The organism is Falsiruegeria litorea R37 (assembly GCF_900172225.1).
Classification (GTDB): domain Bacteria; phylum Pseudomonadota; class Alphaproteobacteria; order Rhodobacterales; family Rhodobacteraceae; genus Falsiruegeria; species Falsiruegeria litorea.
The window spans coordinates 1-57,671 of record NZ_FWFO01000007.1 but is presented as its reverse complement, the minus strand read 5'-3'; the positions used below and the strand labels follow the sequence as shown (position 1 = coordinate 57,671).

Annotated in this window: 50 protein-coding genes and 1 pseudogene (1 of these 51 running past the window's edge); 23 read left to right on the top strand and 28 right to left on the bottom strand. The window is 57.1% G+C overall.

The annotated features are described in order from the left end of the window. The 7 genes in view from TRL7639_RS21560 to TRL7639_RS21530 are tightly spaced (at most 58 nt apart) and all read left to right on the top strand, a layout consistent with a single transcriptional unit that may run on beyond the window. Window positions 1–741, top strand: partial view of a tripartite tricarboxylate transporter substrate binding protein gene (locus TRL7639_RS21560; protein WP_085797979.1) — the 3' portion only. The gene continues 189 nt to the left of window position 1, outside the view; the window shows 741 of its 930 coding nt (coding positions 190–930); the start codon falls outside the window, past its left edge; its stop codon occupies window positions 739–741. Between the two features lie 58 nt (window positions 742–799). Further along, the gene (locus TRL7639_RS21555) at window positions 800–1,336 is read left to right on the top strand and encodes a tripartite tricarboxylate transporter TctB family protein (protein WP_085797978.1); all 537 of its coding nucleotides are present in this window, start codon (window positions 800–802) and stop codon (window positions 1,334–1,336) included. A 7-nt stretch (window positions 1,337–1,343) separates the two neighbouring features. After that, window positions 1,344–2,864: a tripartite tricarboxylate transporter permease gene (locus TRL7639_RS21550; RefSeq protein WP_085797977.1), complete on the top strand. Its 1,521-nt coding sequence runs from the start codon at window positions 1,344–1,346 to the stop codon at window positions 2,862–2,864. A 4-nt stretch (window positions 2,865–2,868) separates the two neighbouring features. Beyond that, complete coding sequence (locus TRL7639_RS21545; protein WP_085797976.1) at window positions 2,869–4,353, top strand: aldehyde dehydrogenase family protein; 1,485 nt, start codon at window positions 2,869–2,871, stop codon at window positions 4,351–4,353. Window positions 4,354–4,368: 15 nt separating this feature from the next. Beyond that, window positions 4,369–5,664, top strand: coding sequence for an aspartate aminotransferase family protein (locus TRL7639_RS21540; protein ID WP_085797975.1), 1,296 nt, complete (start codon window positions 4,369–4,371; stop codon window positions 5,662–5,664). Then, window positions 5,661–6,614 (top strand): phosphotransferase enzyme family protein, encoded by a 954-nt coding sequence (locus tag TRL7639_RS21535; protein ID WP_085797974.1) that lies wholly within the window; start codon window positions 5,661–5,663, stop codon window positions 6,612–6,614. The genes TRL7639_RS21540 and TRL7639_RS21535 overlap by 4 nt, the downstream gene beginning before the upstream one ends. Window position 6,615: 1 nt before the next feature. Further along, window positions 6,616–7,854 (top strand): Tm-1-like ATP-binding domain-containing protein, encoded by a 1,239-nt coding sequence (locus TRL7639_RS21530; protein WP_085797973.1) that lies wholly within the window; start codon window positions 6,616–6,618, stop codon window positions 7,852–7,854. A 197-nt stretch (window positions 7,855–8,051) separates the two neighbouring features. Here the strand turns inward: TRL7639_RS21530 and leuB are convergent, their stop codons facing one another. After that, entirely contained in the window at window positions 8,052–9,137 is a 1,086-nt protein-coding gene (gene leuB / locus TRL7639_RS21525) for a 3-isopropylmalate dehydrogenase (protein ID WP_085797972.1), read from the bottom strand. Between the two features lie 106 nt (window positions 9,138–9,243). Beyond that, window positions 9,244–10,071, bottom strand: coding sequence for a LysR family transcriptional regulator (locus tag TRL7639_RS21520; protein WP_085797971.1), 828 nt, complete (start codon window positions 10,069–10,071; stop codon window positions 9,244–9,246). A gap of 98 nt (window positions 10,072–10,169) precedes the next feature. On the opposite strand from TRL7639_RS21520, the gene TRL7639_RS21515 reads away from it, so the two are divergent. The 3 genes from TRL7639_RS21515 to TRL7639_RS21505 are packed head-to-tail and all read left to right on the top strand — an operon-like array spanning window position 10,170 to window position 12,220. Continuing rightward, window positions 10,170–11,210: an LLM class flavin-dependent oxidoreductase gene (locus tag TRL7639_RS21515; RefSeq protein ID WP_085797970.1), complete on the top strand. Its 1,041-nt coding sequence runs from the start codon at window positions 10,170–10,172 to the stop codon at window positions 11,208–11,210. A 29-nt stretch (window positions 11,211–11,239) separates the two neighbouring features. Next, window positions 11,240–11,434, top strand: coding sequence for a 2-hydroxymuconate tautomerase (gene thmT / locus TRL7639_RS21510; protein WP_235820486.1), 195 nt, complete (start codon window positions 11,240–11,242; stop codon window positions 11,432–11,434). 9 nt (window positions 11,435–11,443) lie between these two features. Further along, window positions 11,444–12,220 carry an alpha/beta fold hydrolase gene (locus TRL7639_RS21505; protein WP_085797968.1) on the top strand — a complete coding sequence of 259 codons (777 nt, stop codon included), beginning with the start codon at window positions 11,444–11,446 and terminating at the stop codon, window positions 12,218–12,220. Here the strand turns inward: TRL7639_RS21505 and TRL7639_RS21500 are convergent. After that, the gene (locus tag TRL7639_RS21500) at window positions 12,217–13,842 is read right to left on the bottom strand and encodes an acyl-CoA dehydrogenase family protein (RefSeq protein ID WP_085797967.1); all 1,626 of its coding nucleotides are present in this window, start codon (window positions 13,840–13,842) and stop codon (window positions 12,217–12,219) included. The genes TRL7639_RS21505 and TRL7639_RS21500 overlap by 4 nt on opposite strands. Before the next feature lie 457 nt (window positions 13,843–14,299). Here TRL7639_RS21500 and TRL7639_RS21495 point away from each other — a divergent pair, with 457 nt between their 5' ends. Beyond that, the gene (locus tag TRL7639_RS21495; protein WP_085797966.1) at window positions 14,300–15,913 is read left to right on the top strand and encodes an AMP-binding protein; all 1,614 of its coding nucleotides are present in this window, start codon (window positions 14,300–14,302) and stop codon (window positions 15,911–15,913) included. Here the strand turns inward: TRL7639_RS21495 and TRL7639_RS21490 are convergent. Both TRL7639_RS21490 and TRL7639_RS21485 read right to left on the bottom strand, forming a co-directional pair. After that, entirely contained in the window at window positions 15,905–16,234 is a 330-nt protein-coding gene (locus tag TRL7639_RS21490; protein WP_085797965.1) for a hypothetical protein, read from the bottom strand. The two genes, TRL7639_RS21495 and TRL7639_RS21490, sit on opposite strands and share 9 nt — an antisense overlap. 169 nt (window positions 16,235–16,403) lie before the next feature. Continuing rightward, window positions 16,404–17,279 (bottom strand): delta-class carbonic anhydrase, encoded by an 876-nt coding sequence (locus TRL7639_RS21485; RefSeq protein WP_165759877.1) that lies wholly within the window; start codon window positions 17,277–17,279, stop codon window positions 16,404–16,406. A 197-nt stretch (window positions 17,280–17,476) separates the two neighbouring features. Between TRL7639_RS21485 and TRL7639_RS21480 the strand changes: the two genes are divergently transcribed. Then, a complete protein-coding gene (locus tag TRL7639_RS21480; protein WP_085797964.1) occupies window positions 17,477–18,742 on the top strand; it encodes an efflux RND transporter periplasmic adaptor subunit in 1,266 nt (421 codons plus the stop codon). Further along, window positions 18,739–21,912 carry an efflux RND transporter permease subunit gene (locus TRL7639_RS21475; protein WP_085797963.1) on the top strand — a complete coding sequence of 1,058 codons (3,174 nt, stop codon included), beginning with the start codon at window positions 18,739–18,741 and terminating at the stop codon, window positions 21,910–21,912. Before TRL7639_RS21480 ends, TRL7639_RS21475 begins: the two co-directional genes overlap by 4 nt. 218 nt (window positions 21,913–22,130) lie before the next feature. Here the strand turns inward: TRL7639_RS21475 and TRL7639_RS21470 are convergent, their stop codons facing one another. Then, window positions 22,131–22,787, bottom strand: coding sequence for a GntR family transcriptional regulator (locus tag TRL7639_RS21470; protein ID WP_085797962.1), 657 nt, complete (start codon window positions 22,785–22,787; stop codon window positions 22,131–22,133). Between the two features lie 138 nt (window positions 22,788–22,925). Between TRL7639_RS21470 and dctP (TRL7639_RS21465) the strand changes: the two genes are divergently transcribed. The 7 genes from dctP (TRL7639_RS21465) to TRL7639_RS21435 all read left to right on the top strand — a co-directional run bounded on the left by dctP (TRL7639_RS21465) (window position 22,926) and on the right by TRL7639_RS21435 (window position 30,426). Further along, on the top strand, window positions 22,926–23,912 hold the full coding sequence (dctP, locus tag TRL7639_RS21465; RefSeq protein ID WP_085797961.1) for a TRAP transporter substrate-binding protein DctP: 987 nt from the start codon (window positions 22,926–22,928) through the stop codon (window positions 23,910–23,912). 92 nt (window positions 23,913–24,004) lie between these two features. Next, window positions 24,005–24,547, top strand: coding sequence for a TRAP transporter small permease (locus TRL7639_RS21460; RefSeq protein WP_085797960.1), 543 nt, complete (start codon window positions 24,005–24,007; stop codon window positions 24,545–24,547). 5 nt (window positions 24,548–24,552) lie between these two features. Further along, window positions 24,553–25,869: a TRAP transporter large permease gene (locus TRL7639_RS21455; protein WP_085797959.1), complete on the top strand. Its 1,317-nt coding sequence runs from the start codon at window positions 24,553–24,555 to the stop codon at window positions 25,867–25,869. After that, window positions 25,866–27,125 (top strand): malonyl-CoA decarboxylase, encoded by a 1,260-nt coding sequence (locus TRL7639_RS21450; RefSeq protein ID WP_085797958.1) that lies wholly within the window; start codon window positions 25,866–25,868, stop codon window positions 27,123–27,125. Before TRL7639_RS21455 ends, TRL7639_RS21450 begins: the two co-directional genes overlap by 4 nt. Window positions 27,126–27,130: 5 nt before the next feature. Then, window positions 27,131–28,645 (top strand): malonate--CoA ligase, encoded by a 1,515-nt coding sequence (locus TRL7639_RS21445; protein ID WP_085797957.1) that lies wholly within the window; start codon window positions 27,131–27,133, stop codon window positions 28,643–28,645. A 117-nt stretch (window positions 28,646–28,762) separates the two neighbouring features. Next, window positions 28,763–29,170, top strand: coding sequence for a universal stress protein (locus tag TRL7639_RS21440; RefSeq protein ID WP_085797956.1), 408 nt, complete (start codon window positions 28,763–28,765; stop codon window positions 29,168–29,170). A 248-nt stretch (window positions 29,171–29,418) separates the two neighbouring features. Then, window positions 29,419–30,426 carry a GlxA family transcriptional regulator gene (locus tag TRL7639_RS21435; protein WP_085798018.1) on the top strand — a complete coding sequence of 336 codons (1,008 nt, stop codon included), beginning with the start codon at window positions 29,419–29,421 and terminating at the stop codon, window positions 30,424–30,426. A gap of 3 nt (window positions 30,427–30,429) precedes the next feature. Here TRL7639_RS21435 and TRL7639_RS21430 read toward each other — a convergent pair whose 3' ends face one another. From TRL7639_RS21430 to dctP (TRL7639_RS21375), 12 genes are all read right to left on the bottom strand, one after another. Beyond that, entirely contained in the window at window positions 30,430–30,993 is a 564-nt protein-coding gene (locus tag TRL7639_RS21430; RefSeq protein WP_085797955.1) for a sarcosine oxidase subunit gamma, read from the bottom strand. Then, the gene (locus TRL7639_RS21425) at window positions 30,986–33,940 is read right to left on the bottom strand and encodes a sarcosine oxidase subunit alpha family protein (protein WP_085797954.1); all 2,955 of its coding nucleotides are present in this window, start codon (window positions 33,938–33,940) and stop codon (window positions 30,986–30,988) included. Before TRL7639_RS21425 ends, TRL7639_RS21430 begins: the two co-directional genes overlap by 8 nt. Further along, window positions 33,937–34,233, bottom strand: a complete 297-nt coding sequence (locus tag TRL7639_RS21420) for a sarcosine oxidase subunit delta (RefSeq protein ID WP_085797953.1) — start codon at window positions 34,231–34,233, stop codon at window positions 33,937–33,939. Before TRL7639_RS21420 ends, TRL7639_RS21425 begins: the two co-directional genes overlap by 4 nt. After that, the gene (locus tag TRL7639_RS21415; protein WP_165759876.1) at window positions 34,227–34,712 is read right to left on the bottom strand and encodes a pyridoxamine 5'-phosphate oxidase family protein; all 486 of its coding nucleotides are present in this window, start codon (window positions 34,710–34,712) and stop codon (window positions 34,227–34,229) included. The genes TRL7639_RS21420 and TRL7639_RS21415 overlap by 7 nt, the downstream gene beginning before the upstream one ends. Window positions 34,713–34,723: 11 nt before the next feature. Continuing rightward, a complete protein-coding gene (locus tag TRL7639_RS21410; RefSeq protein WP_085797951.1) occupies window positions 34,724–35,974 on the bottom strand; it encodes a sarcosine oxidase subunit beta family protein in 1,251 nt (416 codons plus the stop codon). A gap of 264 nt (window positions 35,975–36,238) precedes the next feature. Then, on the bottom strand, window positions 36,239–37,045 hold the full coding sequence (locus TRL7639_RS21405; RefSeq protein WP_085797950.1) for a PhzF family phenazine biosynthesis protein: 807 nt from the start codon (window positions 37,043–37,045) through the stop codon (window positions 36,239–36,241). 81 nt (window positions 37,046–37,126) lie between these two features. Then, window positions 37,127–38,533 (bottom strand): Asp-tRNA(Asn)/Glu-tRNA(Gln) amidotransferase GatCAB subunit A, encoded by a 1,407-nt coding sequence (locus tag TRL7639_RS21400; protein ID WP_085797949.1) that lies wholly within the window; start codon window positions 38,531–38,533, stop codon window positions 37,127–37,129. Window positions 38,534–38,537: 4 nt separating this feature from the next. Next, window positions 38,538–38,741, bottom strand: coding sequence for a hypothetical protein (locus TRL7639_RS21395; protein ID WP_085797948.1), 204 nt, complete (start codon window positions 38,739–38,741; stop codon window positions 38,538–38,540). A gap of 139 nt (window positions 38,742–38,880) precedes the next feature. Then, window positions 38,881–40,035 carry a M24 family metallopeptidase gene (locus TRL7639_RS21390; RefSeq protein WP_085797947.1) on the bottom strand — a complete coding sequence of 385 codons (1,155 nt, stop codon included), beginning with the start codon at window positions 40,033–40,035 and terminating at the stop codon, window positions 38,881–38,883. A gap of 163 nt (window positions 40,036–40,198) precedes the next feature. Continuing rightward, window positions 40,199–41,494: a TRAP transporter large permease gene (locus TRL7639_RS21385; protein WP_085797946.1), complete on the bottom strand. Its 1,296-nt coding sequence runs from the start codon at window positions 41,492–41,494 to the stop codon at window positions 40,199–40,201. Between the two features lies 1 nt (window position 41,495). Then, entirely contained in the window at window positions 41,496–42,107 is a 612-nt protein-coding gene (locus TRL7639_RS21380) for a TRAP transporter small permease (protein ID WP_085797945.1), read from the bottom strand. A 63-nt stretch (window positions 42,108–42,170) separates the two neighbouring features. After that, window positions 42,171–43,169 carry a TRAP transporter substrate-binding protein DctP gene (gene dctP / locus TRL7639_RS21375; RefSeq protein WP_370809114.1) on the bottom strand — a complete coding sequence of 333 codons (999 nt, stop codon included), beginning with the start codon at window positions 43,167–43,169 and terminating at the stop codon, window positions 42,171–42,173. Window positions 43,170–43,320: 151 nt separating this feature from the next. Between dctP (TRL7639_RS21375) and TRL7639_RS21370 the strand changes: the two genes are divergently transcribed. After that, window positions 43,321–44,076 (top strand): maleate cis-trans isomerase family protein, encoded by a 756-nt coding sequence (locus tag TRL7639_RS21370; protein WP_085797943.1) that lies wholly within the window; start codon window positions 43,321–43,323, stop codon window positions 44,074–44,076. Window positions 44,077–44,116: 40 nt separating this feature from the next. Next, window positions 44,117–44,800: a GntR family transcriptional regulator gene (locus TRL7639_RS21365; protein ID WP_085797942.1), complete on the top strand. Its 684-nt coding sequence runs from the start codon at window positions 44,117–44,119 to the stop codon at window positions 44,798–44,800. A gap of 207 nt (window positions 44,801–45,007) precedes the next feature. Here TRL7639_RS21365 and TRL7639_RS22935 read toward each other — a convergent pair whose 3' ends face one another. From TRL7639_RS22935 to TRL7639_RS21315, 10 genes are all read right to left on the bottom strand, one after another. Next, entirely contained in the window at window positions 45,008–45,667 is a 660-nt protein-coding gene (locus tag TRL7639_RS22935; protein ID WP_165759875.1) for a hypothetical protein, read from the bottom strand. Between the two features lie 470 nt (window positions 45,668–46,137). Next, window positions 46,138–47,202, bottom strand: a complete 1,065-nt coding sequence (locus TRL7639_RS21355; protein ID WP_085797940.1) for a CoA transferase — start codon at window positions 47,200–47,202, stop codon at window positions 46,138–46,140. Then, the gene (locus TRL7639_RS21350) at window positions 47,199–48,419 is read right to left on the bottom strand and encodes a CaiB/BaiF CoA transferase family protein (protein WP_165759874.1); all 1,221 of its coding nucleotides are present in this window, start codon (window positions 48,417–48,419) and stop codon (window positions 47,199–47,201) included. The genes TRL7639_RS21355 and TRL7639_RS21350 overlap by 4 nt, the downstream gene beginning before the upstream one ends. Continuing rightward, entirely contained in the window at window positions 48,412–49,239 is an 828-nt protein-coding gene (locus tag TRL7639_RS21345) for a cytochrome P450 (RefSeq protein ID WP_165759873.1), read from the bottom strand. Before TRL7639_RS21345 ends, TRL7639_RS21350 begins: the two co-directional genes overlap by 8 nt. A 353-nt stretch (window positions 49,240–49,592) precedes the next feature. Beyond that, window positions 49,593–50,912 (bottom strand): cytochrome P450, encoded by a 1,320-nt coding sequence (locus TRL7639_RS21340; RefSeq protein ID WP_085797938.1) that lies wholly within the window; start codon window positions 50,910–50,912, stop codon window positions 49,593–49,595. 8 nt (window positions 50,913–50,920) lie between these two features. After that, entirely contained in the window at window positions 50,921–52,822 is a 1,902-nt protein-coding gene (locus TRL7639_RS21335) for a RiPP maturation radical SAM C-methyltransferase (protein ID WP_085797937.1), read from the bottom strand. Window positions 52,823–52,899: 77 nt separating this feature from the next. Next, window positions 52,900–53,205, bottom strand: coding sequence for a hypothetical protein (locus TRL7639_RS21330; RefSeq protein ID WP_133057689.1), 306 nt, complete (start codon window positions 53,203–53,205; stop codon window positions 52,900–52,902). Window positions 53,206–53,626: 421 nt separating this feature from the next. Then, a complete protein-coding gene (locus TRL7639_RS21325; protein ID WP_085797935.1) occupies window positions 53,627–54,595 on the bottom strand; it encodes a sterol desaturase family protein in 969 nt (322 codons plus the stop codon). 60 nt (window positions 54,596–54,655) lie between these two features. Further along, window positions 54,656–55,918, bottom strand: a complete 1,263-nt coding sequence (locus TRL7639_RS21320) for a DUF4856 domain-containing protein (RefSeq protein WP_085797934.1) — start codon at window positions 55,916–55,918, stop codon at window positions 54,656–54,658. 464 nt (window positions 55,919–56,382) lie between these two features. Next, on the bottom strand, window positions 56,383–57,333 hold the full coding sequence (locus TRL7639_RS21315) for a formylglycine-generating enzyme family protein (protein WP_085797933.1): 951 nt from the start codon (window positions 57,331–57,333) through the stop codon (window positions 56,383–56,385). Between the two features lie 217 nt (window positions 57,334–57,550). Here TRL7639_RS21315 and TRL7639_RS23515 point away from each other — a divergent pair. Continuing rightward, window positions 57,551–57,671 (top strand): annotated as a pseudogene (locus TRL7639_RS23515) (sulfopyruvate decarboxylase subunit alpha); the annotation flags it as partial.

Here is a 57,671-nt window from a genome sequence, read left to right as displayed (position 1 = left end):
GGCGGTGGCGGTGGTCCGTTCCCGGGCGCAGTCGAAGTCGCCACTGCTCCGGGTGACGGCTACACCGTTGGCTCGTTCGTGATCGGCGTTCCGGTCATCGGGCCCGAGATCGGCATTCCGGAACTGAACCCCAATCCGTTTGACCCGATCGGGATCTTTCTGACCTATCCGTTCGTGATCGCGTCCAGCAAAAGCGCACCCTATTCGAACTGGGAAGAACTGGCCGCGCACGGCAAGGACAACGATCTGGCACTTGGTCACTTTGGCTCGGTCCTGCCGCCCACTCAGGTGACATTCGCCGCAGCGGTTGGCAGTGGTTTTGACTTTGCCAGCGAAGCGGCCTTTGACGCGCTGGATTGCAACACTCTGGCGTCGGGCGATGTGGATGTGATCAACACCACTCTGCAACTGATCCTGCCGTGCCTGGATGACGTGAACGTTCTGGCCAGCATCGGTGGCGAGCGCATTTCGTTGATCCCCGACACCCCGACAGTGGTCGAGATCAACCCGGATCTGCCGCTGGCCCTGTGGAACGGTCTGTTCGTGCACAAGGACACCCCGGCTGATGCGCGCGAAAAGATCAGTGCTGCTGCTCAGAAAGCGTTGTCGTCGGACAAGGCCAAGGAACTGGCGAAAGAGACCGGCGCACTGGTCTACTGGCAGGATCCGGATGCCTCGAACGCGCAGATCGAGCAGGACAAAGCATCCTTCGCAAAAATCGCCGAGATCCTGGGCGAATAACATCTGATGGGGCACGGGTAATTGACCCGTGCCCTATTTCACAAAGGGAGGGGACGGAATGATCGCAAAAACACTCCAGGACATGTTCCGCCGGTATCGTCGGCCGGGCGACATCGTCTTTGCCGTGGTCTTTCTGGGTTTTGCCCTGTTCCTTCTCAGTCAGCTAGGGACGGAAACCAAGGTGGTGAAACGCACCAAGTGGTTTGCTCAACCTGCGCTTTGGCCCACCGTGGCGATCTGGGGCATGGTGATCTTCAGCTCCTTGCACCTGCTGAGTTCCTTTCTGTCCCCCCGTATTCCGGGCCGCTGGAAAGAGGTGGGGTTTTGGCTGCTCTCACTGGAGTACGTCGCCTATTTCCTGATCTACGTGGTTGCAGTGCCCTGGCTGGGCTACCTGCCGTCAACGATCCTGTTTGTTGTGTTCTTGAGCATCAGAACGGGGTTTCGCTCGGCTGGCGTTCTAAGCCTTTCAGTTGTCTTCGCTATTGTTGTGGCCGTGCTGTTCCGGGCGCTGCTTCAGGTCAACATCCCGGCGGGACGAATTTATGAGCAGTTGCCGGATTCAATCCGCGTCTTTGCCCTGACTTACCTGTGAGGTTTTCATGGACAACCTGATCTCCGGTTTTGCGATCCTGGCCCAATGGCAAGTGGTTGTCGCCCTGATCATCGGATCGGTGGGCGGCGTGATCATCGGCGCCTTGCCCGGCGTGGGCGCGGCTGTGGCCATCGCCATCCTGCTGCCGGCCACCTTTGCCTTTGAGCCCATCGTTGGGCTGACGCTGCTGTTGGGGATCTACGGCTCATCCATGTACGGCGGGGCGATCCCTGCCATTCTGATCAACACCCCCGGAACGGCCGTCAACGCGCTGACCACCTATGACGGTTACCCGATGACCAAACGGGGAGAGGGGCACCGGGCGCTGTCGCTGGCCTATTCCGCGTCTTTCTTTGGCGGTATTTTCTCGATCCTTTGCCTGATCATCCTGTCGCCGGTTCTGGCCTGGATCGCACCACATTTCGGCAGTCGCGAGATTTTCCTGGCCGCCTTCATGGGCATCCTGCTGGTCGTGCTGGCGCATCGTGGACAGACGTTTTCGGCGGCGATGCTGGCAAGCTTTGGCATCTTTTTGAACACCGTCGGACTGGAGCCGGTCAAGTACACCAAGCGCTTCACCTTTGACCAAAGTTGGCTGTCGTCCGGCATCAACCTGATCGTGGTGGTTCTTGGCCTCTTTGCTATCAGCCAAGCGCTGTTGCTGCTGGTTGACCGCGACCATGCCCCCGGCGAGGCGCATGTGAAGGGGAACATATTTGCGGGCCTCAAAGAGCTGTTGGGTCTGAAGCGCATCGCAACAGTATCGTCATCTTTGGGCGTGCTGATGGGAATGGTGCCGGGAACAGGAGAGTTCACGTCGCAATTCCTGTCTTACACCTATGCGCAGAAGACGTCGAAAGACCCCGACAAGTTCGGCGATGGTTCACCCGAGGGGCTGGTTGCGTCCGAGGCGGCCAACAACGCCGTACCGGGTGCCGCGATGATCCCGCTCTTGGCGCTTGGCATTCCGGGTGAGGCGCTGACCGCGATGATGCTGTCGGTGTTCTATGTCCACAACGTGATCCCCGGTCCGCAGCTCTTTGCTGATCAGATGGACTTTGTCATGGCGCTATACATGGCGCTGATCTTGCTCAATGTGATCGTGTTGGTATTCCTGCTGTTCTCGACCAACTTGCTGCTCAAGATCATCCAGATCCCGACGCGGTTTTTGGGTGTGATGATCCTGACCCTGTCGTTTGTCGGCGTGTTCAGCCTGCGCAACTCGGTCACCGATTGTGCGATTGCAGCCGGGTTCGGGGTGTTCGGATTGATTTTGAAACGCCTGAACCTGCCGATCGTACCGATCATCCTGGGCATGGTTCTGGGTGGCATCATGGAGGTCAAACTGCGCAGCGCGATGGCGCGCGTCAAATCCCCGCTTGATTTCATCGACAGGCCAATCGCCGCAATCCTGTTCGTGATGATCTTGCTGATCATCGCACTGCACATTCGCACACTGGTGCAAGAGCACCGCGATCGCCTGAAACCACAGCCCTTGGGCGACGAAGACACGACACAACAAGGATAATCCGATGGATCAACCTTCGATTGATGCGCTGCGGGCGCAGGCCGTCGCTCCGCGCGGTCACTTTATCAACGGCGAATACCATTCCGGTGAAACGGGTGCACAGATGGAGGTGTTGTCCCCCATCGATGGCCAGCCGCTGACCCAGATTGCAGATGGCAGTTTGGCGGATGTGGATGCAGCTGTTCGCGCTGCGCGGGTGGCATTTGAGGATGGCCGCTGGTCGCGCATGGCCCCTGCTGGACGTAAGAACGTGCTGTTGAAACTGGCCGACCTGATCGAGAGCCGCGCGCTGGAACTGGCTGTTCTGGGCGTGCGCGACAATGGGACCGAGATCAACATGGCGCTGAAGGCCGAAGCTTATTCAGCCGCCGCCACATTCCGCTACTACGCCGAAGCCATCGACAAGCACTATGGTCAGGTGGCGCCAACGAGCGAGGATGTGCTGGGCCTGATTCACCATGCGCCTGTAGGCGTGGTGGGTGCCATCGTGCCGTGGAATTTCCCCCTTATGATCGGCAGCTGGAAGATCGCGCCCGCGCTCGCCATGGGCAATTCGGTGGTGTTGAAACCGTCCGAGACCGCGTCGCTCAGCCTGCTCAAGATCGCAGAGTTGGCGGCAGAGGCCGGCGTGCCCGATGGCGTCTTCAACGTGGTCACCGGGCGCGGTGCGGTGGTGGGTGAGGCGCTGGCGCTATCGATGGATGTCGACATCATGGTGTTCACAGGATCCGGCCCGACGGGGCGACGGTTGCTGGAATATTCCGCGCGGTCCAACCTGAAACGCTGCTATCTGGAACTTGGCGGCAAATCCGCCAACATCGTCTTTGCCGACGCGCCTGATCTGGCTGAGGCGGCCAAGGTTTCAGCTGCTGGCATCTTCCGGAACTCGGGTCAGGTCTGCGTTGCAGGCTCTCGGCTTTTGGTGCAGCAGGACATTTATGAGGATTTTGTGGCCGAAATCACCCGCCATGCCGAGGCCTTCAAGGTTGGCGATCCGCTGAACCTTAGCAGCCAGATTGGCGCGGTCCACAGCCTGCCCGAGCTTGAGGCGAACCTGCGGTTTGTCACCAAAGCCGAAGGCGAAGGCGCCGAGCGGCGCACCGGCGGGGACCGTATTCTGACCGAGACCGGCGGCTATTACATGGCGCCCACGGTTATGGCCGGGGTCAAGGAAACCGACACCCTTTTTCAAAGCGAGGTCTTTGGTCCCGTTTTGGCGGTAACACCCTTCACCGACGAAGCCGATGCGATCCGTCTGGCCAATGCCACTGTCTATGGTTTGGCGGGGGGTGTCTGGACTGCAAACTTGGGTCGTGCGCATCGCATGATCGCGGGCATTCGGGCCGGCGTTGTGCATGTGAACACCTATGGCGGGGCGGACTTGACAGTGCCACTGGGCGGTGTTGGTCAGTCGGGCAACGGCCACGACAAGTCGCTGCATGCGCTGGAGAAATACACCGACCTCAAAACCGCGTGGATCAAACTCTGACCAAGGGATGAACCGATGAGCCTGCCTGCGAAATCCTCCGAGTTGATCGAAAGTCGCGCCCGTCTTTTGGGGCCGAACGTATCGACCTTTTACGACGAACCCCTGCATGTGGTCCGCGGCGAAGGCGTCTGGCTGTGGGATGCGGATGGACGCAAGTATCTGGATTGCTACAATAACGTGCCCCATGTGGGTCATTGCAATCCGCGCGTGGTCGAGGCGATCTGCCGTCAGGCGGCAACGCTGAACACCCACACGCGGTATCTGCACGATGGCATTCTGGAATATGTCGAAAAGCTGACCGGCACGATGGACGCCGCGCTTGACACTGCGATCCTGACCTGCACCGGGTCCGAGGCGAACGACATTGCCCTGCGGATGGCCGAAGGGATGACCGGCAAACGCGGCATCATCGCTACGGACGCGACCTATCACGGCAATACGTCTTTGGTCAGTCAACTGAGCCGCTCGAACGTGCCAACAGTGGGTTTTGGACTGGATCAGTTCTTTCGCTTTGTTGAGGCGCCCGACAGCTATCGAAATCCGGACCCGGACGGAACCAAGTTTGCCGAGGCGGTTGCCGAGCAGATCCAAGCGCATGAGACATCAGGCGTTGGCTTTGCCGCGTTGATCATCTGCCCGTATTTCCTGAACGAAGGGTTCCCGGATCACCCCGATGGTTGGCTCAAACCCGTAGCCGAGGTCGTGCGCAAGGCGGGCGGGTTGCTGATTTGTGATGAGGTGCAATCTGGCTTTGGCCGCACCGGCACCCATCTATGGGCGCATCAGAAAATGGGCGTGGTTCCGGACATCATTACCTTGGGCAAACCCATGGGAAACGGTCATCCGGTGGGTGGGGTTGTGACCCGGTCCGAGATTTTGGTGACCTTTCGCAAAGGGTATCGTTACTTCAACACCTTCGGTGGCAACCCGGTGTCCTGCGCCGCAGCCATGGCCGTGTTGGAGGAGATTGAGGATAAAAGACTGCTCGCCAATGCCAAAACCGTTGGCGAACACGCGCGCCGGCGTTTGGGTCAGCTTGCGGAAAAGCACGAGGTGATTGGCGATGTGCGCGGCTCTGGCCTGATATTCGGGGCCGAGATGGTGACGGACCGAGACAGCAAAGACCCCGCCAGCGATTACACCGACAGGGTGATCAACGCGCTCAGGCACAAGGGGATCATCCTGTCCAAGCTAGGGCGCCACAAAAACGCGCTCAAGATCCGCCCGCCCATGCCGTTTTCCATCGAAAACGCGGACCTGTTGATCGACACGCTGGACGAGGTTCTGGCAGCAACACCCGTTATCCGATGAGCGGCGTAGTGGACCAGGCGCTGGAGCTGTGGGGGCTTTCGGGTTCTCAGGTGACCTTGATTGCGACGCGTGAGAACCACGTTTACCGCGTGGATCGAGAGGATACCTCCTTTGCGCTGCGCCTGCACCGACGTGGACTGCACTCGAACGCGGCTTTGCAGTCCGAATTGGCATGGCTTTCGGCTCTCGGGGGGGATGGGATCGGGGTGCCGACACCTTTGGCCGCCTTGGACGGGCAGAATTTGCACACGGTCGACGGCATCCAAGTTGACGTCCTAAGCTGGCTGCCGGGACGCCCCCTTGGGTCGACCTCAGCCGGGATTGATCATTCGGACAGCCCGGCCGTGTTCCGCGCAATTGGGCGAGAAATGGCCCGGTTTCATCGAGCAAGCGATAGGTGGACCCCACCTGCGGCGTTTTCGCGGTGGTCCTGGGATCGTGCGGGCCTGTTGGGGGATGCCCCGCTTTGGGGTCGGTTCTGGGAAAATCCAACCTTGACCGGTGACGACAGCGAACTGCTGACAAGATACCGACGGGTGGCCAACACAGACCTCGCACAAATGGAGGCATCGCTGGACTATGGTCTGATTCACGCCGATCTTGTGCGGGAGAACATCATGACAGACGGCCAGAACGTGCGTTTCATCGACTTTGACGATGCGGGCTTTGGCTTTCGGCTGTTCGACATTGCGACCGCATTGGTCAAGAATTTGAACGAGCCGGATTACCCATTGCTCAAGGACGCATTGCTGGACGGATACCGTCAGGAACGGGACATCGACACTGCGTTGCTAGACCTCTTTTTGTCGCTTCGCGCGGTCACTTACGTGGGTTGGATAACACTTCGTCTGAGTGAAGAGGGCGGGCCCGCGCGCAACACACGATTTATCGAAACAGCCAGAACCGTTGTGTCAGAATACCTGAACCGGTCGGCACATGGGGAGGGATGAGATGACAACCAAGACAATTTTGTTGATCGGCACCTATGACACAAAAGAACCCGAAATGCGGTTCATCGAACAGGCGGTTCGCGAACAGGGCGCCCAGGTGTTGACGATGGATGTTTCCGTTCTGGGTGATCCGAAGACGCCAACCGACATCTCAAAACACGACGTGGCTGCCGCCGGGGGCATGACAATCGATGAAGTGATCGCACTTGGGGACGAGAACAAGGCGTTCCGCGTGATGTCGGCAGGCGCAGCCAAGGTTGTGGCCCAGGCCCATACCGCAGGTCGGTTCGATGGGATGCTGGCCAACGGTGGGACGATGGGCACCGATCTGGCACTTGACTGTGCGCAGGCGTTGCCCATGGGGGTGCCGAAATACATCGTCTCAACCGTCAGCTTCTCTCCTTTGATCCCGCCGCACCGTTTGGCGCCGGACATCCAGATGATCCTCTGGGCCGGGGGGCTTTACGGCATGAACTCAATCTGCAGATCCTCTCTCAGCCAAGCAGCTGGTGCTGTGGTCGGGGCCACCAAAGCAGCCATTGCGCCGGACCGGAGCAAACCCCTTATTGGGATGACCAGTTTGGGCTCATCCTGTCTTCGTTATATGAAAACTCTCAAACCTGCGCTGGAAGAGCGAGGATTCGAAGTGGCCGTATTCCACTCTACCGGCATGGGGGGCATGGCGTTTGAGAAACTGGCAGGCGAAGGGGCTTTTGCCTGCGTCATGGACTTTTGCATGCAGGAGTTTGGCAACCTCATGGCCGGATCGGTTGTCTCGAGCGGTGAGGACCGGGTGACAAATGCGGGGCGCGTGGGCACCCCCCAGATGGTGGCACCTGGGGCATTGGATTTGCTGGATTTTGCAGGTTGGCAAGAGATACCCGAGGCTTATGCCGATCGCCCGTTTCACGAACACAATCGGCTGATCAAAAGCTCGGTTTTTAGTGGCGGCGAGCGTCGGGCCTGGGTGCGAGAACTGGCCAACCGGCTAGGTGCTGCAACCGGTCCGGTTCATTTCTTCTTGCCGACCCAAGGCGTTGAGGCCTGGGACAAAGAGGGTGAAGAAGCCTACGCACCGGAAGCGCTTGCAGACATGGTCGACGAGGTGCGTAAAATGATGCCTGGGGTGGTTCCAACAACCGAGGTGGATGCCCACATCAACGACGCAGAGTTTTGCGAAGCTGTCCTTCGTGTTTTTGATGCCTGGGTGGATGATGGTACTGTAAGCGTCGGCTCCTAGGGGCCTGACCCCAAAAGCCATTGAACGGACACAGGCTTCAGTCGCGTTAGCATAGCTCCAGGTGGCCACCTGGTGCTATGCTATGATGACATATCCAATACCCGACCTTGATTACTCTTGTTGCATCCGCTGCTTGCGTTTGCGCGGCCAGAACACACCCGGCCGATCTGCTTCCGGCTGTGACTTAGTCTAGCCATTCATGCCTCAAGCATTTCCAAGATGGCGTCGGTCATTTCAACCGTGTTCGCGGCTCCCCCCAAATCGGGTGTCATTACGCCTTGGGTCAACACGGCATCTACGGCGGCCTCAATCCGCTGTTCGATCCGGGGCAGGCCAAAGCTATAGGTGAACATCATGCCGACCGACAGGATGGTACCGACGGGGTTGGCTATACCCTGTCCGACAATATCGGGCGCCGACCCGGCGGTGCTTTCGTACATGCCAAATACCTGCCCCTGGTCGGGGTTCGCGCTGAGCGAAGCCGAAGGTAACATGCCAAGCGATCCGGCATAGACTGCTGTCAGATCGCTGAGCACGTCCCCCAATTGATTGCAGCCGATCACCACGTCGAAGTCACCCGGCCGCATCATCAATTGATAGGCGCAATTGTCCGCAAACATGTTTTCAAACTCGACATCGGGATAATCGCGCGCCACGTCGCTTACCACGTCGCGCCAGAGTTTGTAGCTTTCCATCACGTTGGATTTGTCGCAGCTGACCAGCCTTCCGCGCCGTTGCGCTGCCAGCTGAAAGCCGCCATGGGCAAAGCGCGTAACCTCGCCCTCGTCATAGGCGGTCAGGTCATAACCCTGACGCAGGCCGTTGATCTGCCGCTGTCCGCGCTCTGAGGCAAACATCGCGCCGCCGCACATCTCGCGCAGGATCAGAACGTCCGCTCCATCAACTATGTCGCGGCGAAGCGGTGAACGATGCATCAACGGAACACGGGCGCGGGACGGACGCAGACCCAGATAGGTCTGCAGGTGATATCGCAGGTACATCAACCCATCCTGGCATTCTGCTCCACCAGGCACGCCAATGTTATCCCATTTGGGTCCGCCCACTGCCCCAACAAGTAACGCATCTGACCTGCGCGCCTTTTGCAGTACCTCGTGCGTGCAAAAACTGCCATGAACGTCCCATGACGCCCCATGCAACAACCCGTGCTCAACCTGCAGGTCAATGCCCGCATGCCTGGCCTGGTGACGCGCCACCCGCAGACCCTGTTCCAAGATTTCCGGACCGATCCCATCGCCGCCCAGGGCCAGCACATGTCTATCCACAAGTCATTCCCGCATTGTAGTTTGGGCCAGCATCGCGCGGAGAAAAGTCAGGGGAAAGACCGAAACAGAGAATGCAGATCATTCTACAAAGGAATGCAGCAGCAGATCAGATATCGATGTCATGGGGGAGCCAGGGAAATCTGGTTTCGCGATCCTTGCGCCAGGTTAGGTGACTTTGGCGTTGGAAAGGGGGCGCATTTTCGACGCGATGCAAGGCGCCGTCTGTCAAAAGATCTGTGGTCATTTGCTCAGGGAGATAGGCAGATCCCCCCTGTTTCAAAAGGTGCGACATCGCCCAATCTGGATTGGAAAACGAGACGGACGCGGACTCGTCGCTCGGCCAATTCTCGGTATGTTGGGCGCGGACAGATGCGCCGTAGTCGACATAAATATAGTCCGGATGCCATTCAACAGCCTTGCGAGGGCGGCTGGAGACCTGGATTAAATTGCAGGTTGCAAATGGCCTGCTCACGACCTGTGGCCCGGTCAGCGGCTCGGTGAGCAATGCTGCATCGCACATGCCGCTTTGTAACCAGGACTGCGCGTTCGAGGTCTGAGCTGTCCAAACCTCAAGCGCGGTGTCGGGGTGACGCACGCGAATGGTGTCAGCCCAATCCTGCCCCAGCCCTGTCCACAGCCCAGGGTCGCAGGCCAAGCTGAATACGGTTGTCACGCCATGGGGCAGACTGATCCTGGTGCGAGCGTTATCCCAACTGCGGGCGATAACTTGGGCCTGCTCGAGAAAGGTAAAACCCTCTTTCGTGAGCGTCGCCCCTTTCCGCGACCGGATCAGCAACTGCGCTCCAAGCGCCTGCTCCAACCCGTCCAGCCGGGCCGATACGGCGGACTGGGTCACATTCATCTCTTCTGCCGCCCGGTTCAGGTTCCGGGTGCGCACAACGCTCAAAAAGGTTTGGATCGCCGAAATGTTCATGGGCAGATAATGAAAGAAAAACGAATTATAGAATAGAATAAATCCGTTTTCCTGACTTAAATATTTCTGGCACCCTTGGAGAAAGGGAGGCCGTACAAATGGAATTTAGCATTCAGTTGTCCGCCGATTATCCGGATAAATCCTATGGAGGGGACCGGGTCTATGCAGACATGTTGGAGCAGGCTAAGCTGGCCGATCGGTTGGGTTTTGACGCTGTCTCGGTTACCGAACACCATCTGATCAACTGTTTGATGATGCCCGCGCCCTTGCAATTTGCCGTCAAGATCGCGGCGCATACGCAACGCATCAAGATCATGACCTCGATTGTGGTATTGCCACTACATGACATGCGCACCTACGCCGGAGAAGTCGTGGTGGCCGACATCTTTACCGAAGGGCGGTTGATGCTGGGCGTCGGGCGTGGCGCCTTCAAGTACGAGATGGAGCGTCTTGGCGTCCCGATGGATCAGACGCAGGCGCGGTTCAATGAATCGCTTGATGTGTTGCAGGCGCTGCTAACCCGGGAAGAGGTGGCCTGGGATGGTGAGTTCTATCAGTTCGACCCCATCACCATCATGCCACGCCCGATGCGCCCCGGCGGGCCGCAGATGATGATGGCTGTGATGAACCCTGAAGGGATCTATAATTGCACCAAGCGCGGATTTCACATTCAAACCACGCCGCTGGCAGGCAATCATCAGTTGCTGCTGGATCAGGTGGGCGGATTCCACCGTGCCAAGGCCGAGATGGGTGAGGGGGGGCGTGATCTGACTCTGTCGCTGTCGCGGGTTGGGTTTGTGGCGGGTTCACAGGCGGATCGACAGGCCAAGGTCGCGGCGGCGCATCGCTACTACAGCCGGTTCGACAACGTCTTCACGGGACCCGGGCTGGTCGATGGAGGCATGATCCGAGAATTGCCGCGCAAACAGACGGTGGACGAGCTGGCCGACAGCCTGCTTATCGGCACCCCGCAAGAAATCATCGACAAGCTGGCCCCTTATGCCGAACTGGGCATTGACCGCGTCATTGTGAACGTGAACTTTGGCTGCGATGCGCAAGAGACGCTGGATGCCATCCAATGTTTCGGCGAAGAGGTGATGCCCCATTTCACCGGGCGCCCTGCGGTTGCTGCCGAGTGACCGGAACAAATGACAAAAGGACGACAATCATGCCCATCATCCGTGTAGAAATGTTTTCCGGCCGCAGCGAAGAACAAAAGCGCGCGCTGGTTCGCGATTTGACCGATGCATTTGTGGGGGCTGCGGGCGGCAATCCCGACAGTGTTCACGTCGTGATCACTGATGTGGACAAGAGCAATTGGGGCTCTGGCGGGCAGCTGTGCTCGGACAAATTTCCGGACTAGGGGACTGCCATGACAGATGTGATTGATTGCGAGTACACGGTGCAGGGCGAAGGCCCGCCCCTGTTTCTGATCCACGGCATTGGCGCGGCGCGCAGCACATGGGCGCGCGCCTTGCCCACACTGGTCCGCCATTTCACGGTGATCACATATGACCTGCGCGGTCATGGCGCCTCACCCATGCCGGAGGGGGAATTTGGGCTGAATGAGCTGGTGAATGATCTTGAAGCTTTGCGCGCCCGCACCGGATACGAAAAGGCCCATTTTGCGGGGCATTCTTTGGGTGGCATGATTGGTCCGGCGTATGCGGTGAAACACCCGGATCGGGTGCTGTCGCTTGGGCTGTTGTCGACGGCCGCCTTTCGGACCAAGGATGACAGCGAAAAAGTCTGGGGTGTTGTCCATGCAATGGAGGAAAAGGGCATCCCGCAGGTTCTGGAGACCCTTACCGCGCGCTGGTTCACCGACGACTTTCTGGCCGCACACCCGGACGTTGTGCGCAACCGTCTGAAACAGGTGGTCGAGACCGACCCAGATGTCTTTCTGAACGTCTTCCGCATTTATGCGGGCACCGAAATGTCACCCTGGTTGGACCAAGTCACCGCGCCGGCGCTGGTTCTGACCGGAGAGAATGATGGTGGCTGCAATCCGCGTCTGAACCGTCTGATCGACAAAGCGTTGCCGAACTCGGGTTTGGTTATCCTGCCCGAATTGCGGCATTCAATCCTGCTTGAGGCCGGAGAGGTGGTCGCCGACCACCTGCACCGGTTCATCACCTCGTTGACTTAACCCAGACGTTCGAGGATGGCGCCCGTGTCCATTCCGGTGGTTGCACCATAGATCCGACCGCGCCCGGTGGGATTCAAGCGTGTGGCGACATAGGCATCCGATACTGCAGCAGTTGAAAAGCGCAACAGGACCGAGGCGGTCATCAAAGTGGCCAGGCTTTCCGCAAACCACCGGGCTTCTGCTTCGGCAGGAAGGGCAGGCCAGCGGGCCCAATGTTGATCCAGCGCGGCATCGTAGGTTGCGTTGGCTCCGCGTGCCTTGTCCAGATCGGCGCGCAAGGCTTCGCCGCATTCGGGTTCGCGCGTCAAGGCGCGCAGCACGTCCAGACAGATCACGTTGCCCGAACCTTCCCAGATCGAGTTGAGGGGGGTTTCCCGGAACAACAGGGGTAGGGGGGTGTCTTCGGTGTAACCAACGCCACCCAGACATTCCATGGCTTCGTAGACGATCGTGGGGGCCAGCTTGTTGCCCAGAAATTTGGACAAGGCAACAGCGATGCGGGCAAAGGCCATGTCTTCGTCCGAGCCGCTGTCAAACGCGCGCGCGATGTACAGGGCCAGCGCGGTGGTGCCTTCGAAGTCCAGTGTCAGGTCGGCCAGAACTGCGCGCATCATCGGCTGGTCGATCAGGCGACGTTGAAAGGTCGAGCGCCCTTTGACCCACCAATTCGCCTCGGCCAGGGCGCCACGCATCAGGCCCGCAGGCGCAATAGCCGTGCCCAACCGGGTGTGCTGTACCATTTCGATGATCGTGGGAACGCCGCGTCCTTCGTCGCCTACGCGATAGGCCAGTGTATCGTGGTATTCGATCTCGGACGAAGCATTGGCGCGATTGCCCAGCTTATCCTTGAGGCGCATCACGTGCATCGAGTTCCGCTCGCCTTCAAGCCAGCGTGGCACCAGGAAACAGGTCAGTCCACCGGGTGCCTGTGCCAATGTCAGGAACCCGTCGCACATCGGTGCCGAACAAAACCATTTGTGACCGCGCAGGCGATAAGCGTCACCGTCGGGAGTGGCGATGGTGCTGTTGGCGCGCACATCCGATCCACCTTGCTTCTCGGTCATGGCCATGCCGAGAGTAGCGGCGCGTTTTTGCTCGACTGGTTTCAGATCGGTGTCATACGCACGCGCTGTCAGCTTGGGACGCCAGATCTTTTCCAGCTCGGGTGCAAACGCCAGCGACGGCACAGCGGCATAGGTCATTGCAACGGGGCAATTCACACCGGGTTCGATCTGGCCAATCATATAGCTGCCAGCAACATAATGGGTGTGACCGCCTTTTGCGTTTTTCTCCCACGCGGCTGATGCGATCCCCGAAGAAAACGCCAGATCCATCAGCTTGTGGTACCCGGGGTGAAAACGAACCTCGTCCAAGCGGCGGCCCGAACGATCGAAGCTGATCAGTTTGGGTTCGACCCGATTGGCCTCGCGTCCAGCTTCGCGCATTTCGGCGCTGCCCAATTTGGCGCCCAAGTTGGCGAGGGCGGCTGTGTCGGCCTCGCTCAAAACAACGTGGTCACGTAGGATCGGGTCGGTTTCCCAAAGGTCAAAGCCATCACGGGGGATTGGCTGATTTTCCACTTCATGTGTGGGTAGATGGCTCATCGATGCTGACGCGGTCATGACACTCCCTTTCGTCTCTATCGTGCGTTCGCAGGCCCTGATTTCGGGCTTTGCAGGAAGGTGACACGGGCCCTTTTTGATTGCCTGTGTTTCGTTACGTCATCCGAAAGTGATGGGATTCGCCTGTTTTCCGAGACATGTGAATGACAACGAGCCGGCGTTCAAAAGTTGGGTTCTTCAAGCACTTTGGTGCAATTCTCCGACGTCGGTTTGTTGAAAAGTGGTATTAAAATCAAATGGTAACGCTGGTTTTGTCTGATGTGGCGATTGACTGCTGATAGGGTGCGGCGCTTGAACCAAGGCATCGTTCTTGGTGCTCCAATGTTGCCTATTTCAAGAAAGATACAGACCGGTTGGTCTGTTTTTGCCGCAACGTCACAAGCCCCGTTCGTACGCTAACTACTTTGAGAAAGCCCAAAGCGCTTTTAACGTCCGACAAACTCAGGGAGGATGACAGATGGCCGCTACGCATTCACGAGCCGAATTTCCGATTCAGGACGACGAACAGATCATCGAACAAACCGTTGGTGCTCTGTTGCGTGAAGTTGCGGCTGAAGTGCCGGACAGGTTGTGTCTGATCGAAGTGCACGATGATGGCAGTCGCGGCAGCACTTGGACGTTTGCTCAGATGCTGTCTGACGCCGAGCGATTGGCGCATGCCTTGCTCAGCCGGTTTGAGCCCGGCGAGAAAATCTGCGTTTGGGCCCCCAATGTTCCCGAGTGGATAATTTTGGAATTCGCGTGTGCGCTGTCTGGTCTGGTTCTGGTAACAGCAAACCCGGCCTATCAGGTGGGTGAGTTGAACTATGTTCTCAAGCAGTCGGGCTCGGTGGCATTGTTCCTGACGGAAAGCTATCGCGGCAATCCGATGGCCAAGATCGCTCAACAAGCGGTCGGGGGGCTAGAGGGCATTCGCGAGATCACCAATATCCAGGATCATGCGGCGCTGTATCATCAGGCCAGTCCAACTAGTGGTTTGCCTGAGGTCGACCCAATGTCGGCGGCACAGATACAATACACATCTGGCACCACGGGATTCCCCAAGGGCGCGATGCTGCACCATCTGGGCTTAACCAACAACGCGCGCTTTTATGCGCAGGCGCTGGATGTTGAACCAGGCTCTCATTGGGCCACCTACATGCCACTGTTTCACACCTCGGGCTGCGCCATGAGCCTTCTGGGCGCTCTGGCCAATCGCTCACCGCTCTTTGTTGTGAAGCTGTTCGATCCGGGCCCGATCCTCGAAATGCTTGAACGCGAGAAAGTGGTCTGGACCGGTGGTGTTCCCACTATGTTTGTTGCCATGCTCGAAGTGATGAAAGTTCGCAACTTTGATCTGAACAGTTTGCAAGTCGTGTCCTCGGGCGGCTCGATGGTTGCCCCGGAACTGGTTCGGACGGTGAAAGAGGTTTTTGGATGCGAGTTCGTGACTGTCTACGGGCAGACCGAATGCTCTCCATTGGTCACAATGACCAGACGCAGTGACACGATTGAGGACACGTGCACCACCATTGGCCGACCTTTGCCGCAAACCGAAGTGTCTATTCGTTCAGTCAGCAAGGGCACAGTCAAAGCTCTTGGGGAAACCGGAGAGATCTGTGTGCGTGGCTATGCCAAGATGTTGGGCTATCATGACAATCCGGAAGCCACAGCCTCGACTATCGACGCCGAAGGTTGGCTGCACACCGGTGACCTGGGACACTTGGACGAGCGTGGGTATGTAACGATCAACGGTCGTGTGAAAGAAATGATCATTCGCGGTGGAGAGAACCTGTTCCCGGCCGAGATCGAAAACACCCTTCTCGAGCACGAGGCCGTCGCGGATGTCGCTGTCGTGGGGTTGCCAGACGACAAATGGGGCGAAATCGTCGCCGCATTCATCCGCCCCGCAGAAGGGGCGGTTCTGAACGGCGACAGTCTCAAGGCGCATTGCCGTGAGCGGCTGGCGGCGATCAAGACGCCAGTGGTTTGGGCCAGCGTTGACAGTTTTCCATTGACCGGGTCTGGCAAGATTCAGAAATTCGCGTTGCGCGAAAACTATCTGAAAGGCGAGATCCAGAGCTTACCCTGAAGAGGCGGTTCGGGCGACCACATGGGGACGCCCGTCCAGCATGAAACTGTCGCCCGAAATCGTGATCGAATTGCCGGGTTTGACGTGGTCAAAGTCAAAAGTGCTGTCGGGCCCGAGGTTTGGTATCGACAGCACTGCGCTATAGATTTTGCCGTTACCGTCCTTTAGCAGCACAGTTGATCCATCCGTGCCTGGGATCACCTCGATGATTTCAGCTGTCAGCTGTTCGACCTTTGTATCACCAATCGCGGTTTCATTCTGCACTTGGGGTTGGCAAGCGATCAGTAGGATCGCGGCCAGAGCGGCAAAACTGAACTTCATTTAAGGGATCCTGATCTTTGGAGCAGTGGAAAACGAAATCTGCAGATAGGATCCCTTGCTGAACCTCGCAAGAGCAGGCGCCATGCTGCCCGGTATTATGGCGTAGAAAGCTGTCTGTGGCCTAAGCCGGGTTTCAGCCGCATGCCTGTCGCGACGACTTTATGACCGTTCAATTTTCGATCTGCGACAAGAGTTCCGGATTCACAACAAGATTGCGGACCCCATGGGCGTGATTTTCGTCAAAGACATTGTCTGACAGCCAGTCTCCTACTGTCGAAATGTTGATCCGGGCCACCTTGGGGCGAACACTCCAGCTGACTTGAAATGGGGACGCCTTTTCGTTGTAACCGGGACCCGTCGTTGACCCAGCATAGTTGACCGGTTCGCCCAGATCATTGGGCAGGTTTGGCACTTGATACAGGCCGTCTTGCTGCACCACGGCTGCCATCTTTGTAAAGTCCAGCGCAGTGCTGTCATTCACAAGTACGGCCACCACCGTTTCGACGCGCAGCTGCGGGTTGGTGATCTCTTCGTTCATACAAGAGCCAAGCGTTGGACCTGGTTGGACTTGAGCCGTCGAGTGGACAAAATGGATCTCGATCGTGTCTCCGGGAACCAGATCACCGTGCTCGCTTTGCCCGATCCTCTCGTCGATCGGCGCTGCTTCGGTCTCGGAAATCGACCCGTCATACTGAAACCCTGTCCCGTACCCCTCGCCATTCCCGTTGCCGGCAAAGGTTGTGAACTCACCCCCTTTGTGTTCGGCATTTTCGTGAAAGTGAATGTTGCACAGGTTCATTTGCGTGTAGTCCGGCGCAGTGCCGAAAGCCCGCGTATTGCTGCCTTGAGCGGCGTCTATGTCGCGGGGGGATTGCGGTCCAAACCCAGCACCAGAGGTGGCCGCAGCCAGATTTGCGCGTTGCTCTGCAATCGCTTCGTCCGAGACGCTTTGCCCTCCGTCAGAGGCCAAGGTCGGAAGGGGTGGGCTGGAAAAGACGCCCGCGGCGATGATTAATGCCAAGTTGAGTTGGGGGATCTGTGTCATACGAACCTCTGACTTGTGTACCTATTGAAAATTCATCAAGTTCTTTTGCCCGCGTGGACGTCTGGGTTTTGCATTCCCGAAGCAGGCAGATCTTCAAGACAAGCGAACTGGCTTTTCTATTCTATTTTTTGTCGTTATTGACAATATATTGAAAGACACCCACTTGTCATGGACATCATAGCTTGGGAATTGCACCAATGAAGAGATTACTGGTTTGGGCCGTTTCGGTTTGCCTCTTTGTGACCGCAGCCGCTTGGGTGGCTTACGCCAGTTGGTCGGGTATGTCCGAGCGGTTCGAAGCGTTGGAGCCCCCGGCGCCATCTCCAACCCAGGTTCGATGGGCGAAAGTAGAAGTGCAAGAATTGCGCGATTGGATCCACGGACAGGGCACAGCGCGGGCTGTACGGCGTCGACATTTGACATTTGAGGTGCCCGGCCGCGTTGTCGAGATTGCCGATGCCATGCGTGAAGGAGCTCGAGTCCATGGCCCTTCGGATGGAAGACAAGGGCAACTGATTGCTCGGTTAGATGATGTGGATCACGTCGAAGCCGTTCGGATCGCGGACACTGGCCTTATCCAGGCCGAGCGTAATGTGGATATGGCGCAGGCGCAGCTTCGGCAGTCGAAGAGTACCGAAAAGCTGTGGCGCGCACGGTTGGACCGTGCCAAGGCGCTGTTGGACAAAAAGGTTATTTCGCAACAAAAGTTTGACGAAGCAACAGCCGAGCTTGAGGTTGCGATCGCCAATGTCGCAGCATCGGAGGCACAGGTTGTGGCGCGCGAAGCAGGAGTATTGGCCGCCCGAAATGAGGTGTCTCGTGCCCGGCGCAACATGGAACGCGCCAAGATTCATGCACCTTGGGATGGGGTGATTGCGCGCTTGAATATCCGCGAAGGCAAATACGTCGTCCCCGAAGACATGAGCAACCGAAATGAAACCGAGATGACGGCGACCTTTCCGGTGACTTTGATCGATACCTCGACCTTCAAGGTTGAGGTTGAGGTCCCCATGCATCGTCGCACTCAGTTGCAGGTTGGCAATCCAGCTCAGATACTGCGGGGGCCAATGGGAGTGGCCCCACTGGAAGCCCATATCCATGCCGTAGCCCCCATGTTGTCACCCGGTTCGCGTACAGTTCGTGTTACTTTACGCACCAAGGCAACAAACCCGAACCTGATCGATGGCGAGCTGGTTCAGGTAAAGATCTTGCGGGTCGCACAACGGGTGCCGACAATCCCCGTCGAAGCGCTGTTGTATCATGACAATCAAGCCAAAGTAATGCTGGTCGATCCTGAAACCGGGATCGTGGATGAACGGGAACTGATCACAGGCATACGCGAGGACACTGTGATTGAGGTCAAAGAAGGTCTGTCACCAGGCGAAATTGTTGTCACCGACGGGCGCCATCGCGTGTTGTCAGGCGATCCCGTCCATCTGCTGGAAGAAGAGGGCGACAAATGAACTTGGATCCGCGCCCCAACAACAAACTGTTTTCCTTTCTGTTTGTTGAACCCATTCTGGCGATTCTGTTGGTTCTGTTCATCACGGTAGGCGGTGTTTTCGCTTTTCGAGGCATGATCAAGGAATCCTTGCCCGATCTGCAGATCCCCATGGCCTTCATCCACACAAGTTGGCATGGAACACCTCAATCCGTTATGGAGCGCGAGGTAACCGAACGGATAGAGCGCGAGATCCGCGATCTTGAGGACCTTAAGAAGTATTCCAGTGGATCGACCCATTCCAATTCCGTCATCCTGGCAGAATTTGACGCGGACGCTCCACTGGAATCCTCGATCAGCCAATTGCGTGAGCGGGTGAACAAGGCGCGCGCTGAGTTTCCTGATGGGCCAAAGACGCCGACCGTAACCCAATCTTCGATCCGGTCCATGCCAATCGCCAGCTTCGTTCTTTTTGGTCGCGTACCGCCGTCTTCGCTGGATGCAACGGCCAAGGATCTACGCAAGCGATTGTTGCGCATTCCGGGGATCACCAAAGTGCAGATCCTGGGCAATCGAAAAAGTTACGTGCGCGTGCAATTGCTTCCCGATCGTTTACATGCCTTCGATGTGTCGCCGGTAGATGTCGGACGATTGATCCGGGCCCACGCCAAGGATTTCCCCTTGGGGGTGTATGAAGGGCCCGAGCAGTCCTTTAGCCTGAAAAGCGAAAGCGCGATCTATGACGTGGACCAACTTGGCGCATTGGTGTTACGTCGTAACGAAGCGGGGTATGTGATCCGGTTACGTGATGTGGCGCGGGTCGAAAAGGCGCTCTACCGCGCGGAAACCGAAACCTACTACACCAGCGAAGGGCGCGACATCACCCAAGGTGTGGCCCTGTCCCTGATCAAGGCGGATGGCCAGGACACGATCAAACTGGTTGAGCACGCTACGCGGGTGATCGATCAGGCGATGCAAGAACGTGATTGGCCTGCCGATCTCCGGTATGACATCGTGTCGAATGATGCTGAAATCATCCAACAAGAACTGAACAAAACCCTGATCAACGGGTGGCAATCCGTGGCCGCCGTTTTTGTGGTTCTGTTCTTCCTGCTCAGTTGGCGCGAAGCAACCGTTGCAGCCCTGTCGATCCCTATCACCGTGTTGGCTGGGCTCGCTGCCTTATGGATGCTGGATTACACGTTCAACGTGATGATCGTGATCGGCATGGTGTTGGCGCTTGGTCTTCTGGTCGATGATTTCATTCTGATGATGGAAGGGATGCACGACGGGCTGCAGCGCAGAAAGCTGAAGTTTCGCGAGGCTGCCATTCGTACTGTCAAACAATACGCGGTGCCGTCCCTCGCTGGGACAGCAACGACTGTGCTGATTTTTCTGCCTCTTGCCATGATCGGCGGGCTGGACGGCAAGTTCATTCGGTCCATCCCTGTGACCGCCGCGGTGCTTTTGGTTACGTCTTATGCGGTGTCTCTTTTGATCTCGATCCCACTGTCGCGGTTTTTGGTGTCTCGCAAACAGAATGCAAAACCGATGCTGGTGGACAGGATCACATTGCGGATGGAACGTGGATTGAACAACTGGCTGGGCCGCGCCGTTGTGGGGCGCAAATCAACGTCCTGGCTTTGGTTGTCCGGAGGCAGTCTGATCGTGGCGTTCTGCGCCGTCTTGTCCGGGATGTTGCCGGTTACGCTCTATCCTTTGTCAGATGGGCGCAACATGGGGATCACTATCGAGCTCTCGCCCGACAACAAATTGGAAGACACCCGAGAAGTCGCGTTCAAAGTAGCTAAGATTCTGCAGAACAAACCCTATTTGACTTCAACGTTGATGGTGGTGGGGCAACGCGACTTTGTCTACGAAGGCTCGGCCGAGGATCGCTTATCGGTTTCGACAGCCCGAAACATTGTCGGATTTACGGTGCTCTACAAACCCAAACGCGAACGCGATCAGATGGCGTTTCAAACTGTTCCAGACTTGCGCGCCGAAATCCAAGACGCCTTGGCAAATGTGCCGGGATATCGGCTGCTGATCACGTCGGAAACGGGATCGTCTACCAACGAAGATCCGCTCCAGATCAACATCTTCGGACCGGATTTGGAAGGCGTACAGCGTATCAGTCAACAGGTCCAACAGATGCTGCGCCAGATCCCTGGGTTAAGTGACGTTCGAGATAACTTGGGACAAGCGCGCATCGAAACCACAATCAAACCCAAGCGCGAAGTGCTGGAACGCTATGGACTGACTGAAGAAGACTTCAACGCACAGCTGACGCATTATCTTGGTGACTACGAAGCCGCCAAAATGCGCAACCGCTTTGGTGGGGATGATTTGGAAATTCGAATTGAAACCTATTGGGGTTCCAAGAATGGGCGTTTGGGCGGGCCTGAAACCTGGGATGAATGGAAGAGCATTCAGATCCGCACGCCTGATGGGCGATGGGTTCCGGTGTCACTTTTGGCGGAACAACGCAGCGATCGTATTCCTCTGACCATCTCACGCAAAGACGGTCAACGCACAGCCACGATCATGGGGAAGAGCTATACATACACGTTTGGTCAACTTCACAGCTTCATCAACCCGGAATTGCAGCGTATGCAAGCCGAATGGCCTGCCGGCTATAGCTACAAGTTCGCGGGTGAGTTTGAACTTGCGGGTGAAACCTTTGGCGCATCCCAGCAAGCCTTTGTGCTTGCGATGTTGGGGGTGGCCTCAATCCTGGTATTGATTTTTCGATCCTTTTTGCAGCCAGCGATCATTCTGGTAACAGTGATCTGCGCGATTTCGGGAGTTATGTTCGGGTTCTTCCTCTTTGCCATTGAATTAAGTTTCCCGGCCGTGATCGGGATGATTGCGTTGTCAGGCATTGCGGTAAACGACGGGATTGTTCTGGTCGACACAATGAATCGCCATGTGGCCAACGGCATGAACACCGTGCAGGCCGCATGCCAGGGGGCGGCAGATAGATTCCGCCCCATCGTATCTACGACACTGACCACTATGGTCGGACTGGCCCCGTTGGCTTTTGCTGATGAAGCCTGGAGGCCCCTGTGTTTGGCGATTATTTTTGGACAGCTTGCAGCGACGGTCGCGGCTCTGACACTCGTGCCTGCCTTGTTTCGAGTGATCAGTGGAAAAGTAGATCAAGATCGACCGTTTGTTCAAGCGAGTTGAGTTTTGGGATTCCAGCTACTGCGATACACAAAAAAGAAAGAAAACAGCCTGAAATGGGCAAGCTCAGGATTAATCGGTCCTGACCCTAAGGCGAGCGGAGGGAAGGTACTGCCGATTTGGGTTCAAAATTACCTGTCAAGTATTTTACCATAATCAGACTTATGACCAATTCCAGGATTGAAAGGTTCATCGCAATCTGGTTGCGTGGTGTCATCGGATTACTCGGCTGCGTTTTTGAGTGACGCCATGAGGTTATGAAACTTCTCACCCTGCACGGCTACATGTGATCTGAGCGCGTCCGCCGTTTCTTCTGGAACGCCTTTGTCGAGAGCTTGAAGGATGGCCTCGTGTTCGGACATCGACTGCGCCATTCGCCCACGGAATCGCAACTGTTGCCTTCGGAAAGGTTTCAACCTTCGGTGAAGCCTGGAGGCTTCTTGCTCCAAGAACGAATTGCCAGATTGGGTGTATATGATTCGATGAAAACGCTCGTTTTCGACATAGTACCTATCTGGATCATCCGCATCCACGGCGAGCTGGCACTTGGTATTTGCGTCAACGAGGTCCTTCAAAGCCTGATCAGAAATACGCAGAGCCGCGAGGCGTCCGCAGACCGCCTCCATCTCGGCCATGACCTCGAACATTTCCATCAATTCGACAGGACCCGGCTGCCGGACAAAGGCACCGCGTCGTGGGATAAGCTCTACAAGACCCGACAAAGCAAGTCGCTGAATTGCTTCCCGAAGTGGGGTTCTGGAAACGCCGAATTGTTCGGCCAGTTTGACTTCGTCCAGACGATCACCATCCGCGAAAGTGCCGTCAAAGATCAGCTCTTCCAAATCCTGAGCAATGGTATCTGCAAGCCGTTGGTCCATAGTCTCCTGTTTTATCAACGAATGAATAAGAACTCAAGAAGCCAAATCTTGTATACAAAAACCTTGACTTAAAAAACATTTCTACCCTATGCTCAGTTTCATCCCCGGCTCATCCGGGTTTGAAAACGGGAGGAAACAATGAAATCCATGCTCAAAACAGCCGTTGCCGCCATGGCACTCGCGTCTGCAGGAACACTGGTAAACGCAGAGGAATTGCGCCTGTCGCACCAGTGGTCGAACAAGGACATCCGTCATCAAGTGGCCCAGATGGTCGCTGATGGGGTTGCCGCCGCCGATGTCGATCTGGAAATAAAGATTTTCGGCTCGAAATCCCTGTTCAAACCGCGCGAGCAGTACAAGCCGCTCAGCCGTGGCCAGCTGGACATGACCGTTCTGCCGCTCAGCTATGCCGGTGGACAACAGCCTGCCTATAACCTGACTCTGATGCCTGGTCTGGTAAAGAACCATGATCACGCAGCTCGTTTGGCCGACTCGCCCTTTATGGACGCGCTAGAAGCAAAGATGGCCGACGACGATGTGATGGTTCTGGTCCACGGCTATCTTGCTGGTGGTTTTGCAGGCAAGGACAAGTGCATCACCAACCCCGCAGACGTGGCGGGCTTGCAAACACGCGCGGCGGGCAAGTCATTCGAACAGATGCTGGCTGGTGCTGACGCATCAATCGCGTCGATGGCATCGTCTGAAATCTACAACGCTATGCAGACCGGTGTTCTGCAGGCGGCGAACACTTCTTCCTCGTCTTTCGTCAGCTACCGCATCTACGAGCAGGTTTCCTGCTACACCCCAGCGGGCGATGTGGCGCTGTGGTTCATGTATCAGCCGCTGCTGATGAACAAATCCACCTTCGAAGGCTTGAACGAAGACCAGCAGGCCGCTTTGCTGGCAGCTTCGGAGAAGGCGCAGGCTTTCTATCTGGAAGAGGCCAAGAAACAGGACGCCAACTCGACCAAGGTGTTCAAAGACGCTGGTGTCGAAATTGCCACGATGAGCCCGGAAGACTTCGAGGCTTGGCGCGCGCTGGCGCAGGAGACATCCTACAAAGCCTTCGTGGCAGAAGTTCCCGATGGTCAGGACCTGCTGGACAAAGCCCTGGCGGTCGAGTGATCAACTCGGTCCGGGCGGCACCTTTGTCGCCCGGCACCTGACGTCCCTTCTGAATTTCAGACTAACCTGCATCTCAATCAAAGGAGGCGCAAATGGCTGGCCATAGCTCCGCCGTTGCTTCCCACACAGGGAACAATCCCTTTCTTCGCCTTGTCGCTGCGCTTTCAACCCTGGCGGGCTGGTGTTCCGCAAGCATGATTGTCGCTGCCGTCGGTATCACGTGTCAGATGATCATCGTCCGTTTCGTGCTAAACGGTTCGACCATCTGGCAAACCGAAGCGGTCATCTATCTGGTCATTGCGGCCACCCTCGTTGGGTTGCCTTATGTTCAGCGTCTGCGCGGGCATGTGAATGTGGACCTGATCCCGATCTCGCTGGCACCGCGCCCCCGGTTCTTCATGGCGATCCTGACCTCGGTTCTGTCCATCGCCATCGTCTCTGTGATGCTGTTTTACGGCTATGAGTACTGGCATTTCGCGTGGGAGCGCGGCTGGAAATCCGACACCGTCTGGGGTGTTCGCCTGTGGATTCCCTACCTCGCCCTCCCGGTTGGTTTTGGCCTGTTGCTGCTGCAACTGATCGCCGATCTCATCGCCGTCCTGCTAGGCATCGATAAACCCTTTGGGCTGGAGTAAAGCCGATGGATCCCCTTCTGCTCGGCGCCATTGTCGCCATCGCCACCATTCTTGTTCTCTTCTCCGGCGTATCCGTGGCCATCGGTCTGCTGATCGTCTCTGCCGGTTTCCTGATTGTTTTCGACGGTGCCCGTTCGCTGGAACTGATGCCCGAGATTCTGTTCGGAAAACTCGATAACTTTGCTCTGCTCTCGATCCCGATGTTCATCATCATGGGTTCGTCTATTGCCTCAACGCGGGCCGGGGCCGACCTGTACGAAGCGCTTGAACGCTGGCTGACCCGCATTCCCGGCGGTCTGGTCGTCTCGAACCTGGGTGCCTGTGCGCTGTTCGCCGCCATGTCCGGTTCGTCGCCCGCAACCTGTGCCGCCATCGGCAAGATGGGCATCCCCGAGATGCGCAAGCGCGGCTATCCCGACGGTGTTGCGGCCGGTTCGATCGCCGCAGGCGGTACGCTGGGCATCCTGATCCCGCCTTCGGTTACCATGATCGTCTACGGTATCGCCACCGAGACCTCGATTGGCCGCCTGTTCCTGGCCGGTGTGATCCCGGGCCTGATGCTGGTGGGTCTGTTCATGGCCTGGTCACTGTATTCCACATGGAAATCCGGTGACGCGACCCGTCTGGGGTCTGGCAGCTACACCTGGGCCGAACGGTTCGAGATCCTGCCGCGCGTGCTGCCCTTCCTCGGCATCATTCTGGGTGTTCTCTATGCCATGTATGGCGGTATCGCCACACCGTCGGAAACGGCCGCCGTGGGTGCCCTGCTGTGCCTGCTGATCGCGATGATCATCTACAAGCTGTGGAACCCCAAGGACATCTGGGTCGTGCTGCGCGATAGTACCAAGGAAAGCGTGATGATCCTGTTCATCATCGCTGCCGCCGGTGTGTTCTCGTACATGCTCAGCTCGCTGTTCATCACCCAGTCGATCGCCGAATGGATCGGTACGCTGGACGTGAACCGCTGGGTGCTGATGGGTGCGGTCAACGTGTTCCTGCTGATCGCCGGGTTCTTCCTGCCGCCCGTTGCGGTGATCTTGATGGCGGCGCCGATCCTGCTGCCGATCATCACCACCGCTGGCTTTGATCCGATCTGGTTTGCGGTTGTGCTGACCATCAACATGGAGATTGGCCTGATCTCGCCGCCGGTTGGTCTGAACCTTTACGTGATCAACGGCATCGCGCCCGATATCTCGCTGAAGACCATCCTGACCGGTTCGCTGCCCTTCGTGGCCTGCATGGTGATCGCGATTGTCCTGCTGTGTCTGTTCCCCGGTCTGGCCACCTGGTTGCCTGATCTGGTGATGGGAGCAGCGGTATGACCCTGCTGGCAGATCTTCTTTCAACCGTGTTCGAGCGGCGTTATCGCCGCCACGCGGCGGGGGCGGCTTTGGATGGCCGCCCGCTGACCGAACTGGCCGATGCGCTGGTTGGAACCGCCGGGGAAACCTCGGGGCTGGCATTGGCCGAAGAGATCCTGACCCGGTTCGATACACTGGGCGACGACGAAAAGCTGGAGTTCTTCCGCTATCTCGCCACTGCCATGAATATCGACCCCGAAGCGGTCCGGTCATCGCTGGATGAATACGAGCGTGATCCCTCGAAAGCGACCTACCGCAGCTTTGCTGCTGCGGCCGAGCCCGCCCGGCAGGAGATGATCCGGCGCCTGAACCGGGTGCCGGGGGCCACCGGCGCGCTGGTGCAGATGCGCGCTGATTTGCTGCGGCTTGGTGGAAAAGAGGCTGAATTGCAGGCGCTGGATCTGGATTTCCGCCACTTGTTTGCCAGCTGGTTCAACCGGGGCTTTCTGGTGCTGCGTCCGATCAACTGGGAAAGCCCGGCGCATATCCTGGAAAAGATCATCGCCTATGAGGCTGTACATGCCATCGACAGCTGGGACGACCTGCGCCGCAGGCTGGAACCCACCGACCGGCGCTGTTTTGCTTTTTTTCACCCCTCGATGCCGGATGAGCCGCTTATTTTTGTCGAAGTAGCCTTGAACAGCGGCATTCCCGGATCGGTTCAGGCGCTGCTTGCCGAAGACCGTAATCCAATGCCCGAGGATCAGGCCGACACGGCAGTGTTCTATTCCATTTCCAACTGTCAGGCCGGGCTGGCCAGCATTTCGTTCGGTAACTCGCTGATCAAGCAGGTGGCATCGGATCTTGCTGCCGAGCTGTCGGGGCTAAAAACTTTTGTCACTCTGTCACCCATTCCGGGCCTGATCAAATGGCTGTCTCAGGAAGACCATGAGTGGGACATCGAACAGCCCGATCAGATGAAGGCGCTGGCGGCCCATTACCTGCTTAACGCCAAGGGCCGGAGCAACATGCCTTTTGACCCGGTGGCGCGGTTCCATCTGGGTAACGGCGCACTGGTTCATGCGGTTCATGCGGATGCCGACACGTCGGACAAGGGGCGCGCCCAGTCCGGCGGCACAATGGTCAATTATCTATATGACCTGTCCCGCGTGTCACAAAATCACGAGCAATTCGCCAACACCCGCGACGTGATCGCCTCGGCCGACGTCAAATCCCTCGCCGCGTCCGCTTCGCTCTCCACAACACAAGAAAGGTAACCCTCATGGCTAACCCTCTCTATGATGGCTTGTTCGGCGCTCATGCCGGTAAAGATACACCTTTTTTGCACCTGCTGGACGGCAAAACCGTCACCCATCAGGATTTCCTGAGCACCGCCTCGCAGATTGCGCATGTGGCCACCCAACTGGGCTTGAAAACCGGTGATCGTGTCGCCGCGCAGATCGAGAAATCGCCCGAGGCGCTGGCGCTGTATGCTGCATGTGCACAGGCTGGTCTGGTGTTCCTACCACTCAACACCGCCTATACGGTGGATGAGCTGACCTATTTCATCGAAAACAGCGGTGCGTCCCTGATCGTTTGTGACAGCAAGAGCGAAGAAAAGCTCACCCCGGTTGGCGCACAGCTGGACGCTAAGGTGGAAACCCTGAACGCTGATGGCAGCGGCACATTGATGGATCAAGCTGCGACCATGCCTGCCAGCTTTGAAACCGTCGATCGCGATGGTGATGATCTGGCCGCGTTCCTCTATACCTCTGGCACTACGGGCCGATCGAAAGGCGCGATGCTAACCCAGAACAACCTGTTGTCGAATGCGCAGGCATTGGTCAAGGAATGGCGGTTCACATCCGACGACGTGCTGCTGCACGCGCTGCCGATCTTCCACACGCATGGTCTGTTCGTAGCCACCAACGTTACTCTGGCTGCCGGCAGCAGCATGGTATTCATGCCCAAATTCGATCTGGATGAAATCATCAGCCGGATGCCAAATGCCACCACAATGATGGGTGTGCCAACATTCTATACGCGCCTGCTGGACGATGACCGCTTTACCAAGGAACTGGCCGCACATATGCGCCTGTTCATCTCAGGCTCAGCGCCCTTGTTGGCGGAAACACATGTGCAGTTCGAAGAGCGTACCGGCCACCGCATTCTGGAACGCTATGGCATGACCGAAACCAACATGAACACCTCAAACCCCTATGACGGCGACCGCCGCGCAGGCACGGTGGGTTTTCCGCTGCCGGGGGTCGAGCTGAAAATCTGCGATTCCGACGGTAACGCCCTGCCCCAAGGTGAAATCGGCGAAATCGAGGTGCGCGGGCCCAACGTGTTCAAGGGCTATTGGCAGATGCCGGAAAAAACTGCTGCGGAACTGCGCGAGAACGGGTTCTTCATCACCGGTGATCTGGGCCGCATCGACGAGGATGGATATGTCCATATCGTCGGGCGCAACAAGGATCTGATCATATCGGGCGGGTACAACATCTATCCCAAAGAGATCGAACTGGTTCTGGACGATCAGCCAGGCGTGACCGAAAGCGCCGTCGTTGGCGTTCCGCATCCTGATTTTGGCGAGACGGTTGTTGGCATCATCGTCGCCGAACCCGGTCAGTCCCCTGATCTGGATGCCATGATGGGCGCAGTGCGCGAAAGCCTTGCGCGCTTCAAGCATCCGCGCAAGCTGATCCTGATGGATGAACTGCCCCGCAACACGATGGGCAAAGTTCAAAAGAACATCCTGCGCGATCAATACAAGAACATGTTCGTCGCCGCTTAACATGATCCTCCCTGACCATGCAGCCGCTCTCCTCGATATTGCTGCAGGTCAACTTCCGACGGCCAGAGCGCGCGCAGCGCGTGTCCTCTGGCCGTTGCCTTTTCCGGAGCTACCCTGATGTACCAGAATATCCTTGTCCCCGTATCCTTTGATGCCGATCGTGATGTGGCACAGTCGATCACCGTAGCGCAGGCCCTCAGGCAGCCGAACGGGACCGTGACGCTGTTGCATGTGGTCGAACACATGCCCCAATACACCAGCGACCTGCTGCCCGAAAATCACTTTGATATCGCCAAAGCGGCCATCACCGACAAGCTGAAGCCATTGATCGGGGATATGCCTGAAACCAAGATCGACATCGTCGAAGGTCACGCGGGCCGCGGCATTTTGGATTATGCGACAGCGCAAAAGACCGACTGCATCGTGCTCGCAAGCCATCGCCCCGGCCTGCAGGATTACCTGCTGGGGTCGACGGCCGCTCGCGTTGTCCGGCATGCCGGTTGTTCGGTTCACGTGGTTCGGTAATTCAAGTCGGGTTCTGGCCGGGCGCTGGTCGGCGACCTGGTGACTTTCGGCACTGGGCCATTGGCGATGACCTGCGGCCCGGCCAAATCGGCTGTATGACAGCGGCTTTGATGCGTCCTGTAACTGTGCGCAGGATCGCTTAGTGACAGAGAGACACTTAAACCTTCTGTGCTCTTCAGTTAGCGTGACTAGCTGAAACCACATTTCTTGAGCTGTCTGTCACGGCGACCCAAAATGACAAAGCTATGATGACCCAAAAGACAATTCCAACGCGGCTTGGCATCCTGATTTTCCCAGGATTTCCAATGGCCTGCCTGACGTCGTGCATTGAACCCTTGCGCGCCGCAAATGAGATATCCGGTCAAGACGCGTTTCACTGGACTGTTGTTGCGGAAAAAGACAGCCCAGTGCAATCCTCTGCCGGGGTCACTTTTTCGCCGGACTGCATGTTGGCCGACGCAAAATCGCTGGATCACCTTCTGTTTGCTGCCAGTCCGAACAGTGTGTTTGAAAATCCGTCCAAGGCTAATGCGGCCCTGCAACGTTTGCTGCGCAGCAAAACTCAGTTGGGTGCCATCAGCGGCGGCGTGTTCCCTCTGGCCAGAACCCGTTTGACCGAAGAGCGCCCCCTCTCTGTTCACTGGTGTTATGAGGCCGCTTTTCGGGCTGAATTCCCGGACATCCCGATCCAGGGAACCGTGGTCTGCAGTGATGGCGCCTATACAACCATTTCCGGGGCTTCAGCAGTGTTCGATCACATGCTGACGCTGATCGAGCACCGTTTAGGCGGTGACATCATGGCAGAGGTGGCGTGCTGGTTTCAGCATCCGTTCATCCGCAGCGCGGCAATGTCACAAAAGGTTCCGGCGATCGCGACCGCCAAAAGCCAGGATTTGCTGCCAAAACAGGTGGCCCGCGCCATTCAGCTTTTTGCCGAACATATAGAAAGCCCGGTCCAGATCAGCGAAGTGGCCGAGGCGGTTGGCCTGTCCGCCCGCTCGCTGGAGCGCGGCTTCAAGAAAGCGACCGGTCAAAGCCCTCTCAGTTATTACCGCAAAATGCGGATGAACCAGGCGCGACAGCTGGTGCTGTACACCAACGATGCGATTACCGAGGTCGCTTACATGGTCGGTTATGCGACCCCGGGTGCCTTCATGCGCCATTACCGCGAAACATTTGGCGTCACACCGATCAGCGACCGGCGTGCCAAAAATTCGATGCGAGTTGGCAGCGACGATGTGCTGCCCTCGGGTTGATGCTCAGGCGATGGACTTTGCAATCGCCATCAGACCGTGATGCAGGGATCCGGCCGAGGACCGGGGACCGATTACCGCCATGCGATCCTTGGCCAGCTTCCATAGAAAGACGCCCAGATGTTCAGCCGTGGTGCGGATCGTCTCGCCCGGTTCCATCGTGCGGACCGGGGCATTGCTGAGCCGTTCAAACAGATCATGCAGGCCCGCACCCTGAACGTCGAACCGACACCAACCGTCCGTCTGCTCGACGACCGAAGCAGCATCACCAACGACTTGCTTCAGTTCGGGCGCCAGCAGCTCATGGCTGTGATGTGGCGCGGTGACCATCCACTGATCGGGTCCCATCCAAAACGCAGCAAAGGGTGTCGCTTCGGTGGATTGACCCACTTCGGGCAATGTCAAACCTGTCGTGTCGGCCAGTGCTTTTTGCACGGCGCCAGCCTGATCGCACCGTGCCGCGACCGAGGCCATCGCCTGATCCACAACTTCGGTGATTGTGATGGTGCCGATGACGTCCTGACGCGGTGTGTCACCACCTAGTGGTGTGATGGGTTTCAAATTATGCACGGAGCTTCTCCCCTTCTGGGTCCACGAAATGGGCGCTGACGATTTCGACCAAAATTTCCTGACCCTCCAAAGGGTTGACCAGTCGCAATTGCTCGCCCTTGCGGTCGAAACCGCCTTTGACAAAACCCAGCCCAATCGAACTTTGCAGGATCGGTGAATAGGCCGCCGAGGTGACATAGCCCTGGTCATGGGCCGCATCGACCGGCCCGTCTTTGTTCATCAGATGTCCGCCCGCAGGCACGCTGTCATTGGCATCCAACGGTTTCAACCCGACCAGAGCCAGCGCATCCGGGGTGTTCATACCTTCGCGACGGCTGAGTACGTTGCCGATACAGTCCTTCTTGGTGCTGACCATCCGGCCAAGACCGAGGTTCAGCGCCGTTGTCGTCCCGTTCAGCTCGTTGCCTGCCGCGTGGCCCTTTTCGATCCGCATGACGCCAAGCGCCTCGGTGCCGTAGGGGACCACATCGAACTCTTCGCCCGCGTCCATCAACGCACGCATCAGGCCATCACCGTAACGCGTGGGCACAGCGATCTCATAGGCCAGCTCGCCTGAGAACGAGATGCGGAACAGACGCGCCCGGCACCCGCCACAGACGGTGATCTCGCCACACCCCATGAAGGGGAACGCCTCGTTCGAGATGTCGAATTCAGGGTCAACGATCTTTTGCAGCAGCTTGCGGCTGTTCGGACCGGCCACGGCATATTGTGCCCAGGCCTCGGTGGTCGAGATCAGTTGCACGTCCATATCCGGGCACAGGCACTGGCGCACGAATTCCATGTTACGATAAACCAGAACCGCGTTGGCAGTGGTGGTTGTCACGACAAAATGGTCCTCGGCCAGACGTGCGGCGGTGCCGTCGTCATAGGCCACGCCATCTTCGCGCAGCATCAGGCCGTAACGCACCTTGCCAACGGGCAGCTTGGCAAAACCGTTCGCATAGATCTTGTTGAGGAACGCGGCGGCATCCGCACCCTGCACATCGATCTTGCCCAGCGTCGTCACATCGCAGACACCGACCGAGTTACGGGTCTGCAGCACCTCACGGTCCACCGACTGGCGCCAATGAGACTCGCCTTTGCGAGGGAACCATTGAGCCCGCAGCCAATTGCCGACTTCGACAAACACTGCGCCCTGCTCTTCGGCCCATTTATGGCTGGGGGTCAGGCGGGTCGGGTGGAACTCCTTGCCCACGGCCCGGCCCGCCAGCGCACCCATCGCAACGGGCGTGTAAGGCGGACGGAAGATGGTATTGCCGGTCTCGGGGATCGATTTACCGGTCAGTTCGGCCATCACCGCCAGCGCGCCCATGTTCGAGGTTTTACCCTGATCGGTGGCCATGCCCAGTGTGGTGTAGCGTTTCAGGTGCTCGATCGAGGTAAAGTTCTCCTGATGTGCCAGCTTGACGTCCTTGACGGTGACGTCGTTCTGATAATCCAGCCAGGCGCGTTTCGCGCCCTGCACGTGCCAGAATGGTGACAGCGAAACCGGCGCGTCGACTGCCGCAGGAAGATCGGCGGGGGTTGCTGTAAGTCCCAGATCACTCAGCGCAGAGACCGCCGCCTCAGCCCCGCCCTTCAGAGCTTCGTCCGTTGTCATCTCACCCTTGGCGGCCCCGGTCACGATCTGACCGGCCGGCAGGCCTTCACCCGGTACAAAGGCATGGATATCCGCGTTCCAGACCGGGCGACCGCGCTGATGGCAGGTCAGGCCCAGGTTCGGATTCCAGCCACCCGACATGGCCAACCCTTCGCAACGCAGATCGCGGGTGTATCCCCCGGCAAGCTGCACTTGAACCGAGGTCAGGCCAAGGCGTCCCGAGGTGTTGACGATCTTGGCGCCTTTCAGCACCTCGGTGCCTACAACGTCCGGCGCATCGGGGCGGGTGTCGACAATGGCGGGCACCTTGATCCCTTGAGCCATCAGGTCACGCGCCGTCTGGTGCGCATCGTCATTGTTGGCAAAGACCACGACCGATTGTCCGGGTGTGGCTGCCCAGCGGTTGGCATAGGCCCTCACCGCACCGGCCAGCATGATCCCCGGACGGTCGTTGTTTTCAAAGGCGATGGGACGTTCGATCGCCCCGGTCGCGACCAGCGCACGCTTGGAATAAATCCGCCAAACGGTCTGACGCGGCTTGCCCTCGGCAGGAACGGCCAGATGATCCGCGTTGCGTTCGATCGCGCCATAGACACCATGGTCATAAGCGCCAAACACTGTGGTGCGCGGCATCAGGCGCACGTTGTCCAGACCTGCCAATTCGGCCTGCGCCTGCGCCACCCAGTCCGCACCCGAGATATCAGCCAGCGCGCCGGTTTCGGAAATCAGGCGCCCGCCCAGACGAAAGTCTTCATCGGCCAGAATGACCTGAGCGCCCGCGCGTCCAGCGGTCAGCGCAGCGGCAAGCCCGGCAGGACCCGCACCGATGATCAGCAGATCGCAATGCAGAAAACCTTTGTCATAGAGGTCGGGATCATCCTCTTTGGTCAGGCTGCCCAGCCCGGCGGCCTTACGGATTACCGGCTCGTAGAGTTTTTCCCAGAACGCTTTCGGCCACATGAAGGTCTTGTAATAGAACCCTGCAGTCAGGAAGTTCGAGAACCGATCGTTGATCGCCATGACATCGCGTTCCAGCGACGGCCAGCGGTTCTGCGAATTTGCGCTCAGGCCCTCATACAATTCGGCGACAGTGGCACGTGTATTGGGCTCCTGACGTCCGCCCGAGCGCAGCTCGACCAGCGCGTTGGGTTCTTCGCTGCCTGCGGTCAACGGCCCGCGGGGGCGGTGGTATTTGAACGATCGGCCCATCAGCCGGACGCCATTGGCCAACAGCGCCGATGCGAGCGTGTCACCTTCGAAGCCGCTATAGCTTTTGCCGTCGAAAGTGAAATTCAGGCTGGCGTCACGATTGATCAGGCCACCCTTCAGACGATTGTTCGAGGTCATTGCGCAGACCTTTCCGCCGCAGCCGCTTTGGCCACATCGCGGGCCAGTTCAACGTTCAGAATCTCGTGCGTCACCGTGTTGCGCGTGACCACCAGCCAGGACCGGTCGCCCTGTTCGTGGAACCACAGCTCGCGATGCGCGCCCGCCGGGTTGTCGCGCAGATACAGGTAGTCGTGAAACGCCTGCGCGGCGTTCTCGGCCTGCCAGTCGGGTCGGTTGATCAGCGTGGCGTCGCCCAGATAGGTGAACTCTTGCGCGTCGCGCAGGCCAAGCAAGGGATGATTGATCAGCATTCTTCGATCTCCGATCCTTTGTGGATGATGTTGATATCCCGGACCCGCTGAACCCATTTGGCGCGCAGGTCTTCACTGGTGACGCCAAGATCATAGGACGGCGTGGCCAGTGGCTTGCAGGACAACAATTTGATGATCACGAAGCCTGAGAACATGGGCTCAAGCTCGGGCCAACGGTTGGTATAGGTTGGGCGCAACGACGGGTACCGCGCATCGTCGCGTGGGACAAAGCTGGCCTCGCCCTTGATCAGCACACCGCGGCGGGTCAGGATGTCGATAAAGTTCACCTCGACCTGCGGACGCACCGCGATATTGGCCAGCGTATCGGGCGAGCGCATCTCGGCAAAGCCAATCGTGGTCTCGTCGTGAATGACGAACGTGCCCTTGGGCGACACATTTGGGTTTCCATCAGCATCGGCGGTTGCAACAAAGCCAAGGTGCCAATGTTCGATCAGGTCACGTGCAAACTTGTTGATCATGGCCATGTTCCTCAATGCAGGTTCGGTTGGGCGCCCTGCCCTTTTTCATCGATCATGTGCCCGGTCTTGAACCGATCCAGTCGATAGGCGGTGGCGGTTTCATGAGGACGATCGGTTTTCAGCAAATGCGCAAAGCAATAGCCCGAGGCAGGCGTCGCCTTGAACCCGCCATAGCACCAGCCACCGTTGAAATAGAGGCCATCGATGTGGGTCTTGTCGATGAAAGGCGAGCCATCCATCGACATGTCCATGATGCCGCCCCAGCTGCGCAGCAGTCGCGCGCGTCCCAGGGCCGGGATCAGCGAGATGCCACCTTCGATCACATCCTCGACCACCGGCAGGTTGCCGCGTTGAGCGTAGGAATTGTACATGTCCAGATCGCCACCGAACACCAGACCGCCCTTGTCGGACTGGCTGCAATAGAAATGCCCCGCGCCATAGGTGATGACGCCGGGGATGATCGGTTTCAAACCTTCCGAGACAAAGGCCTGCAACACGTGGCTTTCGATGGGCAGACGCATACCGGCCTTTGCCATCACGCGGCTGGAACTGCCCGCGACTGACACGCCGACCTTCTTGGCACCGATAAAGCCACGCGAAGTTTCCACCCCCAGAACCTTGCCGTTTTCGATGCGGAAGCCGGTGACTTCGCAATTCTGGATGATATCAACGCCGCGCATATCCGCACCGCGGGCATAGCCCCAGGCCACCGCATCATGCCGAACAGTGCCACCGCGCCGGTGCAACAGACCGCCTTTGATCGGAAAGCGTGCGTCGTTGAAATTCAGGAACGGATACAGGGCGCGCACGCCTTCGGTATCCAGCAGCTCGGCATCCGAGCCGTTCAGGATCATCGCATTGCCCCGCCGCCGCGCTGCATCGCGCTGTGCGTCTGAATGGACAAGGTTCAGAATCCCGCGCTGGCTGACCATTGCGTTATAGTTGAAATCCTGCTCGAGGTTTTCCCACAGCTTCAGCGAGAATTCGTAAAACGGCTCGTTCCCGTCCAGCAGATAGTTCGAACGGATGATGGTCGTATTCCGGCCTACATTGCCGCCGCCGATCCAGCCCTTTTCCAGAACCGCGATACGGGCGGCTCCGAACTCTTTGGCCAGGTAATAAGCCGTGGCCAGCCCGTGGCCGCCACCACCGACAATGACAAAGTCATAGGCGTCCGCCGGCGCAGGATCGCGCCATTGCGGGGTCCAGCCCTTATGCCCCGTCACTGCTTCCTTGATGAGTCTCAGAGCTGAATATCGCATGATGGCTCCTGTTCGTTGCAACCTTGAATTTGCGCTTTACCGTAGGTGAATTGCAGCTGTTGTTTCGGACAGAATGCGTTTCAGAACCGACAGATTTGCAGGGAATCGCTGTCCAGGGCATACAAAAGCGTACCGTCACAGAGGCACGCGGCCTGACTGACCTCAACATCCATGAGAGCCCTTTTTTCTTTGATCCAGCGCGGGTGATCGGGGTTCTACCTCGTGATCACGCGGGCATTTCATTTTAAGTGGCGGGGCCTTCAGTCAAAGCCAGAGAGTGCCTTCCAAAGACACGACGGCAGCCCCTTCAAGAATGACCCGGGTGTCGTCATGTTCACACAAGACCGTCCCACCGCGCGCCGACAATTGGCGACCGACCAGTTTCGTTTTCTCCAGACGCGCGGACCAAAACGGCGCCAGGCAACAATGCGCCACACCCGAAACCGAGTCCTCGGGAACGCCATTCGCCGGGGCGAAGAAACGCGATACAAAATCAAAGTCACCCTGCCCTTGGGCCGTGATGATAACCGCGGGCAAAGGCAATCTGGCGAGGGCCGCAAAGTCCGGCTGACATGCAGCGATATCATCAACACTGTCAAATAGGGCCAGATAGTGCTTTGCGGCCAGAACTTTCGTCGGTTGTATCCCAAGCGCTTCGGTCAGTCCGGCGGGCGGGTCCACGACCTCGGGCACCAGCGCTGGCATGTTCAGACGCAGGCCATGATCACCGCGACACACCGTCATCTTTGCGGTTGCCGAGAAAAAGCAAACCTCATCAAGGGTCGGCTCAAGATGCGACAACAGGATATGACCTGCCGCCAATGTGGCGTGGCCGATCATGTCGACCTCTCGGGTTGGCGTGAACCACCGCATGTCATATTCGCGATACGAACTCGTATCCTTCGCGCCGGGTCGAGGGGCGAAGAACACCGTCTCGGACTGGTTCAGCTCGCTGGCAATGGACTGCATTACAGCATCTGGCAGCCAATGATCCAACGGGCATACGCCAGCTGGGTTTCCGGTCATCGACTGGTCTGTGAATGCATCTACAATGAAAGTCTGAAGTCGCATTGTGTATCCAGATGTTAGGTATTGACCGATGGGTCGGCGTTAAGGTTCCGGGCCTGCGAAAACGCAGACCCAACTGCACCGTCAGCCATCCACGTTCGGAAGCGGGATCGAGAATGCCTCGTTGCGTTCGATGGCATGTGCCGCTCGGATCACCGTGCTTTCTTCAAAGTACCGGCCAACCAGTTGCAGACCGATGGGCAGGCCTTCTGAGTGCATCGCGCAGGGCATCGTCAATGCGGGATGGCCTGACATGTTGAAGAAGGTCGTAAAGCGGGTGATGGCATTCCCGACCGCTTCATCCACCCCGTCTCGGGTGGTTGTTACGGTTCCCAGCTTTTGCGCGACTTCAGGCGTGGCGGGTGTCAGGATCAGGTCCACTTCGTCAAACAACGCGTTGGTATTCTGGCGGTAGAGTTCGACAAATCGCTTGGCACGAATGTAATGCTCGGCCAGCAATGTCTGACCCAGCGCCAGACCGGCGCGGAAATCCTGACCATACAGATCGCCGCGCTCTTGCAAATAGGCCGAATGGGCGCTCAGCGCTTCGGGCATCTGCACCGTCAGCGACACCGCGCGGCTGTGCTCGAGATCCGGGAAGGTGACAGGCACCAGCGTTGCACCTTGCGCGCAAAGGAAGGATTTGACCTTTTCCATCGCCGCCAAGATTTCCGGGTCGGTGCGTTCGTAGTAGAAATTCGTCGGAATCCCGATCCGCAGACCAGAGATATCCGCATTCAGGGCATCGGCATAGTTTTCGACAGGGATGTTCTGAGACCCTGGATCCCGCGGGTCATAGCCCGCAACGATGCTCAGGAGATCAGCGCAATCCGCCACGTCGCGGGTCATCATCCCGACATGATCCAATGTCCAGCAATAGGGTACCACACCGGCGGTGGGCACCCGCCCGATCGTAGGCTTCAGCCCGACCAGCCCGTTCAGCGCAGCAGGTGCACGGACCGAACCGCCCGTATCCGTACCAAGCGTCGCAGGTACCAGACCAAAGGCCATAGCCGCCGCCGATCCGCTTGAAGATCCGCCAGCAAGGCGGGTTGGATCGTAGGCGTTGACGCAGGTGCCATAAACTTCGTTCTCGCCGGTGGCACCATAAGCAAATTCATGCAGGTTGGTCTTGCCCAGGCTCAACGCGCCAGCCTTGCGCAACTGGGCGATGGCAAAGGCGTCTTCGGTGGCGATGCGGTCATGAAACACCCGCGATCCGGCCGAGGTTAGAACCCCCTCGACATCAAACAGGTCTTTCGACGCATAGGGAATGCCCGCGAATGATGAGCTGGCGAGATCGTCGGGCGTAAGCGCCGCGGCAGCCTTGCCCGCATCGTCATCCGTGATCGTGATGAACGCTTTCGAACGTTCATTGTGCTGCGAAATACGATCCGCAAAAACAGAAACCAGTTCTGATGGGGTGATGTCACGGGCAGCCAGTCTGGATTTCAGACCGCGCACGGTGTCAAAGGCAATTTCAGTCGTCATGGTATTACCGCTTCTGAACAGTCAAAGCCGGAGGTGTCGTGCCAAGGTCGAACTTTCGAAGGACCTCAAGCTCGTCCAGCAGCTCTTGAAACCCGGTAATGATGCCCAGTTGCGGGTCCACCAGCTCATTAATCTCGGTTTCGCGCCAGTCGTGCGACGCCATCTGTGTACAGATACCTGTCAGCGTGTCTTTGGTCAGCTTTTGCATGCCGCTTCTCCAGCAGTATCATCCGTAACAAGTGGCGCGCCAACGTGGGCGCGCCTGTTCTTTGTGCAATTTATGCAGCCCCTTTTGGCTTCTGGCGAAGACAGGCCCGGCTGAACCAAAAGTTTCGCTGCCTGCACGATCATTTGCTGAGCAAGATTTCACGGGGATAGTTGGTGATGTAGTCAAACCCGGTTTCGGTCACGACAACTGAATCGCCAATCCGGCCTGCCGTCACCCCATCGACCGAAATACCGCCATCCACGGCAAAGGTCATACCCGGCTGTAACACGGTTTTGTCGCCTGCCTTCAGCTCGGGGGCCTCCAGATAGGCAACACCGATGGAGCGGCCGGTGCGATAGCCGGTCTCATAACCGCGTTCCTGATAGACTTCGTTGGCGGCGGCGGCGACATCTTCGGCCAGGATGCCCGGACGGATCGAATGGATCGCAGCTTGCTGGGCTTCGATGGCGGCCAGCTGCACCTTGCGATCTTCGTCTTTGACGTCACCAATATGGAACATACGGTCAAAGCCCAATTTGTACTGCTTGAACTGCGCCATGTTGCAGAAGCAGAAATAGACCGGATCGAATTTGTCATAGGCCTTTACGCTGGCGCGACGGTGCACCATTGATGAATCCTTGCCGCTTTGAACGATCTGCAGGTTGTGGATCATCGGCGAGACGAACCGTTCCCAGCCGTTTGCCGTCAGGAAACCTGCCGCCTTGCGCGAGCCCGCGTCGATCACAGCCAGCGCGCTTTCATATTCCTGCGCGCCTTCCTTCAGCGAATTATGCGCCGCCAGCATCATTGCGCCTGCGATCTCGCCTGCCTGTTTCATCACTTCGATCTCGAACGGTGATTTGATGGTGCGCATCGCGCCCAGCACCGGCGAGATATCTTTGAGCGGGACGCCCGGGTACGTGTCGTCCAGATGGTTGCGAACAATCGCCGGGACCGAACCCTTTTCGATCCAGATCTCGGACGGGTTCTCACCCAGAGCGCCGGCCAGCGCGCGGCCCCAGGTGCGTTGCCCGATATCTTCCCAGGTGCGTACATCTTCGACCCAGGTCATCTCACCGACCATTTCCGATTCCATCAGCGGTGTGATGACAATGGGTGCCTCGTCAGCATCGACCACCAGCATCGATGGGCGGCCAAATTCGATCCCCAGATAACCCCAGAAACCGGCCAGGTAAGCCATCGAGCTTTCATCGGTAAACACGGCCTTCTGAATGCCCGCGTCTTTCATGCGGTTCTGAAGCTCAATTGTTCTTTGTTTTGCGTGTTCAAGCATGTGTCTTCATCCTTCAAGAAAAACCTAGGGCCTGACACTTTACGACCGAAGGCAGGGTTGATCGTTGGGTAACACTGCGCTGCTGGAACACAGACACCAGTTTCACCCACAGCAGAGCTGTTTTGGACCGCCCGCCATTTCAGGCGCGCGGTTTATTCAAGTCCTAGTCCAGCAGGCCCGGCAGGAACAAAGCAACCGGCGGAACGAAGGTCACGATGAACACCATAGGCAGATGTCCCAGCAGGAGGAACTTCATCGTCGGTCCGACATACGTCGAGAGCGGTTGCCGGGTGACTCCGCCAGCCATATAGAGCAACGGCGCACAGGGCGGCGATACATTGCCCAGACCCAGATTGGTGCCAACGATCGCTGCAAAGTGGATCGGGTCCAGACCGATCTTTTGCGTCACCGGCAACAGGATGATCGCCGCCAGGACACCGCCTGACACATCATCGATGATCATACCCATGATGAGCAGCAGCAGATTTATCAACAGCAGAATGACGATCTTGTTGTCCGAGATTGTCAGTAGCATGTCGGCAAACTGGGTCGGGACTTTGGCCAGAACCATACCGCGGCTCATGATGAAGAGGAAGAACAGCACCATCAGGATCGCGCCGGTCAGCCGGGCTGCTTCGACTGTCGAGTCAAAGAGCTTGTTGAATGGCAGCGTCCGGTAGATCAGCAAGCCAACGGCTAGCGTATAGACCAGCGCCATGGATCCTGCTTCGGTCGGGGTTGCGATACCGCTATAGATGCCACCCAGAATGATGATCGGCATGATGATCGCAAGACTGGCCCGTTTGCCGGTCCGTCCGATTTCCTTGACCGTGTCGCCAAAGGACAAGGACTCGGCAACGGTGATCGTGGTGTTCTTGCGCAGGAACCAGAAGTTCAGCCCGCAATAGATGATCGCAAGCATGATTCCGGGGCCCATGGTCGCCAGAAAAGCCTTGGCGACGGATTCACGGATGGCAATCGCGAAGACAATCATCGGGATGCTGGGCGGAATCATCAGCGCAAGCACAGAAGAAACCGCCACCAGCGCCGTCGCATGGCCGGGGGGGTAGCCTTCCTTGATCATGCGGGGAACCATGATCTTGCCAATTGCCGCGATGGCAGCGGACGCCGAACCCGAGATTGCACCAAACAGCGCACATGTGACAACGGTCACGGCGCCAAGGCCGCCCTTGGTGCGCCCGACAAAGGAGTTCACGAAATCCAGCAACCGTTCCGAGATGCCAGTGGCCCCCATCAGCGTGCCGGACAAGACAAAAAGCGGAATCGCCAGCAGCGAGAACGCGTTGACCTGCGAATAGCCAGCGCCAGTGTGGAAAGACACATCCGTGCCTTGCATGTAACCAAAAGCCAGCGCACCGATACCGAAAGCAAAGCCAACCGGTACTTCGATCAGCAGCAAGAAAATGATGATGGCGATGGCGAGGAAGAACAGCGTCATCTCATTCGCCTCCCTTACCTGTCATAAGCGCGCGCGCTTCGAGGAAAATCTGAAGGAGCATGTAGAAGATCGTCAACGCAAAGCCGAATATCATGCTGAAATCCCACATGTATTTCGGCAACTTCATGTAAGAACTCTTGCGGTTCAGCGACAGGTTGAACGACGCAAAGTCCCAGGCGAATTTGGCGAATACAACCAGCGCGACCAGGCAGGCAATCGAACCGAACAGTCGGAACGCCAGCAGCGTTGTGCGCTTTTTGAACACCAGCGACATCACACCGCCTTCGATATGGTCACGCTCGCGCGTGCAATAGGCCATGCCGATGAAATAGATCCAAAGCGCCATCATTGGCGCCATTTCTTCGATGCCCAGAAACGGGGACGAGATGACGTATCGCATAAAAACCTGCGACGCCATGACCAGACCAAGCGCAATCATCGCGACAAACATGACGACACGCATCAACCACGCCACCTTGGCTTCGATCGAATAAAGACCGCCCAATCCGCGATAGACAGGCTGATCGCGATCTTCTGGCGCCGGTACCGGAATGATCGGCGACGGTGCCAGGATGTCATCCAGGCTGTCAGTATGTAAGATATCCTTGGTCATTGTTCCTCCCGTCCCTCAAACGAAACACGCGCAAAGCAAGCTTTGCGCGTGTTCTGGTCAGCGTTACTCCACGCCAGCAGCTTTCTTGATTTCACCCATGACTTCGGCGCCAATGATCCCCTCCATGTAGGGGTATTCAACATCGACAACCTTGGCACGGTAAGCTTCCAGCTGTTCAGGTGTCAGCTCGATCACTTCGATCCCGGCGGCTTCGATCTGCTCGAACCACTTCGGGCTTTCAGCTTCGGCATTGTCCCAAGCCCAGGTCACGGCCTCATCAGCTGCGGTTTTGACCCAGCCCTGCTGTTCTTCGGTCAGGCCGTCAAACCAGCGTTTGTTGGCAGTCCAGAACGTGTGCTCGAAATTTTCGCGGGTGAAGACGTATGCGCTCAGCACGTCTTTGAACAGCAGAACTTCGGATGGCGGCGAATAGGCCCGGCCATCGATGGCACCGGTCTGCAGCGCGGTGTGCACCTCTGAAAATGCCATCGGAACAGCCGAAAAACCGGTCGCCTTGTAGCGCTCGATTGCCATCGGCATGCCAGGCACGCGCATTTTGAAGCCTTCGGCGTCGGCGGGGAAGTTCACGGGAACGTCTACGCCCTTGCGCACAACAAAACCGGTGAAGTCGGTCGGGATCGTGCCCAGCAACTCCATGCCCAGATCGTTCATGATGCCGTTATAGACGTCGTTCATCGGGGAACCGGGGCCGTAGACTTCTTTGCCGGATTCCCAATCGTTGGCCACATAACCCAGGACCGAAACGTCCCAACGCGGGTCCAGCTCCGAGTGGTTCCACGACATGGTCATCTGAACGGCGCCTTGCGCAACCTGTTCGACGATCGATGTCCAGTCACCCAGATCACCGCCCGGGTGATAGGAAACGCTCATGGATCCGCCGGACAGCTCGTCCAGACGTTCGATGAACTGCTCGGACACTTTGTGGAAGATGTGCTCTTGGTCCATGACGTGACCCAGAATGATATCCTGAGCCGATACGCTGGAGGCAGTAACCCCGGCAAAGCCGAGCGCAACCACACCAGATTTCAGAATTTTAGACACCATCATTTTCGAAGGTACCTCCCTTAGATGCAAAAGTTGCCTGCACATCGGGGAGCCCCCAAGCAGACTGCGGGAACAATTGACCTGTATACAGCTGCATGTCAATAATTGATTCAAAACCCGGGTTTCCGCATAAATGGGAGAAAGATGCATGCAGCCTGTCGAATTTGAAGCGCAGAACCTATTCGATGACGGTCGCCATAGCCGGGCCAAAATCGGTTTTGTGCTGCTGGCCACCGAGCAGACAATCGAAGACGACATGATGCGTCTGATGCCCGACGGCGTGGGTGCGCATTTCGCACGTGTGGCCATTCCCGACAGCATCACCGTCGAGAGCCTGACAGCTGTGGGCCTGGACCTGGCGCGGGCGTCCTCTACCTTGCTGCCCGACGGTAGCCTCGACGTCGTCAGCTATGCCTGCACATCAGGCAGTCTGGTGTTGGGCGAAGACAGGGTGTTTCAGGAACTGCGCAAAGGCGCGCCCAATGCGGTTGCTACGTCGCTGATTACAGCCGTTATCAATGCGTTGAATGCATTAGACGTAAAAAAGATCGCGGTTTGCACGCCCTATCTGGACGAGGTGAACCTGCAAGAGAAACAGTATCTCGAAGACCGCGGGTTCGAAGTGACCGAGATACGAGGGCTTAATCTGGAGCGCGACAGCGACATGATCCGCGTGCGACCCGATGCGATCGAGAGACTGGCCCATTTAGTAGATTCCGAAGAGGCGCAGGCTGTGTTCATCAGCTGTGGCGCGTTGCGGTCAATTGAGGTTGTTGAACGCATCGAAAGGGCTCTTGGAAAACCCGTCATATGCTCGAATCAGGCAATGGCCTGGGATGTGCTGCGCAAGGCGGGCGTAAATGATAGGATTTCAGGATACGGCAGGCTATTGAAAGAGAACTGAGCGCGCAGCCAGAATCAGCAAACCGGGGGGGCAAACAAACTTGACCATCGTTGAAACGCGCTTTGATTCGTCCAGCAAAACGACCGTTGATCAGATCCAAGATCGTATTCTGGAGCGAATCTGCTTTGCGTATTACCGCCCCGGTGACCAGCTGAAAGAAGCCGCGCTGGCCAAAGAGTTCGGCGTTAGCAGAACCCCCGTAAGAGATGCTATCGCACGCATAGGCCACCTCGGTTTGGTGGAAACTCGCAATGGTGTTGGAACAATTGTCATAGCGCTCTCGGACGATCGCATCCGGCATGTGTATGAGATGCGGATGAAGCTGGCGACGTTGATTGGGGAAATGTCACCGGTGTCTATCGAGGCCAGTCATTGTGAAGAAGCACAGTCGATTCACGAGATGGCACTTTTGTTGCGCGAAGAACCGAATGCGCAAGAGTACGTTAAGCTCAATCGACGACTTCAGTCTTTGATCAAGTCCTTGATCGGAAACTCCCTGCTGTGCGAATTCTGGAATCAGGTATATTATCAGGCGTCAAGCGTCTGGCACCGAATGGAACGCAAAGTAGGTTCCGAAGCTTACGATGCACTCGTCGAAGAAACGTCAGACTTGTTGATTGCTTTGGAACGCAAAGATATCCAAGCCGTTGGCTACGTACAGCGGCTCCATATCGGATATGGGTTCCAGCGTATTGAAGAGTTCGTTTTCGGGAAAGATATCTAGGGTCAGGATGCATTGGCTTTTGTGGCGTCGCGTGCTTCACGGCTTCGAAAACACAGCGGTAATATAAGCGATCCCTTTTGGCTGACCGACACGCAGATAGCGCGTCTGGAACCCTTCTTTCCGAAGTCACAGCGCCCCAACTCGATATGATAGGTGTCCAAAAGTGTTCCTATCTGCCATCGCCCTTGCCGCACTTGCAGCTATTGGTTATGAACCCTGACCCCAGGTCTGCCGTATTGGCGGTATGCGGGCACGGCCGCAGTTTTCATTGATCCAATCGACTGCGCGAATGGCCTGAGCGTCCAAGTCTTCACACCCAAGATTTGCTGCACGCAGGAAGGCGCAAAAAGCGCTGTCATCCTTTTCTAACGCAACCGTTTCGCGTGTTCGCGGGTCAGTCGGCGCGACAAGACGCGCGCCCTTTTGCAGGGGCTTGTACCAACTGAGAAACCCAAACTCTTCGCTATACACGCGGTTGACAAGCAATCCATCTGCCTTGACCACAGCCCTCACGTAGTCCCCGTCGCGTAAGTAAGGGCGTGGATCCGTGGGCGGGGCACTTAGATCAAAGCGATAGTGTCGCTCTCGCACTTTGCCCACACCGGCATAGAATCCAGACATTACCACATTTTCCGCCGCACACCTGTGCAGCAGAACCAATGCGGTCGGGACACGCCCGGCACTTTCATACGCCTTGGCCGCCGAAGGACCATCACCCAGTGGGGGCACAACAAGAGCCCGATCCGGAACAAGAGCCGTGGTATCGAGCAGGTAAACCGCGTCATCCAAAACCGCCCTTACAGCAAAGTGCAAACCGTCATCAGCCAAAATGCAAGACACCGATGCGTCCGGGAAGGCACTGCTCACCAAGTGGCCGAGAACATGCGCATGCAAAACGCAGTTTCCACCTCTGCGCAGGTCAATGGGTGCACCCAAGCCATAGTCAACGGCGGCCAGTGAATTGAGAGGCACAGAGCGTTGCACCTTTTGCAACAATTGCGTCAATCGTCTGGTGTTTGAATCTGTTGGGCCAATGTGCGCACAGAGCTGACGCGAAATCGCCGAAAGTACCCAAGCGGATTGATCGACATGCTCATTGCCGACACGGCCATGTTCAATGAGATCCCACAGAATTTTCAGCACAGCGGCTTCATCAAGATACGTTGCAGCACCAGACAAAAAGTATCCCGAAGTTTGCCCACGTCTGAGAAGACCTGCTTTTTCAAGCGGCAGGAAATTCGCAATTCCGGTGCAAGGACCACCGGCAACAAGCTTCCTTAAGGCATCTTGGTTTTTGGACAGAGAACGGGCTGCCGCGACAAGATCTTCACAGGTGGTCATTGCGTCGTTCCATCCCGACGCCAGCGCACTCCTGAAATGGAAACCGGGCGAACTGGCAACCGCTCTCTTTTGTCGTTGGGTGGCCCCCAAATTCCGCGCGCCGCAAGTTGTTCGTCTTCCAGAACCTGACGAAAATTTTGAACAGGTGCCAGCAATGTGCCGTCCACGACCGCGTTGTCGTAAAGCGTATGCATGTTCTGCGTGCGAAAATATCTCTTGAACGGCTCGAGGAAGGCGTACAGTTCACCCTCAGAGCGGATCTCAAATCGCGCCCAATCACGATCGGCCTGATCCGGGGGGATTGCACCCGCCTGTGCCATTCGCTGCAACAGAGCGGCAGCCCCCCGCGCATCGCGCCCCGCCATTGGTAACCAGACGACCGCGCCATCCTGACACTCGAACAATAGCGGCATGGCCAATCGCATATCGCCTATGGCGTAGGCTGCTCCGCGCCGGGTGGGGTTGAATTTGGCCAAATCCCAGAACTGATAGGTGTTAACAAGCATCCAAAGAGCTGCGTCCCGAATGGACAGATCGATTTTACTGCCCTGTCCGGTCAGACGACGGCGGCGCAAGGCCAACATCAGGGCTGCCACCCCGTGCAAAGAAGCAAAGCGTGCGCTGGCAAGCGGCACGGCAGGTTTGACCGGCGGTCCAATCGGTGACCCGGTCAATGCCAGGTAACCACTTGCTGCAATCAGGATAAGATCACTGGCGGCCCGATCAGCCCAAGGACCGTCCTTTCCCCAAGGCGTGATCGACAATTGAATTACATCCGGGCGAAACGGGGTCCTCGGCTCCGTGTCACAAATGACGACATCAACCTTGTCGCATGCAGGGAAGGTTGCGTTGGGGTCAAGAATCTCTTTTCCCGCATCAAAGACTTCGCGGTACAGGGCAAGCCCGTCATCACAAGTCTCGTGTTCATACCTGTTGCGTTTGATGACCCGTGCCCCAAGATCGGCCAAAATCCGGCCCGCCAGCGCACCTGTGTCGCCCGCGTCTTCGTACACGATCAAATGCTCGAGCGGTGCGCGCGGGCTTTTCAAACTCCCTGTCATGACAGAACACCAGTGTCGTGAAGATCTGCCAACTCGTCTTCATCCATGCCAAGAATATCCCGACAGATGTTGTCGCTGTCTGCGCCAAGTGTGGGAAAGGCACGATGAGGCCCGGCATCGAGCCGGTCGAACCGAAAGCTATGGCCAAGCACGGCGTGTCGACCATGACCAGGGTGATCCAGTTGTCTGAAAACACCGCGCGCAGCAAGTTGGGGATCATCGAAAAGATCTTGGGCCCGATAGACGCGGACGGCCGCAATTCCGATATCGACAAGCAAGGTCTGCAATGCGTCACATGTCATCGTGCATGTGCGCGCTGCTATCGCGGCGTCTATCTGGGCCTCCTTCTTCTTACGAGCAGCCACCCCGGCGGATATGGGTAACTCTGCTTTCTCTTCCAAACCCAACGCTGCGATCAAAAGCAGCCATTCCCGGTCGGAAGCAACAGTGATGGCACACCATTCATCCTGGCCAGAGCATGGGTAAACGTTGTTGGGACACCTCCCAAGATCATGGCACCCGTCTCGTACAGGCTCTTTACCTCGTTGCGCAGCCAACAGCTCTGGTGCCGCGAAATACGCCGAAGTGTCCACATGGGCATGATCGATCAGTGACCCGCATCCGGTGATCTCGCGCTCTTCAAGCGCGACAAGGATAGCAGTCAACAGAACAGGCCAGGCCAAAAAATCCGTATACGCAGAAAACGGACCAACAGGCGGGCCGTCGCTTGGACCGGTCACGTCGAACCATCCGGTCGCCGCGGCAGCAAGATGTCCGAAACCACGCAGGCCAGATCGTGGTCCGGTCTGACCTTGCAGACTGTGTCGGGCAAGTATCAGATTTGGGTTCCAACCTTGGATCACTGCCGGAGGCAGCCCCAGACCCTCCATGACGCCGGGGCGGAAAGCCTCGACCAATACGTCGGACTTTTCAACCAGTCGGCGCAATACATCATGCGCGCCCGGTCTTGCGAGATCCAGAGACAGCGACAGCTTTCCTGCATTGTAGGCAGAGAAGTACCCGCTTTGATCAAGCGGATCCGGCGCGTGCCTCTGTGGTGGCGCACGGCGGGCAATATCGGGGCGGCGACGCGTTTCGATCTTGATGACCTGTGCGCCAAAATCCGACATGTGGCGTGTGGCAGCAGGCCCGGCAATCGTACTGCTCAGGTCAATTACGCGAACACCATCCAGGGGCAAATCGTTTCGCTCACTCACCGTGGGTCCCCCGTTCTGATACAAGGGGTAATCTGGACACCAAACAGAGCCCGCCTGTGGTCGGCAGTTCCTGAGCGTCGGCAGCAAGGCTCAGATAGGGATGCAGATCGCATAGTCCAGCGATGACTTCCTGCAAAATTACTCGCGCCAGTCGTGCGCCAAGGCAGTAGTGCATCCCCAATCCAAAACTTGCGTGATTGATGTGTCTTCGCGTCGGATTCAGCAGATCAGGATTGGGAAATCGAACTGGATCTGCGTTGAGCGCTGCCAGAGACACGATTGTCAAATCACCTGCAGCGATAGGTTCTGATCCCAATCGAGCGGCACAGGTTGCGATCCTGCCAACGGTTCGTGCTGGGGTCGCGCAGCGCAGCGCTTCGTCGATAAGATTTGGGTCCGAAATTCGTTCTGCTGCTTGCAAAGCCTGACAATCGGGGGATGACAAAAGAACATGCAACACAGCCGTGATCGCCGAGATCATCGGCCAATGTCCTGCCGTGATCACATTCAGGCAAACACCGGCGAGCTCAATCTGGTTTCGATCGCTTTGATAGCGCCCGAGCGCTTGCAATTCGCGCAACAAGGCGCCACGCCCATCCTCGATTGGCCCCCTGCCCCAAGTGGAAAACTCTGCGGCGAAATCGGATGCGCTTGTCTCGGCCTTTCTGGCGACTGCTTCATTGGTTTCGAAACCGACATCACCAATATAGAACCGACTTTGATCCTCGATGCAGGCCTCTATCCTGGGCCAGGCATCAGAAGGAATGTTCAAAAGGTCGCACAACAGATTTGCCGACACCGGTATCGCCAGATCCTGCAAACCGTCAAACGCGCACCTCTTTTGCAAGTGTTTAAGTCGCTGAAGCACGACAGCTGCAATTCTGGGACGCAGCTTGTTGATGCAAACGGCCGAAAACACTGGCGCAAGGGTGCGTCGCAGTTGATCGTGATCTTCACCGTCCAACAATCCCAATCTGGCTTTGGTAAATGCGCTTAGATAGGGGTACGCTGTCCAACCGTTTGGGGTCTTTTCGAACAATCCCTGAGCTCGCGCAGCTGTCGAAAACCTTGGGTCCCGAAGAACGCGCGCTGCATCTTCGGGATTGGTGATCGTCACTGTTTTCGGCGATCTATTACCTGAACCTGCGGTCACGGATTGGAGTGTCGTGGAAGTCATAGACCACCTTGCCGCGCTACCCGCCCCCTGACCGGCCAGGCCTGTACACCCCGATTGGCTTCAGAGCGCAGAAAGATCGCGTCATTTGGGTCGATAACAAAAGGCGGATCTGCAGCCAAAAGGCGCGACAACACAATCCGCATCACCATGCGTGCCAAGCGCGCGCCCGGACAATAGTGCCGCCCGATGCCAAAAGCCAAATGAGGTTGAGGGGGACGATTAGTGGACAAAGTGTCCGGAGCGTTGAAACACGCCGGGTCACGGTTTCCTGCACCTGTCACCAGAAAGATCCGCTCATTCCGGGCAATTACCGCGCTTTGACATTCGATCGTCTGACTGGCCGTGCGTGTGACCCGTTGAACCACGGAATCGAACCGAAGCAGCTCATCAATGGCAGCGTCACTCAATGCGCCGTCGCCTTGGGTGTTTGCGGCCGTCCATGCGGGATTGCCGAGCGCGGCATGAAGCCCTAAGGCCACAGCATGCCGGAGGCTTTCATAAGCCCCCGTCAGTATTTGAATGGCGATGCAGATGGCATCGTCTTCGGGTATGTTTGCTTCTGCTGCCGCATTCCCGAGGGCCCAAAGCACTCCATCGGCCTTTTGCGTCTTCAACGCCTCGCGAAACTTGGACGCCATCCCTGCAGTGGCAGCCTCTTTCTCGCAGAGGACCACATCGGGCGCAGCCTCGAAATCGAAAGGCCCCAGAATGCGGCGGCTCCAAGCGTCCAGCTGTGGTGCGTCCGCCGCATCCAGACCCAAAACGTCGATCATAATCGACAGGGGCAGCGGTACAAAAAGGTCTTCTACTAGATCCAATTCGCTACGAGAGCTGAGCGCATCAATCTGCGCCGCGACGATGCGACGGATCATGGGTTCGAACCTGCGCACCCGACTTGGCGAGAGAGCAACATCGATAAGCGGCCTGAGTTGACTGTGATCATCGGCATCGAGATGACCCAGATGTCGAGGCAGGTATTGACAGACCGTAGGGATCAGAGCGCGACGCCGTTGAGACAAGAGAGCGAACCGGCTTTGACATCGTTCGGAAAACGAGATTGCGGACGATCGCTCGATGTCGGTGATGTCCTCATAGCTTGTCACCAACCAGGCATTTCTCCCAGGGCTCCAATAGGCGGGATTTGTGGCCCGCAATTTGGAATACGCACCGTAAGGATCATCTAGAAAAGCATCATAGTCGGTCGCACGCGTGATCTTTTGAGCCGAGAGCGTCATGTCGCGAAACAACGCGCGCGCCCGCACCCCAAACTCTGTCTCGGGGCCTACGTCTTGGACATCGCTTTTCTCTTGTTTCACGACCGCTCCTACAGGTTGGTGTTCGCCGGAACAGCCAACGACAGATAGACGTCGTCCTCTGATACCATCAGACCTCGCCGACAAAACTCGTCCAGGGCGCCGCGAACTTCGTCTTCGCCATAAGAGTATGCGCCTTGCTCATTGACATGCTGGACCGCTTGGCTGGTCGAACGATACGTGTCCGAACAGTAGAGGTAGAGATCGGCCAGGGCGCCTTGGAAACTGTGCGTGCCACGTGTGTCCACCCCACGGTCATCGTCGATCAAGATGCCGTCAGCAATTTTCCGGTACGACAGCGTGTCCGGTCGGTCTGTGTTCCAGCGCTGTTGCCATTCGGTAATCCACTCGGCAATGTCCGGGTGCTCAGTCCCGGCCGTGTCTGACATGTCATAATCGAAAAAATATGCGATCTGATCGATGTTTACGAAATCTGGATAAACATGCGCATAGCTCGCTTCGGCGCGAATGTTGCTAACAGGGAATTGGTCGCGTTTGGTGAAATACGGGGAAAATCGTTCAAGCCAGATTGGACCACATCCGCTTGGTGGTTCCAGATGGGTAATTAACTTCGCAACCTCAAGTTGGCGTAAGTAGTCGGCTTCGGTTTCTCCTGGAAAGCCCCAAATCAAATTCCAGCCGACTTTGATCCGGTAATAACGCGCCCATTTCAAAAAGCGCAGATTTTGCAACATGGTGCAGCCCTTGTCCATTAACTGCAAAACATGGCTACTTAAACTTTCGATGCCTGGTTGTAGCCAACGCACGCCGCCGCGTTTCAGCGCGCGCAGTTGTTCCCGCCGCAAATTGGCTTTGACTTCGAAAAAGAACGTATAGTCGAGGTTCCTCTCTTCGATGACGCCAAAAAGACCCGACAGATACTTCATGTCCAAAATGTTATCGACACCTTCGAAAGAAGTGATGCGGTACCGCTGAGCATAAAGATCAAGTTCGTCCAGGAAGACGTCAGCGGGTTTGGACCGAAAGGCCATCCCGGTTCCATTCAATCCACAGAACGTACAGTGGTGTTTTTCACCCCACCAACACCCACGTGAACCCTCAACAGGCAATAGACGTCCCAAGCGCTCATCCTGCGCCAATCCCGTAATTTCGAGCCGCTCGAAGAATTCGCGGTAATCGGGGATCGGGTTGGACGCGAGGTCCACCTGCCGTGTCGCCGGTGGCGTCGCATAAACCACGCCATCTTCACGAGCGATCACACCTGGAACACCCTGGGCCGAGGTACCCATGGCAATCCGCTCGAGCAATGCCGGGAACGCCTTTTCACCCTCGCCTGCGACTGTATAGTCAACATAATCAAAGGCATCCATCAAGGCGTGCCCCATCTCTCCTTCAAAATTCGCGCCGCCAAATACGATACGCAAATGCGGCGATGCTTCCTTCAATCGTCGGGCAAGCGCCAGCGACGCAACGTTTTGCTGAAAGGTCGAGGAAAACCCGATTACATCAAATTGCGCCCAGTCTTCGCCCGCCACGCAATCATCGATGAATTTGGGCAAGATATCGTTGCGCAACTCTGACAACCAAGCCCGATCACAATTCAACTTGTCGCACAACGCATCGATTTCATCGGGGAACGCGTCAAAAAAACGGGTTTCTTCTTGTGCCACTTGCGCGCCGAACGCGAGCTTGGAAAACAGCCATTCTCCGGTCATCCGTCCACGATGCTCGCACAAGACCTTGTATCGATCGAGACCGATGCGCTGAGCCAGGTCCACGTTGAGGTGGTAGGTTCGTGCCCGTGCTCCTGCCTGCGTGGCGACAGCCGCCATCAGACCGATCTGCATCGAAGGGCAATCCACATTGAAAAAGGGCGCACAGATGACAGCAACGCTCAGCCCATCAAGGCCAGTCGCCAAAAATCCATCGCGCACAGCCATGGCGTCGTCCATAGCATGCTCCGGGTGTGTCTAAGTTACAGTGTAAAGGCCCAGGCGGGGTGCCCAGGCCAATTGGTCGTGTGCCTGATCTATTCGATGCACACGGTTCCGGGGGCCACAACAGCTGCCCCACCAACCGGTTCCGGGAAGGCATCAGGTGCAAACCGCGAAAAGGAGTTCGCGAATCCTGCTTGCAAACCACCGAGTCGCTCTGCATCACGATTGATCTGCACGCGCTCTGCCCCCATGCCGGCAAGTTGACGTCCGGCCAGTACAACCATGGCAGAAAGCATGGTCTGTTCATCCGGGCTTAACTCTTTGGAAAAGCTCTCCAGTTTGGCGGCCAGGGATTCCATTTCCTTTGGTGAAATAACGACGTCTTTTCCCTTGTTCATCATAAACTCCTATTGTTCGAAATTGTTTTGAAGGCATAAAAATAAGCGCCTTCACAGTTGCTGTAATGCAGAACAAAGGAACCACGTTTTTGGAAATTTTTCAAGCGTGGATTGTGTGCAGGAAAATCGGAACTGATTTCAAAGCACTCCGGTTCGTCTTGGGGTCAGGACCCAATTGGCGATCCCATAATGGGGTCGCATGCTGTTCTTGGGGCGTCAAACAACGATCCCCGATACAATCAGGAAAAGGAGCATCATGGCGCCACCACACGCACTGACCTCAGACACAAAGCGGGTTATGCCCAAACCCGTCAAGTCTGTGGGGCTGAGCTTGTGGCCAGCTTACCAAGAACACACAGGTCCTGTCCCCAACCCAGGCGACAAGAACGGTTCCCGTGGCACCTTCACATCCAGGGCGAAGTTACGGGCGTCCGCGCTGGAACGGCGCCAACAGGTATCGCTTCGAGATCCGAACAATGTCCAAAACAGGCTGGCAATACAGTGAACTGATCTCGCTTTCCGTGCCTTCTTTGCCCCCTAACCCAAAAGTTAAGGGTTCTTTCTGCGACAGATGCAAGGTGCCAAACATCCAGTCCCAAATCGCCAAAGCCGCGCCGAAATTTCGGTCATGGTGACGTTTGGCCACCGAATGGTGAATCTGATGTTGCGCCGGCGAAATCAAGAAGAACTCCAGCCACCGCCAATACCCAATCTGGATATGTGAATGCCGCAGGTTAGCGCCGGTGACATGAAAGACAAACACCAACACATTCACCCCAACCACTGTCGCCAGCGAAACCGTAGATCCGAACAGAAATAGAAACAGCGCCACAACGGGGCCTTGCGCCAGCGCCCCGCGACTGGCGTAAAGCACAGCTTCAAATGGGTGGACCCGATAGACCGTGATCGGCGTCATGGTGGTTGCGGAATGATGCACTTTGTGGATGCTCCACAAAATTGGGAACCGATGCATCCATCGGTGAAGCAGATATTTGGTCAAGTCGTCGACCACAAACAGGGTCACAGAAAAAAGTGCGACAACTAGGGGCGCACTTGTGTTTTCAAACTGCCCGGATGTGATGAATTCAAACCGGTGCAAAAAGAAGAAGACCGCCGTCGCGATGGCAATTTGCGTCAGCAGCAGCGGTGACACCAGCATCGTAATCACCTGGTTGATCACAAAGATTTTGTAATCGGCAATGGCAGATCGCGAAAACAGGACTCTGCGGTCAAAGATGGTGCCGACCGCGCCTTTGGTCGAAGACCTTCGGATTACCACCAAAAATGCCAACGCGATCAGAATGGACAAGACGAGATAGCCAACAAAAATCCGCTTCTTGGGATTGATGAAGTCAGAAAAGATCGTGCCTATTTGGTCCAGATATTCCAAACCGGGCCTTGTCGTGTTGTGGGGGCGGCCTAGAGGAACCGGACCACCCCGTGATCAATATCAGTCGGTTTCTGCGCCGCCGTCGGTGTTCAGGCTATCAACCAGACTGGCGAGTTCTGCTGTTGCGTCATTGGCACGGGCTTCGATGCCGAAGGTGCCCAACAGCAACTCTTGCACGCGCAGCATGTTCAGCTGGTAACTGCTCCACGACAGTTTGCGGTCACGCACAAAGTTGCCGTCCGCATCGATGCCAGAGACGATGGTCTCATCCATGGTCACCGGACCGTAACCGATCAGACGGTTCAGGTGCACGGCAGTCCGGCCCAGATTGTTCTTGCCGCTCTGCAGCGCCATCGCAAAGCCCTTCAGCTCGCCCCAGTGTTTGACGTAAGCGCGGTACGCCTTGGCGCGCTCCTCTTCGTTGACCGCGTCGCCGATCTTCTTGATATCTTTGTAGACCGAACCGGCATATTTGAACGTGGCTTCCGCCAGAACCTTTTCCCAGTTTGCTTCGATGGTCGCGGCATAGGCTTTCAACTGCGCGCGCTGCTCGTCGGTCAGGTCTTCGCCCTGCGCCGAGCTGATCAGCTTACGGCCTTCGATGAAGGCGGTCATGATGTCGGTCATATAGGTGGTTTTGCCCGACTTGTCGGCACCGGCTGCGTAGTAAGCCGGACCAAAGACAAATTCGGTTTTCAGATCAACAACACCGTCGCCATTGGCATCTGCAATTGCCAGGTCCTTCTTCTTGGCAATGTTATAGTTGTCTTCGGCGCTCAGGCCCAGGCTGTGCGCTGCGGCAACGAAGTAACCGAACGCCTCGTCCCAGACGTGCTCTTTGCCGGTGTAGGGCGCGCCATCTTTGTAAGGCTTGCTGTTGGGCTTTGTGTCTGCTTCCAGTTTTTCGTCCAGATAGTTGTCGACCGCCTGATTGTAGGCCATCGCACCGTCATAGAACTTGCCCGAGATGTTCTTGCCTTTGGAAATCTCGTTCACAGTGGCCTGCTGAATCTTGAAGTCACCCTTGGACGTGGGGGCGATGATCTCCAGATCACCTTCGGCACCATTGAAGTAGGACAGCAGTGCAGCTTCAACCTCGGCCGCGTTTGCGCCGCCGTCACCCTTGCTTGCCAGTTTCTTCAGGCTGTCATGCAGCACGTGGCGTGCGATCTGACCGGAATATGCAACCGAGTTGGTTTTGTCGCCCTCATACCCCTTAACTGTGATCGGAAACGGGCCGTATGTGTCAGCTGTTGCGGCTGCACCAGAAAGCAAGGTTGCCGCTACAAGAGCTGAGGTGAATTTCAATGATGCGCGGGGCATGATCAGTCCTTCGCTTAAGCTTGAGCAAAATACTCAAGAAATAATTTCTGACTGAAACACTAAATTTATCGCACGCGGTCAAGCCTGAAATCGCTTGGCTGGTCTTAAATTTTCCGTCTCCCATCACAAAACCCCTTTGGGGCCCCTCTGCGGACAGGCACCCGGAAAGCAAGACCCGGTGACGTGCCCCGCGCAGAGCATGGATTTTTTACCCATATTTTCGATAGTTACAGCAACCCCGTGCCCTACGGCCCTATCCAAGATGAACTTTTGCATAGCAAACGATCACCGCACCACTTTCCGAATATTGCAGTCGGATCAGAGGATAAACCGTACGGCTGTTCACTTGAACAGGGCGCGATACGACACCTGTGACGGAATCAGATCAGAGAACCATTTTGCTGAGCGACGCCTTGTGACAGGCTGTCGCTGAGACCTGAACACGCTTTCAAGGCTCGCAACGGTCAGTCTTCGTCGGGCCAAACGATGCGAAACCCATGATGAGTTGTTGCACTATCCGGAGATGTGCCAGACCGCGCAGCGACTCGATAGCGATAACAATACGACCTGTGACACAAATAGGACCCTCCCTTAGAGAGTTTGTAGCCCTTCATCCCAGCCAAACGTTGCCGAACATGCTTTTTCAGCGACTTGATGCGGAACGGCTCGGACGTCCATTCCCATACATTGCCCACCACATTGTAAAGCCCGTACCCATTCGGCTCAAAACTTCGGGCAGGTGCGGTCGCCAGATACCCGTCGGCCCCAGTATTGGACTTTGGAAACTGCCCCTGCCAGATATTGCAGGGCATAAAGTCTGCGTCGTCAGGCTCTTGGTCGCCCCAGGGAAACATCACTTCACCTAATCCGCCCCGCGCGGCGTGCTCCCATTCGATTTCGGTCGGAAGCCTCCCCCCTACCCAGGCAGCATACGCCTGAGCATCGTTCCAGGACACTTGCACAACCGGGTGGTCCGGTAGCCAGGCGTCTTTTTGCGTACCTGGGCCGTTGATGTCACGCCAGTTTGCGCCATCCTCGCGCCGCCACCATTCTGCACCAGGAACAGCCTGTTTCGGACCCACCCCATCCGGCAATTGAGACCAAAACACAAACGACCAGCCAATTCGCTCTGCTTCAGTCACATAACCCGTCGCTTCGACAAAAGCCAAGAATTGCGCGTTAGTGACTGTCGTCGTCGCCATGCGGAACGGTTTGACTTTGGCCTTGCGCAGCGGATCTTCACCATCATCGCGGATGACCGGTCTGTTTGTACCGACCAACGCGGACCCACCGGGGATCGACACCGCATCTTCGACACGCAAAGCCCCTTGGATCTTCAGGGGCGACGCCTTGAGGGCTCTTCGCTGTTCGGTCACAGGCGGACAGCACCCCGTCTTTGTAGTCTCTTGAGCCATACAAAACCCCTACTTGCGCAGGCCGCCTCGGTCCAGCCCGTTTCCCCGGGATTGAATGCATCATACCAAGAACAACATGCGTATAGGCATCATCGCTCAAGGTTCAGCCCAATCATCACTAAAGCTATGCTTTACTAATACTCAACAACAATTGCTTTGCATTTAATGTCAGCTTGCGAAATGGATAGCCAACGCACACAATGACGGAAGGCCGCCGATGAGTATTGACGCCCGGATCGCGGATGATCTGATAGCCAACGGGATCGAGTTTGTGACGACCGTTCCCTGCAAACAACTGGCCGGAGTGATCGAGGAGGTCGACAAACGGCCCGAGATCC

Excerpts from the sequence above, each read along its gene's own strand:
- TRL7639_RS21555 (WP_085797978.1), top strand. The coding sequence starts at position 800 with ATGATCGCAAAAACACTCCAGGACATGTTCCGCCGGTATCGTCGGCCG.
- TRL7639_RS21550 (WP_085797977.1), top strand. The coding sequence starts at position 1,344 with ATGGACAACCTGATCTCCGGTTTTGCGATCCTGGCCCAATGGCAAGTG.
- TRL7639_RS21545 (WP_085797976.1), top strand. The coding sequence starts at position 2,869 with ATGGATCAACCTTCGATTGATGCGCTGCGGGCGCAGGCCGTCGCTCCG.
- TRL7639_RS21540 (WP_085797975.1), top strand. The coding sequence starts at position 4,369 with ATGAGCCTGCCTGCGAAATCCTCCGAGTTGATCGAAAGTCGCGCCCGT.
- TRL7639_RS21535 (WP_085797974.1), top strand. The coding sequence starts at position 5,661 with ATGAGCGGCGTAGTGGACCAGGCGCTGGAGCTGTGGGGGCTTTCGGGT.
- TRL7639_RS21530 (WP_085797973.1), top strand. The coding sequence starts at position 6,616 with ATGACAACCAAGACAATTTTGTTGATCGGCACCTATGACACAAAAGAA.
- TRL7639_RS21520 (WP_085797971.1), bottom strand. The coding sequence starts at position 10,071 with ATGAACATTTCGGCGATCCAAACCTTTTTGAGCGTTGTGCGCACCCGG.
- TRL7639_RS21515 (WP_085797970.1), top strand. The coding sequence starts at position 10,170 with ATGGAATTTAGCATTCAGTTGTCCGCCGATTATCCGGATAAATCCTAT.
- thmT (WP_235820486.1), top strand. The coding sequence starts at position 11,240 with ATGCCCATCATCCGTGTAGAAATGTTTTCCGGCCGCAGCGAAGAACAA.
- TRL7639_RS21505 (WP_085797968.1), top strand. The coding sequence starts at position 11,444 with ATGACAGATGTGATTGATTGCGAGTACACGGTGCAGGGCGAAGGCCCG.
- TRL7639_RS21500 (WP_085797967.1), bottom strand. The coding sequence starts at position 13,842 with ATGACCGCGTCAGCATCGATGAGCCATCTACCCACACATGAAGTGGAA.
- TRL7639_RS21495 (WP_085797966.1), top strand. The coding sequence starts at position 14,300 with ATGGCCGCTACGCATTCACGAGCCGAATTTCCGATTCAGGACGACGAA.
- TRL7639_RS21490 (WP_085797965.1), bottom strand. The coding sequence starts at position 16,234 with ATGAAGTTCAGTTTTGCCGCTCTGGCCGCGATCCTACTGATCGCTTGC.
- TRL7639_RS21485 (WP_165759877.1), bottom strand. The coding sequence starts at position 17,279 with ATGACACAGATCCCCCAACTCAACTTGGCATTAATCATCGCCGCGGGC.
- TRL7639_RS21480 (WP_085797964.1), top strand. The coding sequence starts at position 17,477 with ATGAAGAGATTACTGGTTTGGGCCGTTTCGGTTTGCCTCTTTGTGACC.
- TRL7639_RS21475 (WP_085797963.1), top strand. The coding sequence starts at position 18,739 with ATGAACTTGGATCCGCGCCCCAACAACAAACTGTTTTCCTTTCTGTTT.
- TRL7639_RS21470 (WP_085797962.1), bottom strand. The coding sequence starts at position 22,787 with ATGGACCAACGGCTTGCAGATACCATTGCTCAGGATTTGGAAGAGCTG.
- dctP (WP_085797961.1), top strand. The coding sequence starts at position 22,926 with ATGAAATCCATGCTCAAAACAGCCGTTGCCGCCATGGCACTCGCGTCT.
- TRL7639_RS21460 (WP_085797960.1), top strand. The coding sequence starts at position 24,005 with ATGGCTGGCCATAGCTCCGCCGTTGCTTCCCACACAGGGAACAATCCC.
- TRL7639_RS21455 (WP_085797959.1), top strand. The coding sequence starts at position 24,553 with ATGGATCCCCTTCTGCTCGGCGCCATTGTCGCCATCGCCACCATTCTT.
- TRL7639_RS21450 (WP_085797958.1), top strand. The coding sequence starts at position 25,866 with ATGACCCTGCTGGCAGATCTTCTTTCAACCGTGTTCGAGCGGCGTTAT.
- TRL7639_RS21445 (WP_085797957.1), top strand. The coding sequence starts at position 27,131 with ATGGCTAACCCTCTCTATGATGGCTTGTTCGGCGCTCATGCCGGTAAA.
- TRL7639_RS21440 (WP_085797956.1), top strand. The coding sequence starts at position 28,763 with ATGTACCAGAATATCCTTGTCCCCGTATCCTTTGATGCCGATCGTGAT.
- TRL7639_RS21435 (WP_085798018.1), top strand. The coding sequence starts at position 29,419 with ATGACCCAAAAGACAATTCCAACGCGGCTTGGCATCCTGATTTTCCCA.
- TRL7639_RS21425 (WP_085797954.1), bottom strand. The coding sequence starts at position 33,940 with ATGACCTCGAACAATCGTCTGAAGGGTGGCCTGATCAATCGTGACGCC.
- TRL7639_RS21420 (WP_085797953.1), bottom strand. The coding sequence starts at position 34,233 with ATGCTGATCAATCATCCCTTGCTTGGCCTGCGCGACGCGCAAGAGTTC.
- TRL7639_RS21415 (WP_165759876.1), bottom strand. The coding sequence starts at position 34,712 with ATGATCAACAAGTTTGCACGTGACCTGATCGAACATTGGCACCTTGGC.
- TRL7639_RS21410 (WP_085797951.1), bottom strand. The coding sequence starts at position 35,974 with ATGCGATATTCAGCTCTGAGACTCATCAAGGAAGCAGTGACGGGGCAT.
- TRL7639_RS21405 (WP_085797950.1), bottom strand. The coding sequence starts at position 37,045 with ATGCGACTTCAGACTTTCATTGTAGATGCATTCACAGACCAGTCGATG.
- TRL7639_RS21400 (WP_085797949.1), bottom strand. The coding sequence starts at position 38,533 with ATGACGACTGAAATTGCCTTTGACACCGTGCGCGGTCTGAAATCCAGA.
- TRL7639_RS21395 (WP_085797948.1), bottom strand. The coding sequence starts at position 38,741 with ATGCAAAAGCTGACCAAAGACACGCTGACAGGTATCTGTACACAGATG.
- TRL7639_RS21390 (WP_085797947.1), bottom strand. The coding sequence starts at position 40,035 with ATGCTTGAACACGCAAAACAAAGAACAATTGAGCTTCAGAACCGCATG.
- TRL7639_RS21385 (WP_085797946.1), bottom strand. The coding sequence starts at position 41,494 with ATGACGCTGTTCTTCCTCGCCATCGCCATCATCATTTTCTTGCTGCTG.
- TRL7639_RS21380 (WP_085797945.1), bottom strand. The coding sequence starts at position 42,107 with ATGACCAAGGATATCTTACATACTGACAGCCTGGATGACATCCTGGCA.
- TRL7639_RS21370 (WP_085797943.1), top strand. The coding sequence starts at position 43,321 with ATGCAGCCTGTCGAATTTGAAGCGCAGAACCTATTCGATGACGGTCGC.
- TRL7639_RS21355 (WP_085797940.1), bottom strand. The coding sequence starts at position 47,202 with ATGACAGGGAGTTTGAAAAGCCCGCGCGCACCGCTCGAGCATTTGATC.
- TRL7639_RS21335 (WP_085797937.1), bottom strand. The coding sequence starts at position 52,822 with ATGGACGACGCCATGGCTGTGCGCGATGGATTTTTGGCGACTGGCCTT.
- TRL7639_RS21330 (WP_133057689.1), bottom strand. The coding sequence starts at position 53,205 with ATGAACAAGGGAAAAGACGTCGTTATTTCACCAAAGGAAATGGAATCC.
- TRL7639_RS21320 (WP_085797934.1), bottom strand. The coding sequence starts at position 55,918 with ATGCCCCGCGCATCATTGAAATTCACCTCAGCTCTTGTAGCGGCAACC.
- TRL7639_RS21315 (WP_085797933.1), bottom strand. The coding sequence starts at position 57,333 with ATGGCTCAAGAGACTACAAAGACGGGGTGCTGTCCGCCTGTGACCGAA.